This is a genomic window from Olegusella massiliensis, from assembly GCF_900078545.1.
Taxonomy (GTDB): Bacteria; Actinomycetota; Coriobacteriia; order Coriobacteriales; family Atopobiaceae; genus Olegusella; species Olegusella massiliensis.
In genome coordinates, this window is record NZ_FLLS01000002.1 from 115,343 (window position 1) to 173,013 (window position 57,671).

Below are 57,671 nucleotides of genomic sequence, written 5' to 3' on the forward strand. Positions count from 1 at the left end.
AGCTCCTCTTGGAGCTCGTCAAAAAACCCTAAAGAGATTGAATCTTCAATACCTACGGCGAAAACGCCCGACTCAATAATATGGCGGACCACCCACTCTGCAGGACTTATGACATCCTGATCAAGTTGCCAAGGGCCACCTGTGCCCAAACGATTCACAAAGGTACCAAAGTAACGCGAGTCTGTATGTAGCCATAATCCTTCAAGAGTAACAAAAGCTACATGGGCAATCTCGTCATCAAAAACACGTTCAGCACCCGTCAACCAACGCAGATCTGGATTATTGCGTAATACCAAGGCATCAAAACTTGATTCACGCATCCACTCCCGCAGGGCAGCAACCCTCTTGGCATACCTGTATTCCATCTTTACTCCTCAACCCTATGCACCGCACACCAGGCACTCACATGTTCTTTTAATAGATCCTCATCAACATTTGCGAGACGTACACGACCCAAAGAGCGTGGAAGGCCGAGCAGAAAACGCGAACTACGTTCAAATGAGATTGCCTTGAGCGCAGCAATCATCTGATCGGGGTCAACTGTCGCCTGCAACAGGGGAAGTTCAAGTTTTTCAAGCAGCTCATCAACGGCGAGCACATCATCAATAGCAAAGTCTGATTGCGCTGCAGCAAGACGTGAAGCAAAGCGCATGGATTCAGCCAGCAGCGTAGATTCAGGAACATTCGCAGGCAGCAAAGTTTTAAGGGCGCGAACAAAAATACTGCCATGATCTACGGACTGGCGTACTGCAGCCGAGGTAGCAGCCACTAGATTGCCACGCGACTTGAGCGTATCAACGATCTGCAACGAAAGTGTTGGCAAATCACCTGTAACGATATCGTCAGCTCGATCCCAGAGCGTCGAAAAACTTCGCTCGGAATCAGCAAGCGCTGACTGAACCATCAAGGCACGCATATGCATGGCAGACTCACAGCTCAGATCTGCAGTGAGAAAGTCAAAGTCAATAAAGGCATGTTTGGCCTTGCCAGCAAAGCGAATAAGCTCTTCTTTGCCAGCAACATCCAAACCAAGAGGTGTGATAAGGCCGCTTGTGGCGGCAAAAAGATTACAAGGTACACAGCACAGCTCAGTTGCGCCACACCAGTTTGTGCTCACATAGGCAGCAAGACTCATCAAGGTGGAACTGCCTACCGCACAGATCAAATCATCAGAAGTAATACAGGCCTGGGCAAGGGCTTCTACCAATAAATTTACTGATGCTATAGAACGCTTGGTATTGGTGGGCAAATCGTAGCGCGCAACAACAAAGCCAGCATCGGTCAGCTCACGACGCGTTTCCTCAACAAGTTCGGCAGGGCTCCCCTCTTCTACAAGCAAAAGGCTCCTACGCGTAGTGGTAACTGAACCACGCATAACATCACCCATCGAGACGATGGCAGCTGAGCCTACACGCACATCGCAGGAGCCTTTAATCAACGAAATCCATTGGCGAATAATCTCGGCTTGAGAAGAAAAAGATTCTTCTGAGGTAGAAGAGCCACCAGACTCAGATATCTCCTCAACCACACTATCCTGCTTGATTGCATCTTGGGTCTTGAGTTCAGAAGTTTCGTTGCTTATCTCACTCACAATAGCCCCTCTTCCCACAAAAGACTTGCCGCCTCACTCGCAACAGCATCAAAAGACTTGCCCCGAATATCCACTACATAATCGGCAATCGCTTCGTAGAGCGGTCGGCGTCGCCAATACAGAGTCTCTGCTTCTTGAGCTGTTCTAAAATCAGGCCGCCTCTCGGGATGCTGAATCTGGCGCAATGAATCATCAAAGTCGCCATCCAGAAAAACGATTGAACCCATTTCTTTCATCAACTGACAACAAACTGGTCTCTCGATAATGCCACCGCCACAACTCACTAACAGAGACTTTCTGTGCTTTAGATTTTTTAGCACAGCTTCCTCAGCACGGCGAAAACTTGCTTCACCATCTTGTTCAAAGATTTCGCAAACCGACTTGCAAAGTTTTCGCTCAATTAAACGGTCGGTATCAACATAGGGACGGTGAAACATTTGCCCGAGATTGCGCGCAATGGTTGACTTTCCCGCACCGAGAAAACCGATGAAAAAGATATGGTCGCAGCCCTCATGGACAATATAGCCTGCAGCTTGTGATGAGCAACTCACAGCTCCTCGGCCTCACCCTCGAATTCTTTACCATGCAAAATCAGCGCCTCGAAAAGACGAAAGATGTGAGTGTACCAAAGGTCAGTACGGCACTGAGGACGCACAAGAATAGTGCGCACACCAGCAAGATTACCTGCAATGACATCGGTCATAACTTGATCACCAATCATTACGGCTTGCTGCGCCTCTACACCTCCCCTACGAAGAGCTGCCTTAATGGAGCAGGGAAAAGGCTTCATAGCATGATGAATAACATCGCTTTTTAGTTTTGCCGCAGAAGCTTCAACAGCGGCGCTATGAATATTATTCGATACCATGCAGATATGCATACCAAGGCCACGTGCATGGTCAAACCACGCCATGATTTCGGGAGGTGCTACCTTGGAATCACGTGGAACCACGGTATTATCTCGATCAAACAGAATGCAGCGAATGCCTTGGCTATAGAGCTCATCAAGGTCAATGTAGTCTATGCGCGCGACATAACGATACGGATGAATGACTGCCATCTTGATTCCCGTCCTAGGAGCTCAGATGCTCGTTGTAAGTTTTGGTATGTTCAGCCTCTGTCTTGGAGAAGTGCTCAGCCTTTTGAGTAATCCAGAAGTACAGATAATCTGTTGACGCAGGTTCTAGTGCTGCTTGAATTGAAGCAAGTGAAGGCGAGCAGATAGGTGTCGCAATAGAAACCCCTTGGTGATCATAAGAGTTGTAGGGACTATCTTGGTGGTTTTCCTCGGGCTTCTTTATCTCGTGACCCAACGCATACGCCATCGTGGTATCGCTTTGCAGCGCCATGCCAGCCTTTAGGCGATTATAAAAAACCGAAGAAATATTGGCACGTTGGTCGTCCTTAATGGCTTCCTTCTCAATAATGGAAGCAAGTTTTAAAAGCTGATAATCAGATAATTCAACGTTGTAGTTACTCTTAAGTTTCTTTTTTGCAGCATCAAAGTCCTGCTTGGAAAGTTCAGATACATATTGGTCGAGCATAGTGCGGATAACGGCATCTGCAGATGTATCTTTGCCATCAAAATTATATGTTTTGGGATAGAGATATCCTTCAAGCGAGTCTTGCTCAGTTGCAGCAGCCTCCTTAAGGAAGGCATAATCACCTGCATATTTGGAAGCCTTTGCCTGAGACATAAAATCCTTGGCAGGAATCTTAAGCGTAGCTTCAACATAGGCGGCAGTTTGAGCCACAGTCGAGCCTTCTGGAATGGTTACGGTATTGGCAGAAGCATTAGGCCCAGCGATCAATAGATCAATGACATTTTGATCTTTACTGCCTGTAAAGAAGTTATAGGTACCAGGCTTAAGCTTGGAATCGGCACCCTGTTGTTTTAAGGCATTGGCAAAACTCGCCTGATCGCTGATAACACCGGCATCAAGGAGCTGCTGAATAATCGAAGCCGCACCAGAACCTTCGGGAATGGTAATGGTAACCTGTTTTCCCGTCTCAACCTGGGGAGTCTCGGGCTTAGTGAGGTCTTTTACCATGGGCAACACAAAGATATAAGCCGCACCAAGAATAAGCGCAACCAACAAAAGACTTATGAGTATGCGTGGCCAATGAGCTTTGTTTGGCTGCTGTCTGCCATGAGTACCATTGCCCAGGTGCGCCTGAGCAGCACGAGTGCGCATACCATGATGCCTACGCTTACTGCCTTTTGCAACATGACGTGTAGCTGCGACACTACGCGATGAAATGGTACCCGTACCCATTATCTTGGCATCAGAATCATCTAAGGTAGGCAGTTTTGACGACACTTTGGGGTTTTGCTTTGTTGCGAAATGAGAGCCCCTGCGCCGGGCCTCGGAGCTACGATCTGCCATCGACTCGCCCTTTCAGTCCTTCCTGGCATCCAGCCAGGTTTGGAGAAATACTGATGCGGCAACCATATCAACCATTCCCCGCATCTCTTTCTCACTTCTCCCCTCCTCACGGAGGATACGCCTTGCTTCCTTAGAGGAGAGTCTTTCATCAGCAAATTCCAAGGGAAGACCGCAGCTTTTGGCAATACATTCTGCTTGAGCAGTCAGACGAGCGGCTTGCATGCCATCCTCTCCTGCCAAGGTAAGAGGTCGGCCACAGACCAATACCTCGGGCTCATAATCTTCCAATACGCACCGAAATGTCTTTGCATGACCCAGCACTTCTTGTGTTGGCAGAACTTTGACAGGAAAGGCGAGAGTGCCGCTCGCATCGCTTGATGCAATACCTACACGCACCTCTCCAATATCCAGTGCCAAAGCTCTCATGTAAGCGACCTTTCAGACAAGTCCAACAGCACGATGCTGCGAGGCTTGTAAATACGTATATTTATGACCTAAGCAACTGCTGGGCTTTAGCAAGTGCTGCATCAATACCAGCAATATCTGCACCACCAGCTTGAGCCATGGCAGCCTTGCCACCACCACGACCACCGACCAGACCTGCAATCTCACGGATTAGCTTGCCAGAATCAAAACCAGCATTCACAGCAGAATCACTTGCTGCCGCAAGAAGCGCAACTTTGCCCTCGGGAGTAGCCGAGATAAGCACGCAGGCAATTTCAGGCTTGTGAGCGCCGTCACGAATGCTATCCCAAACGGATCTCAAATCACGACCACCCACACCATTAAGCTTGGCAAAAACGCAACTATAGCCCTCAAGTTCAACGGTTATCCGATCAGCATCAGACACCGTAGCCTTTGCCTCACGTGCCTTCTTACGAGCATCAGCCAACTCTGCGGTCAGCGCTGCAATTCGAGCAGGAACATCGCTTGCCTTGCACTTCAGCGCCGCAGCTGCTTCATCAAGTACTAACAAACGCTCGTCAACATAAGAAATTGCGCCCGCAGAGGTCACAGCTTCGATACGGCGGACATTCGCACCTGAAGAACTCTCAGAAATAATCTTGAAGAAGCCTAGATCGGCAGAATTATGAGCGTGAATACCACCGCAAAGTTCACGACTGAAGGGCTGATCTTCTTTACCAACAGATACCACACGAACAACATCACCATATTTTTCGCCAAACAAGGCAATAGCGCCTGCTGCCTTTGCCTCAGTGATGCTCATAAGCTGTGTCACAACAGGCTTTGCAGCAAAGATTTCGGCATTGATAATGCCTTCAACGCGACTAAGCTGATCTGCGGTCAAAGCTTCAAAGTGAGTAAAGTCAAAACGCAGTTTATCGGGAGCCACCAGCGAACCAGCTTGGCTCACGTGCTCGCCCAATACCTCACGCAAAGCAGAATCCAATAGGTGGGTTGCGGTATGGTTGCGGCGAATAAGCTCGCGACGGCCGTGATCGACCGTGGCCGTTACTGTAGAGCCTAAATCAAGCGTGCCTTCCTCAACCATGCAGGTATGAGCAACGATGCCACCTTCATGATGCTTGGTGTCATTAACACGCAAAACAGTGCCATCAGCGGTTTCGAGATAGCCAGTATCACCGACTTCGCCACCCATCTCGCCATAAAAAGGCGTAGAGTCGAGTACAACTTCAACCTCACTACCAGCAACAGCTTGCTCAATCTCTGTGCCCTCAGCAATCAAAGCAATCACCTTGGCACCCTCAAGGCACTCGTGGTCATACCCCACAAACTCGGTTTCGGGCAAACGGTCTGAGAGACTCACCCAGATGCTCGCAGCTGTAGACCAAGCATCGCGATTGGCTGCAGCACGCGCACGCTCACGCTGATTGGCCATGCACGCGTCAAAACCATCCATATCAATGCTTCGACCCTGAGACTCACAAATCTCACGCGTCAGATCAATGGGGAAACCGTACGTATCATGCAGACGGAAGGCTACAGAGCCAGGTAAAACCTCATCAGTAGCAAGCTTGTCAAGCTCAGCGACAAGAATTGCTTCACCAGCATCCAGCGTAGCCGAGAAATGCTCTTCTTCGGCACCAACAATGCCATCAATAAGTGCTTGCTGCTCAGTCAATGCGGTATACACATCACCCAAAAGACGAGCCACTTCGTGGGTATAGGAAGTCAAGAAAGAGCCATTGATACCCAACAGGCGACCATGGTAGACAGCACGACGAAGCAAGCGACGCAAGACATACCCACGGCCATCGTTACCTGGCAAGATGCCGTCACCAATCATAAAAGCTACCGCACGACTATGGTCAGCCACAATGCGCAGACTGCGATCAACCGCATCATCTTCGCCGTAACTCTTACCCGAAAGCTGCTCGCCTACGCCAATGAGCGTACGCAAAACATCGCCTTCATAGTTGGTGTGTTGATGCTGCATGATGGCAGCAATACGCTCGAGACCCATGCCTGTATCGATATTACGGTGAGGTAGGTCGGGCATCGAACCGTCTTCTTGACGGTCATATTGGGTAAACACAAGATTCCAAAACTCAAGGTAACGATCTCCGTCGTCCCCTGGCGTCTCACCATCAAACTCGGGACCTTGATCAAAATAAATCTCAGAACAAGGACCGCAGGGGCCCGTAGGACCAGCCGCCCAGAAATTATCTTCCTCGCCTAAGCGCGAGATATGATCGTATGCCACGCCCTGTTTGTGCCACAGTTCGATGGCCTCGTCATCGTTCTCAAAAACCGTCATATAGAGGCGATCGGCAGGAAGGCCCAGATGTTCAGGTGAGGTAATAAACTCCCAAGCCCAAGCAATAGCATCGGCTTTGGAATAGCCACCAAAAGAAAAATTGCCCAACATTTCAAAGAAGGACAGGTGGCGGGAATCGCCGATATTATCGATATCATTGGTACGTAGACACTTTTGGCAAGATGTCGCACCAATCTCATGCATAGTCTTTATGCCTTGGTAGTACTCCTTGAACTGATTCATGCCCGCATTAGCAAGAAGCAACGAGGGATCCTCAGGAACAAGGGAAGACGAGGGATAAAGTTTGCAGCCCTTGCCTTCAAAAAAACGTAGGAAGTCCTCGCGGATTTCTGCAGTGGTCATATACTTTCGGTCAGACGTGCTCATGGATTGTCTTCCATTCATCAATCGGATGCCTGTGCAACCCTCACAGTATATGCTGTATCAGCGCTTCTGCAAAGAAGAGTGCTAAACCTACAAGGGTCACAAAACCCACCATTTACTATTTTTTGGTCTTTTCTTCTGATGTACCTTTAGGTTTGGCTTCGATGCGCTCCTGCATTTTGCTCAAAGTGCGGCGAAGCAAACGTGAAACCTGTACCTGAGAGATGCCGAGCTTTTCGGCAATTTCTACTTGCGTGAGACCTTCAACAAAACGCATGCGCACAATATCGCGCTCGCGAGGCGAGAAGTCTGTCATCACTTGCTCAAGCAACATACGATCGTCGGAACCCTCAAGGTCTTGGTCAATCGTGACATAGCGATCGATAACAGCTGCCGACTCATCATCTTCATTCTTGCCTGACTCCAGCGGCACTGAGTTATAAGCGCTCGAAGACTCCATAGCTTCCAGTACTTCATCCACCGTAGCGCCCACATGCTCAGCAAGTTCTTCTACCGAAGGAGAATGCTGCAGTTCGCGAGTTAAGGTCTCGGTAGCTACAGAAACCTTTTGGGAAAGCTCTTGTAGACGGCGAGGCACCCTCACTGACCAGCCCTTATCGCGGAAGTGACGCTTAATCTCTCCCATGATGGTAGGTGTGGCATACGTCGTAAACTCAAGACCACGATCGGGCTCAAAACGGTCAATCGCCTTGATAAGACCAATGGTGCCCACCTGAATGAGGTCTTCCAATGGTTCTCCGCGGTTCTTAAATTTGGAAGCCAAAAAACGTACCAAGTTGAGATGATTGACGATAAGCTGCTGACGAGCGTCTTCATTGCCCGCACGATACTGAGCAAAGAGTGCTCTTGTGCGGTCGCGATCCCAAACGGGGCGTCCACTCACACGAGCACGCGCACGAGCACGACGACGAGCAGAGCGTGCCTCATCTGTCGAACTAAGCTCCGACAAGGGCACATGAGAGCTGTCAGGCTTGTCTGCGCCCGCGCCCAAAGCCAATTTTGACTCACTGTTCGCAGTAGAAAAAGTTTCGTTACTCGACATGTGCCGTCCTCTTCACGAGGTGTAGATATGAGCCTTCATCACTGTCTATCAGAGAAAACTCATCACACACCGCCTCAAGAAGAAGAGCTACCAAATAAAGGTCTCCTACAAGTTCAGCATCGCCCTCTTGGTCAAGAGGTGCTTCCTGAAGACCAAGGTCAAAGTCGATGGTGACCTCATTGGGTGCCAGCCCAAAATTGATGCCACAAGTCTTAGGCGCAGTTGAGCAAGCATACACAAAGCCTTCCTCGGCAGCCATGCGCACATCTTCGATATCATCTACCGACATACCACACGAAACTGCAAGAGTTGCTGCCAGCATGCGAACAGAACGCGCATAGTGGGGCTCTGCGGGGACATTCAAACGTACTAAATCCTGCATTATTCCTGCTCCTCACAAGTAGATTTAGCTGCTGTGTCATAGGTCACATACCCACTAGCTGCCTGTGTTGGCACAGACTCAGAAGCAGTCTCGTTTGAATTGGTAGCAGACGGTTCGGATTCAGTGGTATCAGTCAAGCGTGCGGGTTCGTGGGCAGCATGCAGAGCGTCTGGAGCAGTCTTGTTCTTTTTACCAGTAATTTTGTTGACTAATCCTGCAGCAGCAGAAGCAGCATGATCAACGACCTCACCAGCAGCAAGGGTTGCATTAGAAGCAGCGCCTGAGACATTGGACATATCACTCAAAATACCATCAAGCTCTGCCAAATTGGCATTCAGTAAATCCACTGATGTCGTGGCCTTGAGCAACATAGGATTGACATGCTTCATAGAAGGCTGTAAATCGTCAACCATACCATCAGCCTTAGCGATAATAGGCTGGACTTGCTCGATAGCCTCATGTGCAGAATGTGTAACTTCCTCAACAGCGCTGCGAGTTTTGCGCAGCGTAAGAGCAAGTTCAACAATGGCCCAGATGCCTGCGACAACCAAGACGATGAGGGCAATCTGTAGCGGTTCCATTTAAGCCTCCAAATACGGTGACTGCCATATTGAGCACATTCTACCCAACTTGGCCGTACTACTTGTCTGACTGTTCTATACGGTCACGTCCTGTTGCCTCTATACGCCATGCCTCCCAGCCACGTGTGCTTGGCGTATAAAAATCACCTTTTTTCAAACCGTCAGGCAGATATTGCTGTTTGACCCAGCCTGCAGGGTAGTCATGTGGATAGAGATAGCTGCCATATTCATCGGAGCCAGGACGATGACGGTCACGCAAATGACTGGGTACTTCGCGGCGGGGACCCTGCCGTACTTCGGCTAAGGCGGCATCAATACCTGCTTCAGCAGCATTAGATTTGGGAGCTAAGGCGTTATAGATGGCTGCCTGTGCAAGATTAATACGACATTCAGGATAGCCAATCACTTCTGCTGCCTTAAATGCAGCTTCTGCCACAAGCAAAGCTTGCGGATCAGCGTTGCCAATATCTTCAGATGCAGCAATCATAATGCGACGGGCAATAAATTTGGGATCTTCTCCCCCATCAATCATCCGAGCCAACCAGTAGAGTGCCGCATCAGGATCCGACCCACGCATAGACTTGATAAAAGCCGAAATAATGTCGTAGTGCATGTCGCCAGATTTGTCATAGGTCAAGCCTCGTCGAGGGTTGGCATCCCGTACATGCTCAAGGGTAATAGTAGAGGGCACTTCGTGAGTACCTGGATTGCTCATCTGACTTGCAAGCTCTAAGCTGGTCAGCGCAGCGCGGGCATCGCCACCCGCAAGTGTAACAATCTCTGTGAGCGCCTGAGGTGCCAAAACATACTTTCCCGCAAGGCCATTTTGACTCGTTAATGCGCGAGTTACGAGCTCACGAATATCTTCGTCACCCAAAGGATGTAGCTCGATAACTCTTGAGCGACTAATCAGGGCAGAATTCACTTCAAAAAAAGGATTTTCAGTAGTAGCACCGATAAGCACTACTGTCCTGTCTTCCACAGCGTGAAGCAGAGCATCTTGCTGTGAACGATTAAAGCGATGGATTTCATCAACAAACAAAATCGTGCGGCGTCCAGAACTTAACAGACGACTACTTGCAAGCTCAATCTCGCGACGCAAATCTTTGACCGTGCCCGTGATTGCTGAGACTTCAACAAATTCAGCATGAGTGGTATGAGCAATGATGTGTGCCAAAGTTGTTTTGCCCGTACCTGCAGGACCATAAAAAAGCACCGAAGAGAGGGCGTCGTGTTCAATGGCGCGGCGTAGCCAACTCCCCTCGCCTACCGCTTCTGTTTGTCCCACATACTCAGCAAGAGTTTGCGGACGCATACGAACAGCAAGCGGCGCATTGAGATTGCGCTTATAACGTTCTATGTCAGAAAAAAGAGTATCCATATCTTTAATAGTAACGCACTACGCGCTAGGGTAAGGCGTTCTCAAAATAAGTACGACGGGGAAAGATTTCGGCAGCCTCGGGAAAAAGTGCCTCACAGCTGGCCATAAAGTACTCATCTGTCATGGAAGAAATAAAATCCATCACCGTTAGATCGAGATCATCTTCCCAATGATATGCATTGCCATAAGGTGCCAGATGACGACATATAGGCTCGATATGCTGAACAAAAATGGCAGAACTGGTATCACCCGATTTGAGCGCCTCCAGCTCGTGCATATACAGATGCGAGAAAAAATCCTCAATTGGTCCTGCAAAATCGCCATTGACCTCACTGGAGGTATAAATCTTTGTCGCATTTTCACGCTTTGCCCGGCGCAGCTCCGCAAAGCCCTGCTCACTCATCTCAATTCGATCTTTGCCAAAACTATTCTCAACAACATCAGCAATAAAAGCAGAAAGTGCCCAAGAATTATAAGCACCACCTAAGCCATCATCAAAAGTTTCTTCACTTGCAAGACCTGCACGGATAGCGTCTTGGCGATCTTTACCTATATAGGCAATCATATCGGACACGCGCACAACGCAACCCTCAAGTGTCATCGGACGCATATGAGAGATAACTTCATCACCGCGCTCCCAACAAGAATCGACAACACGATCAAAGGTGTCAAAGCTCGTAAGACCACTCGTCTCAAAAACTTGCTGTTCAAACTCGCCATTGTGACAAATGACTCCATCGAGGGTTTGCAAGGTAAGATTGCGCCCACCCAGCACATCAAGTACCCGCACACTCTGAACATTATGGCGAAAATAGCGTCCCGTACGTTTATGGAAAATCGCATCAAGGTAGTGTTCTCCAACATGCCCAAAGGGGGTATGTCCAATATCGTGGCCCAATGCAATAGCCTCAATGAGGTCTTCGTTAAGGCCCAAACCACGGCCAATATCACGAGCAACACGACCTACTAATTGCACATGCAGACCGCGACGAGCCAAATCGTCATCTGCGCGAAAAGAAAAGACCTGCGTCTTACCTGCAAGGCGATTATACGCACCCATGTGCATGATTTTTTCGATATCACGTAAAAAAGCAGGACGAAGAGCCGTGTCACGATCACGATCAGAAAGGTCGCGACGGATTGCTGAACTATTTTTACAAGCAAAAGGCGACATCTGACCCGATGCGCGCAAATCGGCAACGCGAGCCATAGTTTCAGCAGAAATTTTAATGGGTAAATCGGGTGCAAGACGATTAATCCGAGTCTCTTTTTCTATATCCACAGGCCCTCCTCAGGCTCAATATTGTTTGTCTAAAAAAAGTATAGACGCTCACCAAGACAGCAGAATCAGTACGTCTGGAATATGGCTTCCAAACGGCGAGCAATGGACTTGTGAGCTGCATCCCCTGGCAAACCGCTGTTACCTCCAAGAGCACGCAGGCGACCTTCCATAAGCTCACACCCATCTACAAGACGCATCTGATCATGAGCTGCAACATTGGCTTCAAGCATAAAAGACAAGCTCCCAAAGCAGCTGCGAGGGTGAGTTGGCGAACTTTCCTCATCATGCCAAAACGGTGTCAATACCCAACAAGGAGTATGTGGCCACACGCGCGCAATTTCAGCGAGAAAAGCTCTGACATTGCGCGCAACTTCTCGCTCTTGACACGGCTCATGACGCAAACTCTCGCCAAATGACACCACAATGCCTGCAAGTGAAAGCTTTGCTTCACAAAGACTCGCGGCCATGCCAGGCTGAAATACCTGGCCCACGATACCTTGATTAAGCAAATCCCAAGCATTGGTACGCGCAAGTCGCGCGGCCCAGGTGCGTGCAGGATCTCCCGCTGCCAGTCCTTGAGTAGCTGCATCACCCATAACCAGCAAAACTGGACGCTTATCCACAGCTTTTAGATAGGTGCCATCACCAAAAAGTCGGCGAATTTCTACTGCGTAGAGGCAGGGTAGCCACAGACGTACATGATGTGTTTTTCCTAACCCAGGAAGCGCCCTTAAACCAGCTGCTGCAGCTGTCGCAGAATCACTGAGCACAAAACTCACTAGACGACAAGGATCAAGGCGGAGCTGTCTTTTTGTCGCTTTCTCGTCAGCGGAATCTTCTGAGGAGGATAATTCCTCAGCAGTTGGTATACGCGGCTTGCCCCATGAGGGCAAAAGCCATCTGCCGTCAACCTCACAAGAAACACCGTCATAGTTTTCATTGCCCATAGCAGCAGATGCGACCAGTGCCTTTATTCCACCCCAAAGTGGTTCAACGCGCAGCTCAAGAGCAACTTCATGAGAATCTGTCTCAAACTCAAGACAAATTCCTGCACTCGTACGCCCCATTTGACGATACAGCCCTGGATGCCATGCTTGACAACTACCGAGAGCACGCTGTTGTACGGGCAAAAAACGCACTGGCTGTTTCCAGCCAACATCTTCTTCATATAAATCGAGTGCGCCATGCAAAAAATCTGCTGCTGGCGCTTCAATGAGCAGTGAGCAATATTTTTCATTCTCAATCATCTGTATCAGACTCACTACAACTCACCCGCCTCATCAGCGGCAATGCGCACTGGCTCCCATGCCACAATTAAATCAGCAAGACGCATACGCGCATTAGCAGGACTTGTCGATGGCAACTGAACACAGGGTAGACCTAAGCTTGGTTCAATCAGCTTGCGGTAAAGACGTGTCGCTGTAGTTCCCGTGCAAAATACCTTTTGAATGGATGCACAATCACAAATGCGACGCAAATCATTAGGCACGGCATTTGTGATAGTTGAGTCTGCAGCACCCGAGATATGACAACTTGCTAGCACATCATCAATAGCAAGACGATGTCTGCGACAAAAATCGCGACGCTCAGCATCAGTGCTGGGTTTTTCTTCCTGCCAAAGAGCTGCGATGACCGGCCAAAAGCGATTGCGTGGATTAGCATAGTGAAACCCCAGCTCACGCGAGAGCGGACTGGGCATCGTACCAAGCAAGAGTACACGGCTTTGCTTATCAAAAATTGGTGGCAACGGATGGGTCACCAACTGGGAGACTTGCATTTATTCGTCCTTGCCCACAGGCTCGTAAAATTCCGACCCATCATCAAGACGTAAGAAAAGCAGCTTGCCAAAACCATAGCCACCCGCACAACCCGAATCGATATCCCAACGATCGGCAACATTGCCCGTCTCTGCACAGGCTCCCACACGCACCATGCGACCCAAACCATCCTTATCAGCGCCGCTGCGATCAGGGCGGTCAGCCATGCCATCTAAATAGGGAGTAGGCGTATGACCTGCAACAACAATGATACCTTTGCCTTCTTTATCCACAAGACCAGTAGGATGTCCCCAAAACTCCTGACGCACCCACATCAATGCTTCGGGGTTCTGCTTGTCTACAATGGCGTGAATGCGGTCTTCATCACGAGCATTCACATCAAGTGCCGTTGCAGGCACAGGAATGATTGGCTGAATACCCGCATGGGCAAAGAGATAGAGCTGCTCCGAAACACGGGTATAAGCAGAAAGTGGCAAGGCACGCACCCAATCAAGCAGGTCCAGAAGCTCTTCTTTGGGCAGAGTCTCGAGTTGCTCTTTGGTAGTACCGCCTCCATTTATTGCCCAATTAGCAAAATTGCTTAGCTCGCTAGGGTCGTCGTAATAGGCAAGCATTAAATCTTCGTGGTTGCCCATCAGCACGGTAGCTCCTCCATCGGCAAGCCCGCGACAAATGCGCAGGACAGCCAAGGGATCAGGTCCACGATCAATCATGTCACCCAACATAAAGATATGATCATCGGCAGCAGGCGAAATACGGTCGAGTAGGCGCTCAAGCGTCCTTGCATGACCATGAACGTCCGAAAAAACATAGGTCGCCATCGCTACCTCCCTACTCGCTTTGCATCTTCTCCAATTGAGAGACAATATCTGCAGCTACTGCTGCTGGCTCCAAATGATAACGCTGACGCATAACCGCCGCTGGCATACGATCAATGAACTCTTTGGTGCCGCCAAAGCAGATGGTTCGCACCTTAGTGTGACCAAGATATCGTGCCACCTTTTCGCCAAAACCACCAAAAAGAATGCCGTTTTCAAAGGTTGCAACTAAATCGTGATTGCGAGAAATATCATCGAGTAAACGCCAATCCAATGCTGAGTAGGCTGTGGCCGAAATAATCGTGGGATCTATATTGCTGGCAAACTGCAGTTCATGTGCCACTTCACCAAGCAAATCAACCGCAGGTCCAAGACCTAAAAGCGCCACTTTGCTACCGCGTTTGAGTACATCATAGCGAGCCACGTCAGCCGTGGTAAATGCCTTTGGGGTTTCAATGCCCATGTCGGCATCAGTAAGTACATGGTCGGGCACACGAATAACCACGGGTCGATCATTTTGATCAATTGCCCAGTCCAGCATTGCCACGTATTGCTCTCGACTTGCTGGAGACAAACAAGTCAATCCTGGAATATTGCCTGTAAAGCCAATATCAAAAACGCCAATATGGGTCGAGTCCAGCGATGAGAAGCCTCCTTCAAAAACGAGGATAACCACGGGCGCATCGTTAAGTGCGAGATCAGAAATCAGCTGGTCATAGGCCCTCTGCAAGAAGGTCGAATGTACAAAAAAGACTGGTTTTGCTCCGCCGCGAGCAATTCCCGCACAAAAACTCACCGCATGCTGCTCACAGATACCCACATCTACGTACTGCTTGCCTGCCGCCTCGCGAAACTCCACAGGCAAGCCACAGCCACCAGGTGCTGCCGCATTAACAATAACAACTGAAGGATCGCCTTTGAGCTTATGTGCCATAAACGAGCGGGTAATTGCACGGTAATCAAGTTCAGGAGGCAGAGGATGTGTGTCTGCTGCGAGTATCGAATGTGAAGCCTCGCGATGCTGCTCACCCCAAGCCCACCCTTTGGATTTAGTGGTATGGATGTGGATTACGATGGGATGATCGATATCTTTGACCTCATTAAAGACGCGCACAAGCTCAGCTACATCATTGCCCTGCTCGACATAACGATAGTCCAGCCCAAAATCACGGAAGATATTGCGGGTAGAGTTCCCATTGCTTGCGCGGAGCTCGGCAAGTCCCGCGTACATACCGCCCGTGTCTTCCTTGATAGACATCTCATTATCGTTAAAGACAATGATAAGACCGCTGTCCAGCTCCGCGGCATTATCCAAACCCTCAAAAGCCTCGCCGCCCGACAAGGCACCATCACCAATAAGGGCCACCACACGGTTGTGCCCACCCATAAGATCTCGAGCTTTTGCCAAACCACACGCAAGACTAATTGAAGTTGAAGTATGACCACAACGGAACAAATCATGTTCACTTTCAGCAGGATTGGTAAAGCCAGAGACCGAACCATAGCGTGCAGGATTGGTATAGGCATACGCACGACCCGTCAACATCTTGTGTGTATAGCTTTGATGAGACGTATCAAACACAATTTTGTCGCGTGGTGAATCAAACACATAGTGTAGGGCCACCGTTGCCTCGACAACAGCCAGATTCGAACCCATATGACCACCAGTCTCGGTTACGGCCGAGATAAGGGTCTCACGAATCTCTGTTGCCAGGCTCCGGAGTTCATCAACCGTAAAGGATTTAAAGTCCTCCGGCCCTTCGATCCCCTCGAGCAAGGATGGCATTCCTCAGCTCTCCCCTCCATCGTTAATAAGCGTTGCTGCAGTCTGAGCCTGCACGTACGTTTCAGGCAAATCATCTGCGACTACTTCACCGCTGAAATTAAGACCGCCCGTCAAGAGATTGGCCGCCCTCTCATCAAAATCAGTCGCAAAGAACGTCCGTATTGCACTCTGAACGCGCTCCTGCGCTGCTCGATACAAATCCCAAAAGCCCTCACAACGTAATTTACCCGTAAAAGGGTCGGTCCAAGTCGCACGCTCACGATTGTCAAAATCTGATGTAGCCTCAGCACGAAGACGATGCGCCATCGCACGATAAAGCGAGTAGCGCTGGTGCGAAAATTTTTGCTCAAGCTTGCCGAGCAACTCGCGCTTAGCGACATATGGTGCCCAAAAGAGATGCTGCACCAAACGGAAGGACTTTACCGCGTGCGTAAAGGTATTACGTGGCAAACTGCGCCCATACGTCCAACGAATAGCGTAGGAGTACATCTTGTCGATTGTGGCGAGTGTGGCGTCACTTGCACGCAGGCATTCCTTCCAAGGAATATGTTCCTTAACGGTGACGCCTTTGTGTGAGAAAAGCACTGCTTCATCGAGGTCGCGTTCAATCTCAGCATGGACACGACCACCATCGCTGCGGTCAAGTTCTGGAATACCTGCATCACAGATGCCGTACTGCTCGGCAAATACCAACGGATGAACTGTAGAATCCAGTAGGTAATGACACAAAAAGCCAGCTGCATAGGCCTCTGCAACATGACGCTCAGCAAAAGGCAAGGTAGCAAGCGAATCGTGCAATGCCAAAAGAAGCTGCGCTGGGCGTAAATGATGCATGAGTTCGCCAACATCATGCGTACGCGAGTCAATGAGCGGATCAGCAAGCAGATAAAACAAAGGATCGGGGCCTTGGTTTCCCAGCAAAAAAGCATCGTGCTCATCAAAGCTTTCAAAGCCAAGAACCGATGAAACTGCTCCGAGCGAATCTTGTCCAAAAAAATCATGCGTAAGAATAGCAGGCATGGATATTCTCCCTCCATCAGTGTGAGGTTAGCGCATGTTATACCAACCGCACAATCAAAAGGAAGCCAGACGGCCAATGCACACGGTAGGCGCACGCTTGGCCGATGTCTTAAGCTGGACTCTTGCACAAAAGTAGGACAAACGCCTAATCTCAATTCAGCGAACAACCATAAGAGGGGTAGCCTGTGAGCAACACTCAGTTTCAGCAATATCAACAGTCAGCTATCGAAGACGCTTCAGGTATCAACTTAGAAGAGCTGCGTAAGCTTTCGCCCATTGCCTGTGTTGATCAGTTAGAACGTGCGGCAGCAACAGGCGATGTTGCGCGCATTTCAAATCTATATAGCGCGTTAGGCACAATCACCGGTGATACACATCCTTTTATCTATGAGAGTTGGGCGCTTGTATTGGCGCTGCGCTATGCGCAAGTCGAGGCGGCGCGTGAGTTACTTACTCGTGAAGTAGACTTGCTTGCCTCTCCCCGCCACCCCCATTGGGCTGGGGTTTTGTTGCACTCCGATGAGGCACTTACCCGTTTTGCTCTCACGCGGCGTAGTGTAACTTTTTTGCTCAATCCTATGGACCCTACTGTTGCTACCGAAGTTTTTCGTCCCTCCCATGATCATGAGCAGCTATGCGGTGCACCATACGAAACAAATTTTGATATTGCGCGTTGCTGCGCAACTGTACTTACCCTTGCCCAAGAAGCGAGGTTTTCCGCAACGGTATTTTGCGATTTATTTCGTGCATCATTGGTCCGCGCCTGGCATGCTTTGCGCCATGACAAACAAGATCAAGAGATTGCGCGGGAGTGTTTAACGCTCTGTCATCACCTACTTGAATTGCATCGCTTACATCCTTATGACCCACATTTTGGTGATGAGCGTCTCCTTGAGCTGATGCGCAAGATGTTTGTCCCCCGAGGCAGCATACGTGTCATGAAATTTATCTGTATGGAGGAACCCTCTGCGTTTTTTGCGGCACTCGAGGAACTCAGCTGGCTACGTAAAGATTTTGAGCTGGTACAACAACTGGCCCAGGCAATTAATCTTTCTGCTGCAAAAGATGCTCGTGAAAAGCAAATCGCCTATTTGCTTGAAGTGCTCGCGTCAGCAGGCGATATGGATCAGGTCAAACGCTGGTCAAGTTTAGCTCAAGTCGGCATAAAGGAACTCCGTCGTGCACTCGATGCAGCCTCACGAGCGGGCAAAACAGAACTTGTTGCCTGGCTGCTGAGCGCCATTGCCACAACAGATACAGTAGCTACTCCCAATTCCTCATTAAACGACCTTCTCCTATAGTCGACCGAGGCGCGAAAGACTATTGATTCTGTTGCTTACTGTGAGACGATGGATACATAAAATATTCTAAGTACTTACAAGGAGGTGAGCGATGAGTGGCATCTTGATACCTCAAGGGATAGATGACAAACAAAATGCAGAGCATACGGCTCTCGCACACAAAGTACTAGAACTTACTCGCAGCCAAATCATCGCCACAGCACCTTTTTTGGCTTCAGCAACAGGGGTATTGCGACCACAAATACAGCAACTTCCCTGTGCGATGGCAACTGACGGTACAACGCTATGGGCAAACCCCGAAATTCTGTTGGGCAATTTTGCGCGGACGCGCAAATTGCCCACACACGAATATGCACACACTCTGCTGCATTGCATTTTGCTCCATCCTTTTGTGGGCGAGATTGAGCATGCGCTCTGGGATGTAGCGGCGGATATGGTCTGCTGGGCACTTTGTGAAGAGATTTTTAACAAGACGGGCATCATACCCAAAACAACCACTGAACTTCCCACCAGTTATAGTCAAGCTGAGCGCGATCCATCTGAGAGCGAGCGTCTTGAAATTCTCCGACTTGTAGCATCGGAACTTAACGGTCCACTCACAACAGAGCGGATTTATCATCTTTTTGCTCGTGGACAACACAAAGAAAAAATTGCGCACTGGTCTCGACTTTTTTTGGTAGATAGTCATCAAGCATGGCACTCGTCAGAGCAAAGCTCTTCGCAATCTCCAAATAACAAGCAATCCAACAGCAAGCCCACAGAAGATGAGGGTACATCGTCTGAGATTGCCCAACAGAGCGAGCAAAGTTCGAGTGTCGCCGATAGCAGCTCCCATGACTCCAGCGATGAGCATATCTCAGGCCAGCTCCAATCAAGCGAGATGCTCAACGAACTTTCCTCTGAAGCTGAAAAAACATGGGAGCACATCGCCCAGCAAATGCGGGTTGATCTCGAAACACTTTCCCGCAATCAAGGTACTTCTTTGCAAACTCTTATGGGATCTCTTGAAGTTTCTCACCACAAACAGCGCGACTACCGTGAATTTCTCCGTCAATTTGCCGTTGAAAGTGAAGACTTACGTCTCTCTGAAGATGAGTTTGATTACGTTTTTTATACTTATGGACTTGAGCTCTACAACGACATGCCTCTGATAGAACCTCTGGAATATCGCCAAGAACATCGTGTTCGTGACTTTGCAATTGTTATTGACACGTCTAGTTCAGTTACCAAAAAAGTTGTGCAAGATTTCATCGATGCCACATACGATGTACTCACTACCGAAGGCGGCTTTTTTGAGCGGGCCTGTATCCATATTATTCAGGCAGACACCCGCGTTCAATCTGACGTTCGTATCAACAATGCAGCTGACCTTGCACGTTGGCGCAATCATATAGAGCTGCGCGGACTAGGCGGTACCGACTTTCGTCCCGCCGTTCGCTATGTGCAACAACTTTGGCAGGAAGGTGAATTTACCAACCTGCGAGGCTTAGTTTATTTCACCGATGGCTGGGGTATTTATCCCCGTCAAGCACCGCCATTCAAATGTGCATTTGTCTTTTACGATGAAGACCATCGACCAGAAATTGTCCCTGCCTGGGCAGAGCAACTAGTACTTCATCCAGGCGAATTCGAATCTTTATCTGTCTATGGCAAACGCAAAAACAGGCAAGTCACACACACCGCTCAAGGAGGAACGCGATGAATATACTCGAAGCAAGCAAACAAATCGAAGGGGCAGTACGGGCCTATCTAAGCCAAGACGAACATGGCATGTGGCGCATTCCACCTCAGATGCAGCGCCCTATCATCCTGATGGGTCCTCCAGGCATCGGCAAAACCGCCATCGTCGCGCAAATTGCAGATCGTCTAGATATCAACTTTGTAAGCTATTCCATTACCCACCACACGCGCCAGAGTGCACTTGGCCTTCCTTATATCGCAAGCTCCAACTTTGGAGGCAAAGAGTTCCGTGTTTCTCGCTACACGATGAGCGAGATTATTGCAGCAGTTTTCGACGCAATTGAGGACACAGGTGAGTCCCAAGGCATTCTCTTCCTTGATGAGATTAACTGTGCAAGCGAAACCTTAGCCCCTGCTATGCTGCAGTTTTTGCAGTACAAAACCTTTGGACAGCATCGCTTGCCCGATGGTTGGGCCATTGTATGCGCAGGCAACCCACCCGAATACAATCGCGCTGCTCGCCCCTTTGATCCTGCAATGATGGACCGTCTCAAAAAAATTGATGTAGAACCCGACCTTGATATATGGCTGGATTATGCCCGCATCCACGGTATTCACCCAGCTATTACCAGCTACCTTGAGGGCAAGCCAACAAACTTCTACCGCGTCCGCCCCTCGGGCACCGATGCCCGCATCGTAACGGCACGCGGCTGGGAAGATCTCTCACGTATGATGCAAGCTTATTCCCACGAGGATCTGCAAGTTGACAGCGAGCTCATTTCGCAGTACTTGCAGGATCGCGAGGTTGCAGAAGACTTCAACCTCTATTTTGAGCTCTTTGCCAAATACGAGGATGACTATAAAGTTGCTGATATTTTGTCAGGCAAGCTTGATGAAAAAATCTACACTCGAGCGCGAGATGCAGCCTTTGACGAACGTGTTGCGGTGGTCAATCTACTGCTGGCAGCTATCACCGCAGAGCTCCACGAGACAGACGCCACCGAACTTGCGCTCCATGCTCTACGTGAGGACGTTATAAGCTGGCAGAGCAGCTGCACCGAGTCAACCGAAGCTCAGCCACTTGCACTGCTTGACGAAATTCTCAATAAGCTTCGTCACCGCTACGAAGATGGACGCTCTCGGGGTAGTCATGGCCAACGCCAACTTGTCTTTCTACATCATCTTGAGTTGCTCGAACAGCTACGTGAGCAAGTTGCTCGTAGGGTGATGGCAGGCGCTGACAAGCAAATCTGTCTTGATAGCGCAAAATCTTGCTTTAACGAAGCAGTACATACAACTGCAGCTATGTGCAACGAAACCGCGCTTCGTTTGGATCGTGCCCTCGCTTTTCTTGAGAGAGCTTTTGGTGACGGTCAGGAAATGATTGTTTTTTGCTCCCACCTTGCGTGCGATACCACCGCAATGCACTTTGTGTCGGCACATGGACCTGTAAGTTTTGCCACACATGCAAAGTCACTCATGCTAGAAGAGCGAGGATTAGAGCTTCTAGGTGAGGTGGATGCAGCACTAAAAACAACAAGCCCTAGCGAGCAATAGCAGGAAGCTGACCCCCACTAGCAGCAATCTCTTCCATAATCTGAGCCGGAGCGTCATCAGATGCATCTCCGATGATCCAGCGTCCCAACTTGCGTGCAGCGTCCGAGCAGTTTGACACCACAAAAGTTTGCGTGAGACGCTCAAGCATCGTGACGTCATTATCTGCATCACCAAAAAAGACAACTTCATCAAGGCTTAGCCCTAGATAGTCAATCAACGCCACCGCTCCATCAGCCTTGGAAAGCCCTCGAGGCAGCACATCAAAAACATGGGGGGACGGACAAACGAAATCAAACTCAGGAACAATATCTCGCATTTTTTGCGCTGCTTGCTCAACGCTACCTAAGGAGTCCCCAAAAAGAATGCTCATCGTATAAATAGGCTGGTCAGGAAGCTCATCAATAATTGCAATATCGGGAGACACCAACGTGTCATCTACCATGCTCAAAATTTTTGCACGAGTAGTCTCGACCGCAGAAAACGTACTATTTCCCCTCTCATCGGGAGTACAGATAAAGCCAAAGCAATCATCCACATCTCGCAGAGCTTCGACCAAACGATTCATCAGCTTGGGATCCATTGGCTGAGAATAGATTGTCTCACCCTGATAACGCACCATCTTGCCATTGGCAAAAACGCCCGTCTGATAACAATCGGCATCATTGCGAAAATACGAGGCAAGATCAAAAGACAAGCGCCCCGTCGCAGGTCCAAAGGCAATTCCTGCATCAAGCAGCTTGTGAGCTGCAGCAATCGTGCGATCAGAAACGCTCATCTTACCAAAAGGCACAACGGTGCCATCCATATCGGTCAATACGAGCTTAATCATGCTATCCCCCTGCAAAATGAGTACGCTACGGCATGTACTAATGCGTTCTTAGTCCACACTTTTGAGACTTTCAACCATATCCACACGATCCAGCTTGCGGCGCATCATCATAAGAACCGCAGCTGCAAAGAGCAGCGTCAGACCAAATGCAAAGCCGTAACTGGCCGGATGTATGAGGCGGCCAAACATCACATAGTCAACCTCGGCCGCAGTTACTACAAATCGCTCGAGGAAGGTGCCCAATATGAGGCCTACAATATCGCCAATAATCACAAGCATACCAATCTCGCGGAAGATATAGGCATCAACCTCGCGACGAGTAAAACCTAAAACCTTGAGTGAAGCAATCTCACGTTTACGCTCCTCAATATTAATGTTGGTCAGGTTGTAAAGCACAATAAATGCCAGCGCTGCTGCCGAAACAATCAGCACGACAACAACCTTATCAACAACCGAGAGCATCGAGCGATAGGTGTTAATAGTCTCATCCACATATTCAACGGTCGCGACACCAGTCAAATCATGCAGACCGGCAGAAAGTTTTCCTTTGTTAGTATCAGCAGCACGAGAAAAGAATATCGTAGAAAAGACTGGATTGGCAGCATCCTTGCCATCTGTCAGCGCGCCGCCAATTTTTGACCAGCTCGCACGACCCACGTATACCAGATTGCCTACGTAGTTTTCCGCAATACCCGTAACACGCAGACGCTGAGGTTCTCCTACCGCACTACCGATAGCGTCCTGCTTGTATAACTCAATCTCATCTCCCACTGAAACGCCTAATAAATTTGCGGCTTTTTCAGTAACAAAAACTGAATCATCGCTGAAGTCTAAGTTATGTCCTGACAAGCGATCCTGGAAGCTAATTGCCTTGTCAAACTCCTTGGCATCCTGCGGAATTATGACTTGCGTGCGCAGATGTTTGTTCCCATAAAAAGCAGAGCTCGCCTGTAGGTTTTCTTGGCGAGCACGTACCAGATGGCTCGCATCCGTTGAGTTTAAAAGATAGCTTGCTACTGCATCTACGTTGGCCGTCGTCGAACTGTCATTAAGACCGACTGTCGTGTCATAGTGCACCACAGGCCCAAATTGTCGATCGATAATATCCCAGATTGAATCATGAAGGCCAAAGCCCACCAGCAGCAAAGCCGTACAACCTGCAATGCCAATCGTTGTCATCAAGAAACGACGCTTATAACGAAAGAGATTGCGAAAAGTAACCTTCCATGAGAAGGACAAGTGGCGCCAAATGGGACTTATGCGCTCTAAAAGAATGCGCTTTCCCGCCTTGGGCGCACGTGGCAACATCAGCTCTGCAGGCGTAGAGCGCAAGCTGGAGACCACAGCACCCCAAGTTGCAAGCAGGGTCACACCAACACCCAGCCCTCCTGAAAAAAGCGCAATTACAGGGTCGATAGGCAGGGGAACTTTAAGTTCAGGTACAGCATAAATAATCGAATAAGAGCCCGTGATAACCGAAGGCAAAATTTGAGTCAAAACCAAGGTCCCGATTATCGCGCCTGTAATGCTTGCTGCAGCTGCATAGACTAAATACTTACTCGCGATCGTTGCGGTACTAAAGCCCAGCGCCTTATAGGTGCCAATCTGTATACGATCGTCCTCAACCATGCGTGTCATCGTAGTGAGCGATACAAGAGCAGCTACGAGAAAAAACATGAGAGGAAATACGCGCGCGATATGATCCATACGTTGCGCATCTGCATGATAGGTTGCCGCACCCTCACTCTTTGTACGATTAAGCACATAAAGATCAGGTAGCTCTATCTCATCGATTTTGCGCTGAGCTTCAGCAAAATCATTTTCGGCATCAGCAAACTTTTTGTCAGCATCAGCACGATTTTGCTCGTATTTTGCTTTACCGTCATAATACTTTGTCCAAGCATCGTCTAACTTTGTACGAGAGTTACTTAACTGCGTACTTGCGTCATCAATCTTTGCCTGTGCCGCATCAAGTTTTTTATTAGCTTCATCCTTCTGTGTCGCAAGTTCATCACAACCAGACTGAAGTTTTGATTTGGCGGTCTGTAGCTGATCGATGCCCTCACTAGCAAAAGTCAGCTGACTGCGGGAAGCATCCAACTGCTGGCGCTGAGTCTCAAGCTGGGAAAGCTTTGCTTCAGGATTATCTCCCAGTTGAGTTGTGAGCGCGTCAAGCTGCGTTTGTAAGCTCTCAAGCTGAGCTTTTGCGGCGAGGAGCTGTTGTTCCTGCTCGTCTGTCCAAGCCAGACCAAGTTGTAGTTTGGCCTGCTCTAGCTGAGAGACAACAGCTTGTGCCTGGACAAGAGCGTCTTTTAGTTGAGCAAGACCATCAATGCCTTGCTTCAACTGATCAATTCCTTGATCGAGCTGCCGTATACCAGCATTGAGCTGCTCTAGATTGTTTGCAACTATCTCTTTTGCAGAAGACAAATCTTTTGGGGCAGGATCTAGTTTAGAGAGACTCGCTAACAACTCTGTTTCTTTTTTATCGAGCTGCTTTTTACCCTCATTTAGTTTCTTTTCTGCTTCAGCAAACTGCTTGCGAGCATCGTTGCGTTTACGGCTGAGTTCTGCCGCGCCATCATCACGCTTTTTCTTGCCCGAGGCATATTCTGTCTCGCCGTCCTCAAGCTTGCTGCGAGAATCAACAAGTTGTTGCCGTGCATCATCGAGCTTTGCTTCCGCATCTGAGCGCTGAGCATCAAAATCTGCGCGTTTATCATCAAGTTTGGTCTGTGCCTCAAGTATAAGATCCTTCTGGCGAAAACGAGCAAGCTCGCCTTCACGATCCTCCAGGCGCCCGGCGACCTTAGCAACCACCTTTTCATAGGCAGAAGACTCACTCAGCTGCGCTTCAGCACCTCGCACCCGCACATAGACCTGCGTATAAGGCAAGTCCTGGGTAAAAGCAACTTCACGGACGTATAGATACTCGTCAAGTTGTCCTGTGCCCAACGTCGTTGAGCCAAAGTTTTTCGTATATGGATAGTCAGAGGCACTTACCGTGCCCACTACCTTGAAGCGCTGCACTGCAAGCATGTCATTCAAATTATCAGTACCGTAGAGCACTTCAACGGTATCTCCCAGCTTGAAATGTCCTACTGCATCTGCAGAAATCACGCATTCATCCGCGGTTTTGGGCCACCTGCCCTCGCGAAGCATTGGACGATTAAGATAGCGCGCATCCTTGGAAGCTACGGTATAACGGCCTGTAAGTTCTGATGCAAGCGCTGCATTCACATCAATTGAGGTAATACGTGCTGCAATTTGTGCATTTCCGATGCTCATCATGACATCGCAAGACTTGGCAGGCATCGAGACTTCAACGCCTGGGGTCGCATCAATGCGAGCAACATCATCACTTGAAAAGCCCAACGTAGAAACAATACGCAAATCCCAAAGGCGCGTTCCGTCATACCAACGGTCAGCTGCATCGCGCATGTCGGGACCAGCCATCTGCAAGCCCGCAAAAAAGCCACAGCCCAACGCAACGATACCCATAATCGCCAAAAAACGTCCCAATGATCCGCGAATTGAGCGAATCACTTCTCGCCTAAAGCTGTGGCTGTTGTGAGGACGTATTGTCATAATTGCTGCCCCCACACTTACCATTCAAGCGACATTGCGTCGACAGGCGCGGCATTGAGCTCAACGCTTTTTGCACGACCCTCACGAACACTGATAACGCGATCAGCAATCTGTGTAAAGGCAGAGTTGTGCGTCACGATGGCAACGGTACGTCCACTCTTGCGGCAACTATCCTGCAAAAGCTTAAGTACTTGGTGACCTGTTTGATAATCCAAGGCACCCGTCGGTTCATCACAAAGCAACAGCTTGGGATTTTTGGCCAAAGCGCGCGCAATTGCCACACGTTGCTGCTCTCCACCCGATAGTTGGGCTGGGAAGTTATCTTGGCGATCTGCGAGTCCCACTTCAGCAAGCACCTGCTCTGCTGGCAAGGGATTACGGCAAATCTGACTTGCAAGCTCAACATTTTCAAGCGCCGTCAAATTTTGCACGAGATTATAAAACTGGAAAACAAAACCAATATCATGACGACGATACTGAGTGAGCTGACGCTCGTTCATAGCCGAAACTTCGCTACCATCAAGCAAAATTGTGCCTGATGTGCAAGAATCCATGCCGCCGAGCATATTAAGCACAGTTGTCTTGCCCGCACCCGATGGGCCTACGATAACGCAGAGTTCACCTTCTTCAATTTCAAAATTCATGCCATCGACGGCACGAACTTCGACCGAACCCATCTGATATATTTTGCGCACGTCACAAAATTTGACGAAAGCCATCGTTGTCAATCCTTTAAGTCTAATGGCGCTGTTCTCTTTCGTTATCGCCAGCCAAATGCTTTGCATCACGCTGACGCTCCACGCCCAAATAAGTCAAAGCAACACCTACCAAAAGCAATGCAACGTAGCATACCGTTGCAATAAATCCCGGTGCAAGCGACTGGTCAGCACCAAGCCTCCAAGCCGCCAAACAAATCAACACGATGCCAAGCAGAGCTTCGAGAATCGCAGGTACACTCGCTCCGCGTGTGGTCCGTATAGGTGAGTAGTTCTTTTTAGCCAAAATGTCCTGCTTCCTATAAAAACGAGCTATCTACCACACAGCTGACAGGCTCGAATCAATCCGTCTCTATGATATACGTTTGCGCTGCTTGGCGCGGGAGTTGGCCTTGCGAAGATCGACGGTAACATCCTCTTGGCGACTGAAACTTTTTCCTGCTCTAAGCTGCGAATAGTCGTGTGCGAGACGATAACGCAGACGATTCAAGCGCACGGCAAGGCTTTCAGTATGACTGGACTGCAATCCAAGGAGAGGGGCTGCCGCCAAGATGGGCAAAAGGTATTCCACCATACGCCAAACGACAAAAGCCGCAGCCACCTGTGTACCAAAAATAGGTGAAAAGAGCACGGTAAAACCACCTTCAGCTCCACCAACGCCACCTGGCAACGGTACAGCTGACGTCAAAAGCTCAAGCATCGAGCCACAAGCCATGCAGGTAATGAGATCTGCTTGGTGACCAAAGGCGCGGGCGACAAACCACGGTAAGGAATACAGACAAGCAAGCTGCAACATCGTAACGACTAGGGTCATCAACATATTGCGCACATTGCCTGCCGCCTGGCGAAAGCCCGAGGAAAACTCCCCCACCTGTACCGTCACCACATCAGTCCAATGATCGGTTCGTTTCATCCAACCACGACGCGAAGTAAAGCGAATAATCCAGCTACCTGCACGACGCACAAAACCAGGGCGGAGACATACCAGCAAAAGGCCACCGACCTCAACGACCTTAAATCCAAAAAGAATGATGCCGATAAACGTGACATTGCCATAGGTGGTTGTCAGCCATTCCCAACGAAAAAGCAGCATCAATGCGGCAAAAATGCCTTCTCCCGCTTCATACATGATGAAGCGGGTATACTGCACTGCGCCCGCTCCACCCGCAGAAAGTCCTGCACGAGTGAGGCGATAAATCTGTGCTGGCGCGCCACCAGCACCGTTTGGCGTAAGGTTGGAAAAAAAGATACCCGAGGCTTCAACACTCATCAGGTCACGGATACCAATTCTGCTTTTACGGTCACTGATAACCGCAAGCAAATATGCCAGTACACCCCAGAAGAAATACACGACATATGCAAGCATAGCTGCAACGACCCAGCGACGACGCACTCCTGCCATCGCCGTCAAAAATTCGTCCATCTGTCCAGAAAACACGAGATAAAGAGCGTAGACAATCGTAGCGATACCGATAAAGATAAGACCTTTACGCGCTTGACCCATGCTCTGATCGCGAGTTTCGCGCTGAGCCTTGCTCGTGGCGGTGGCGCCAGACACCTTGAGACGAAGCTTTTTGCTCCGCTTTGTAAAACTAGATTGTGGAGTGGTAGCTTGCTTGGTAACAGGGATCTGCGGCTTTGTATTGTTTTGCTTGTTAGGGGCCGTTTGTAAGGTAACGTTTCCCTGCTTAGCCGCTGACTGGGGCATAGGTACAAAGTTCGACGAAGGCTTCTTTTTGAAACGAATCTCCATGTACCCTCCCCTCTCAGCTACTTTTTTATTGCATCTAAAGAATTACTGTACCCGAGATGCCGAAAAAAACACGCCGTTCAACTGCTCCTTCACAAGAGAGGCCTGCGCAGTCGAAAAAAATCCACAACCAATCAAAATTTAGACTTGCCAAATACTGTGAGCGTGATACTATATTCCTCGCTTGAAACCACGTCGGAGTGGCGGAATTGGCAGACGCGCTAGCTTGAGGTGCTAGTGACTGACTAAAAGGTCGTGCGGGTTCAAGTCCCGCCTCCGACACCAGAAATTCCAGGCCCCTTTGGGGGCCTTTTTCTTTCTAAACTCCTTTTATGTGAATCAGCCACCGCGTTTCATCTCATGCCACTTCAAGGCAGGTGTCAAAAGCCACGTTCTACTTCACTTTTTTAGCCAAAAGCCACGTTTCATTTCACGCGAGAAAAATCTACCTGGGCAAACGTCAGGCCCTTTGAAACAGAATGTGGCTTTTGACATTTTTTCTGAAATAGAACGTGGCGTTTGACAAGTAGGACTGGTCTGCTTGAAATGATCCGTGGCGTTTGGCAAGTAGGACCGGGCTGCTTGAAACAGTTCGTGGCTTTTGGCAGGCTGTGCAAGCAGGCAGAGCTACGTATCCCCACATAAAAAAAGCATGCCGTGGGCAATGATTCGCCCACAGCATGCCCCTATGCAATGCTTAGCCAAGTGAAGACTGATAAATTTCAACAATATCCTGCACGGACAGAGGAACAAATGAACCGCGGCTACCTTTAGCAGCTTTTTCTGCCATCTCAGCAAAGTGGATATCATCCTCGATACCTACCGCCTTCAGTGTGGCAGGCATGCCCATCGTCTCAAAGAAGAATTCACGTGTTAGCTTAATTGCCTCGCGTGCCGCTTCCTTGTCGTTTGTAGTCTTTACGCCCCACACATTACGCGCATAACGTGCAAAGACGGGTGCGGTTTTGTCATCAAGGATGTATTCCATCCAAGCTGGTGTCAAAATCGCTAAACCCTCGCCATGCGTAATGTCATAAAAAGCAGAGAGCTCATGCTCAATGGGATGAATGCACCACGTAGGCGAGCAGCCCTCAGAAATCAGACCATTAATCGCATGGCTGGATGCCCACATCAGATTGGCGCGTGCTTCGTAATTGTCGGGCTGCTCAAGCGCAATAGGACCATATTTAATGCAAATTTTAAGAATGCTCTCAGCAAAGGAATCCTGCAACTCACAGCCCTGCTCAAAGTGAAAATAATTCTCAAAGGTATGACTCATCATATCTGCAGTACCCGCTGCCGTCTGATGCTTTGGCACCGAGAACGTATAAGTCGGATCTAACACAGCCATCTTGGGGATAAAAAGAGGTGAACCGGCGTCCCACTTCTCGTTTTTGCTGAGATCTGTGATAACTGCAAACGCATCCATTTCAGAACCTGTAGCAGCAATAGTAAGCACAGCATATACAGGCAGCGCTGCCTTGATAAGCTCACAGTGCAATACCAAATCCCAAGCGTCTCCATCATAGCAAGCGCCTGCAGCCACTACTTTTGCACAATCAATCGAGCTGCCGCCGCCAATAGCAAGTACCATGTCAATGTGTTCGTCATGGCATAGCTGAACGCCTTTACGCACTGTCTCAATACGAGGATTGGGCTCGATGTCAGGCAACTCAAAGACCGTCAGTCCCGCTTCGCCCATAACGCGTAGAGCCTCAGCATAAATTCCATTCCGTTTGATAGAACCGCCACCATAGCACAGCAGTACACGCGACCCACTCTCAGTCAACTCTGCCAGATGAGAAATCTGACCTTTGCCAAAGTGAATCTTCGTTGGTGCATAGTAAGTAAAATTGAACACGCTGCCCCCTTTTGTTGTTTGTTGCTCATCGTTTCCACTATACATCTGCAAAAACACATCATATCCGAGAACGAATAAGGGTCCAGTGGACCTATCAATATCTATCAATATATGACCATTCCCACTCATGCCACATATCGCCGGCATCAATAATGTGTAACAGTGAGCCGTTCTGTAGCACAAGCACAACAAGATCAAGGCACAGCCAAAGTTTTTCATTTGAAAAATTCTTCTTGCATACAGAGACACATTCGCGTAAGATACTCTCTGCTGCATGTGAGCACCCCCGCTTATAACTTTGCAGTTACCTATTCGGGCGTTTAGCTCAGGGGGAGAGCGCTTCCCTGACACGGAAGAGGTCACAAGTTCAAATCTTGTAACGCCCACCATAAACGCAGGTAGAGACCTCAATTTGAGGTCTCTACTTTTCGTTTAAAACAGCAAGGTAAGCTCAAAAGTAAGATAAAACTGAAAAGGCGAACTCATCCCGGAGGCTCCCAAACTCGCGACCCGTATGCACGAGAACGGATGCCTCGGCGGGCTAGCGCCCGCCGAGAGTAGAACACGAAAAAACGTGAACCACGTACCGATAGCGGTACTCGAACGGTACGCGGGCAAACACGATGATGCGATAAAGTCCCTCCGACGTGCTACGGACGGCACGCCGTGGGGACTTTCAACGTCCACCGAGAATTAGCTCACAGCTAAGGAAACATGACGGTGCGAGCGAATAGAATGAAAGCCATAGGTATTGCGCCGAGGCAAAAGGAGAGCAGACATGTCGGTTATTTATCAAACGAATGAGTGGAAGGGCTACGGTAAGCAGAACTACTACTACAACGAGTATCGTCTTGAAGGCGATACCATTAAGAAGTACAAGTGCCACCGCTATAAGTTCTTCGACGGAGACGAAAGCAACTGGGGGTATGATGAGAAGCTCGTAGACTCTTGGTCACGCGATGACCCCAACATGCCAGATTGGCTCAAATCGTATCTGTAAACTCACTCGCCGGGATAACCGAGACCTCCCCGAGGCGTGCCATGGATACGCTCAGCGTTCTCAGACGCCCGCGATACCGTTGCTTGGACAATTGACACGGGTCTGAGCATTGCATGCCCTCTGTGCGTCTCTGACGCGGCCACCGAGCGCCATCCACGCGCGACCGATGCCCGACACGATGCCCGCGAACTTATTGTTGCGTGAGAGGTCGCGGAGAGCCTTTGCGCCGGACGGCCATACCTCGGCCATACCTCGGCCACGACGCCGACGATTGCTATACTGACGGCACGCGGGACGGCCTTCGTGTCCGCGTTCACGCCGTTGAAGCCTATGGCGTCAGCGTACTCCTTGGCGGCACGTGTCATTTCGGACGCCTCGACGGCGGCAGTGTCCGCGTCGGCTTCGCACTGCGCTTTGACGAGCATCGCGGCACGTGAGGCCTCGGCTTCACGCGTCACGTCGGCGGCGGTCTGGCGTGCAGTTGCCGTCACCGTCGCGGCCTCTGTCTGCGCGTCGCTCACGATCGTTTCGGCGTGTGTCTTCGCGGCGGTCTTGGTCTTCATCGCGTACTCGTCGGCGTCTGTCTTCACGGCTTCGACTTCGGTATTCTTGGCCTCGACTTCTTGCGCCTTCGCGGTCAGCCTTTGCTCTTCAGCGCGTGCTTCCCGCTTCGCGCGTTCCGTGCGCGCGTACTCGTTCGCGGAGCGCCCGGACTGCTTCTTCTCGTACGTCCCGTCGTTGACCTTTTCTTGACGCGTCTTGTGCGGTTCCATGTCCCAACCACGCGCGCGCATCTCGCGCACGAACACCTTGTGTAACGCGGACTTTCGCGACGCCTTGTTGTATGTCTCACCGACCGCGAGACGGCCATCTTTCGTGAGGCGCTGAGAGAACAAATGCAAGTGAAAATTGGCGTCGGTCGACCGGTCGGCATCCGGAAACGCCCTTACCGAGGCTGAGTACCGTAAGTGCGTCGAATGGCTGCTCGCGTGCGCCCCCTCCGACGGATGGCCGTCGAAGAAGCGCGCGTACAGGCCACGACCGGACACAATCTTGAAACGCGCGGTCGCGCTCGACCTAGCCGCGACGCAGGCCACAACCGGACTGCGCATCGCGGAGGGCTTGGCGCTGGAGAAACGCGACGTGGGGGAGGACGCCGACGGGCGCGTGCTAATCACCGTCCGACCTGAAGTCTCGAAGACCCACAAGGGGCGTACCATCTACGGCCTCGACCCGAGAGCAGCGGAACGCGTGAAAGACCGCTCAGCGGTGCTCAGCGCCCCCACAGACCGGGTTTTCAACTCACCCGGCGGCGTCATGGAGCGAGGCGCAGACAGCAAAAAGCGCCGCGTGGCCGTAGTAGGTCGCGAATGGAACCGCGAGAATGCACAAGCTGCGATGCGCAAGCTCTACGACGAGATGGCGGACGCCTGCGACGTGCCGCTGCTCCATGACGTGAGCACCCACGTATGGCGTGCCACGCTCAACGTCATGTGGATGGAAGCCAAGGTGCCCGCCGAGATTCGTGCCGCATGGTTTGGCCACACGGAGGCCATCAACGTGAAGGCATACATGGACGTCTCGGACATTGCGAGCATGGCAAACGTCATCGAAAAAAGTAAGGTCTAAAACAGGTTCACGTAGGTACAACGAAGGTACACAGAAGTACACCAAAACGATAAAACAGCGAGGTACCCATATGTACGCATAGGGTATACGCAGGGTTAACAGAATCATCGTAAAACACGGAAGAGGTCACAAGTTCAAATCTTCTAACGCCCACCACAAAAGACGCAGGTAGATGGGATAGACCATCTACCTGTTTTTCTTTTGGATAGCACCTCCTACTGATGGATGGCGAACATTTTTTGCGTATATAACTTCATGCTCAATGAGGCGCCTCGCTCTGAACTTGCTTCGTGACCATGTCAAATCCTGCGATTTGGTAGGTACTATGCAGAGTTTCTTATTTCTCCCTTTACATACTCTTAAATGACTGAATTTATATAGCAGAATAAGTTAGGCAAGGCTATCCTTATGCGGATTTCTTTGAACGCAGGCTAACGCCGTTGGAGGATGAAAAGTATGTTCTTGATATTTTTCTCTGGCTTATTGGTTGTAGGGCTGGTAATAGCTCTTGCTCAGTTTGTCCCACAAAAGCTCTTTCACTTTTTACCCCAACTGAATCGAATTTCGTGGATATGGACGGGTATTTTTCTTGCATTACTTCTTTTTTTGAGCGTATATGCAGGTTTTGGACTCATTCAAACCCACTGGTTGCCAGCCATCTTATGCACGAGTGTGCTTGCAATAGCTGCCATCGTTTCGCTTTATAACAAGCAAATCCGCGCAGCATTCAACACTCTTTTTGCTTACCAGCGTTTGCTGTTAGAAATTGGACTGCTGCTTATTGGAACTTTTTTGACTTTCATAGCTATTGAATTGCCTTCTAATCCAGCTATCGCCGGATTTTGGATAGAGGGTCTTATTCTCGAAAATGTCATTATTCTCGTTATATTTCTGATATTTCATCTCCTCTTTCAACGCAGTGGTGCAGGAGCTGTCATTGCAGCTTTTCTTTTTGAATGTGCCGGCCTTGCAGAATATTTTGTAGTGTCGTTTAAAGGTGTGCCCATCATTGCGAGCGACATACTTGCACTCGGCACGGCAGCTACGGTAAGTGGCAGCTATAGCTATGTTCTCAATGAGAGAGTACTCATTTCATTTGCCGTATTCGCGCTAGCTCTAGTTGTACTTTCTCTAACACCAAAGCCACAACATGCAAAAAGGCCTGCCATTGCGTTTGTAGCCAACACTTTTGGCGGACTCATCATGGCTGGTATAGCCGTCTTTATTGCAACAACAGTAAGTTTTTCAGAATTTCCTGGTATCAAATACAACGCTTGGATTCCGCTCGACAGCTACCATCGTGAAGGCTTTATTTCATCGTTTGTCACGCAAATTCAGTCTTTCCGTCCCGTTCAGCCCAAAGGTTATTCCAAAGAAGAAGCCGAAAAACTTCTTTCAGGCTACGCTAACAAATACGAAGAAAATCTCGCTCATGCAGACTCTTCATCCTCAAGCAACACCAACTCCTAACTCTTTGCTCGAGGCTGAATAACCCGCTATATGGCTCAGGGTTCTGTGTTTTCGCACTTCTGTAATTGTTCGCATGTTTTCGATTGCCAGCTACATCTCAAGGGGCATTTTCATGAAAGAATTTATCCACACCAATATTTCTCGTCGTACTTTTATTTCAGCAGTCGGAACTGCTGGTATGTTAGCTACCCTCAACGCATGTGGCGCAGGTGGAATCAAAAAAACTGCCGCCGCCATCACAGCCGAGCAGAAAAGCTCGAGCAAAAACGCCACAATTTCACCCGATTCCTCAGCTTCGTATGCCGAGCAGTACGCCCATATTTTTGGCAACACGCAGGCAAGAAAAGCCGCAGAAAAGCAATTTGACGAACTCAAACCCAGCGTGGTCGTCGTTATGAATGAGTCCTTCTCCGATCTGTCATTGTTCAATGAGTTGGATGGGAGCTATAAAGGCCCCGAGTGGTTTAATTCATTCGAAGGTGGTCTTGCAAAAGGAAAGCTCTACGTCTCCCCTTATGGTGGCGGCACTTGCAACAGTGAGTGGGAAATGCTCACGGGCTGCTCGATGGCATTTATGGGATCGGGCGTCTATCCCTATATGGTCTATGACATGTCTCGCGTCGACAATCTTGCCCGCCAACTCAAATCCATTGGATATAAAGCAAATGCCATGCATCCCAATCTAGCGACCAATTGGAATCGTCATATTGTCTATCCTGCCTTTGGTTATGATCAATTCCTTTCTGAACCTGATTTTGGTGCCGCGCAACGCTATCGCAATCTCATCAGCGACGCCGCTACCTATGACAAAATTCTTGAGCTACTCGACGCCGATGAGGCACCACAGACGATTTTAGATATCACCATGCAAAATCATGGCGGATACAAAACCAACGCGCTGCCAGCAAATCTCGTTAAGCACCACACAATTAAAGGCGTTGATCATCCAGATCTCGATGAGTATTTATCACTGATGGATATCTCTGACAAAGCTTTGCAAGAGTTCATAGATAAGCTTTCTAAACTCAAGCGCCCTGTGGTATTGCTGCTTTTTGGAGACCATCAGCCAGCTCTTGCAGCGCCTTACAATGATGCGCTTGTGACCAACGATTCCAGTGAGCTTGTCCACCAACAGCGTGCTCATACCACCAGCTATCTGATGTATGCTAACTACGACGTTGCGGGCGCCAAGACAGGAACAATACTCGATACCAGCACAAACTTCCTCATTGCTAATCTTGCACAACTCATTGGAATGCCCTTGAGTGATTTTCAAAAAGCCCAATTAGTCATGCAGCATCAAGGTATGTATGCAATAAATATGCTGGGCTTCCAAGATAGCACGGGCAGTTGGCACGATATCAAAGACAATAAGGAAGGCGATACTGCTCAGCTATGCCAAGACTTGCAAACCTTACAATACCTGGAGCTCTTTGGTGATGGCGTACATTATCAAGTAGGCAGCGGAAAGACAGGGACAATTACAGGCCGCCTGCAATAGTCTGCTTGAGAAGACAGCTTTTAAACACCGCGAGATGAACAAAGCAATATGGCATGAGAAACGTATTACAATCAATCAGGGTATGGCCGACAGTGATGTTGACAAGTTTGAACGCTGAGGACGTCCAGGCCGTGCAGCAGCTGACCTGCAGGAAGTAAATCTCGATACCGCTGATGACAGCTACGAGTCTCTTGCGGAATGGCGTGCGAAGAAGTATGACCAACTTATGACCGCTGAGAAGTAAGCTTTTTGCTTGTCGCCTTGCTTTACAAGGCTTCTTAGCGTGGAAAGGATTTTATATGTCCCGCTCGAGCTATCTGTTCACATCTGAATCTGTCACCGAAGGACATCCTGACAAAATAGCAGATCAAATTTCTGATGCTGTCCTTGATGCACTCATCACCAAGGAGTCCAAACTTGAGTCCCAAGGCTACATTTCCCCTACCGGTGTCCCAGCTCGTGTTGCCAACATTCGTTGTGCCGTCGAAACACTTCTCACGACGGGCACAGTGATTATCGCTGGTGAAGTTCGCACGGCTTCGTATGTAGATGTACAACAGATAGCTCGCGAGACAATTCGTCGCATAGGATACGACCATGCGGAGTATGGCTTTGATTGTGATACCTGTGGTGTCATGAACCTTATTCATGGGCAAAGCTCCGATATCGCACAAGGAGTAGACGGTAGTTTTGCTCGTTTGGAAGAAGACGAAATTTCCCGCATTGGTGCCGGAGATCAGGGCATGATGTTTGGCTATGCCACCGATGAGACGGACGTTCTCATGCCTATGCCTGCTCATCTGGCAAATCGTATGGCAGAGCAATTAGCCCGTGTGCGCAAAGATGGAATTCTTCCCTATCTAAGGCCCGATGGAAAAACGCAGGTCACTATACGCTATGAGGACGGTATCCCCAAAGAGGTAACGACGGTGGTGGTATCAGCCCAACACGCAGAGAATGTATCGCTCGAGCAGATTCGTAAAGATATTTATGATTACGTTATTGTGCCTGTATTAGAAAGCTCTGGTCTTAGCTGGGATAATCTCAAAACTTATATCAACCCAACGGGTCGTTTTGTTATAGGTGGCCCCACAGGCGACACAGGCCTCACAGGTCGCAAGGTTATTGTTGATAGCTATGGAGGCATGGGGCGGCATGGCGGCGGCGCGTTTTCTGGCAAAGATTGCACAAAAGTAGACCGTTCAGCAGCGTATGCAGCACGCTGGGTAGCAAAAAATGTTGTTGCAGCGCATCTAGCACATAGGTGCGAAGTCGAACTCGCTTATGCCATTGGCATACCCAAACCTGTCTCGATTACGGTAAATACTTTTGGTACAGGAGCTGTGTCTGACCAGCAAATTGTTGCTGCAATCAAGACGGTATTTGACTTGCGGCCCGGAGCCATCATTCGAGATCTCAAGCTGCATCGCCCCATTTATGAGAAGACCGCCGCCTATGGACATTTTGGACGAGAAGATCCCGACTTTACTTGGGAGCAAACAGATCGTGTTGACGCTCTACGCGATGCGCTACATACGACCAGCGCCTAGCTATGCAACGTAGCACCACGTATATATACAGATATATTTCCCCTCTGTACCCAAATGCATAATTTATTCCTCAATACGCAATTGATTCCTCATAAATACAGACGAGGCTATTTTCGCAATCATTATGTGCAGAAGTCACTCAAAAAAGAAACGTTGTTATATATCGAACGCGTATGCTTGTATTCAAATGTTTTCATCAAGAAAACAATAGAGGTTCCAGGCTGCACATATCCGCCTATCATAGGTAAAGTCTCACCGAACACGTAAGCATCCGTGCATAAGCTTGATTGACAATTTATATGTCTTTTAAGCTCTGCACTGCCGCACCATCGATTGGGGGCATCCTTTATGGCCTTGTACCTGCCTGAACATTACGACCCACATATGAGCGTTCGCGAAACCGAAGACGCAATCAAATATATTCGCGATACCTTTCAACGCGAGATGGACCGTGAAATGCATCTTTCACGTATCTCAGCACCGCTTTTTGTTGAGCAAAGCTCAGGCCTCAATGACAACCTTAATGGCACTGAGCGACCTGTTTCCTTTGATCTGCCATGGAAAGCAGGTGAAACCATCGAAGTTGTGCACTCACTTGCAAAATGGAAGCGCATAGCGCTGGGCAAATATGGTTATCAGCCTCACGAAGGTATCTATACCAATATGAACGCTATTCGCCGCGACGAAGAGCTAGATAATCTCCATTCCTGCTATGTTGACCAGTGGGATTGGGAGCGTGTCATCACGCATGAAGAGCGCACCGCAGAGACCCTGCGTGCAACAGCATCTGAGGTGTTCCACATTATCAAACACATGCAACATGAGGTGTGGTACAAGTACCCCGAAGCGTTTTATCACTTGCCCAGCGAGATGCACTTTGTCGACAGCGAAGAGCTACTACAGCGCTACCCCGACCTCTCTCCTCGTGAGCGCGAGGATATTATCTGCCGTCAGTATGGCTGCGTGTTTTTGATGCGTATCGGCGAGAAGCTCTCCTCAGGCAAACCCCATGATGGACGCGCGCCCGACTATGATGATTGGCAGCTCAATGGCGACATTCTCTTTTGGTATGAGCCTTTAAAGCGTGCGCTCGAGATTTCGAGCATGGGCATCCGTGTTGATGCGGCATCTCTACGCTCCCAATTGGAAAAAGCAGGCTGTCCTGAGAGAGCAGAACTCCCCTATCATCGTATGGTGCTTAAAAATGAACTGCCCTACACCATCGGTGGCGGCATAGGACAGTCACGTTTGTGCATGTTGTTGCTGGGTCGTGTGCATATAGGCGAAGTACAGGCGAGCATTTGGCCTGACGATATGGTTGCCGCCTGCGAAGCCCACAACGTACATTTATTGTAAGCGTGCACGACTTGTTGTAAAAATGCACGGCTGCAGACCGTAAGCAAAACACTTTGCTTGTCTTGGCTTGGCTTTGCTTTGGTCTACAGCCGTGTTAACTCACCCATAAAAGATTTACAGATTCCAAATATCTTCTTGGTATTGCGCAATGGTACGGTCTGAGGAAAAATAACCTGCTTTACCAATATTTACCAGGGCTTTTTGTGCCCACGCACGTTGATTTTGCGCATCTTTCAGTGCGCAATCTTTAACCTGGCAATAGCTCTCAAAGTCAGGGAAGGTCATAAACCAGTCCTTACCAATGAGCTCGTTGCGCAGACGTTGCAGATTGTTCTCATCACCCTTCTCAAGCATCTCTGGACCCACAAGGAAGTCAACCGCAGCCGCAATATCCTCACTACTTTCGTAATAAACCTGAGGGTTATAGTCACCCCGAGCATAGCGAGCAATAACCTTATCTGAGCTCTCACCAAACCAATAAATATTCTTCGTGCCTACGAGCTCAGCAATCTCAACATTAGCGCCATCCATGGTGCCCAAAGTAAGTGCGCCATTAAGCATAAACTTCATATTGCCCGTGCCTGAGGCCTCCTTTGAGGCAAGGCTTATCTGCTCGGAAATATCGGCTGCAGGAATGAGTTTTTCGGCAGCGGTAACGTTGTAGTTTTCAATCATCACTACTTGTAGATACTTGCTAGCAACAGGGTCGCTTGCAACCACCTCACCAAAACTCAAAATGGCATGAATAATGTCTTTAGCGATCACATAGGCAGGTGCCGCTTTAGCACCAAAAATCATTGTCACTTTGCGGTCAGGCAACTTGCCCGCACAAATGCGCTGATACTGCCTAATACCCCACAACAAATTGAGCTGCTGGCGTTTGTACTCATGCAAACGTTTAGACTGCACATCAAAAATCGAGTCAGGATCAATTTCGGTGCCTTGGTGCGTGCGCACCCAGGTAGCAAATCGCTGCTTATTTTCTTTTTTGATAGCAATGAGCTGTTCAAGGAATGCTTCATCTTGTGCATAGGCAAGCAGACCCTCCAGCTGCACCGCATCCTTCTTCCATCCCTCTCCTAGCTTTGAAGACACTAATGCGGCAAGACTGGGATTGCATGAAACCATCCAACGACGGAAAGTAATACCATTTGTTTTGTTGTTGAATTTCTCGGGATACAGCTTATGGAAGGGCGCGAGTTCAGACTCTTTGAGAATCTTGGTATGAAGTGCAGCAACACCATTAACCGAGTGTGAGAAATGAATATCGAGGTTTGCCATATGCACGTTATGCCACTCATCGATGATCCGAACAAAGGGGTCATCAGAGCGTTTGGCAGCCTTAGCATCAAGCTCTTTGATAATGGGTACCAGCTGGGGCACAACTTCCTCTAGGTAGTGCAGAGGCCACGTCTCCAATGCTTCGGCAAGGATGGTGTGGTTGGTATACGCACATACATCTTGCACGATACTAATGGCTTCATCCATAGCGATACCGCGCTCTTGCAGCAAACGAATAAGCTCAGGTATCACCAGGGTGGGATGCGTGTCGTTAATCTGAATCGCGGCGTAATCTGCAAGGTCATGCAGGTTGCTACCACGCTCAATACATTCATCAAGCATGAGCTGCGCCGCGTTGCTTACCATAAAATACTCTTGGTATACCCTTAAGATACGTCCTGCTTCGTCAGAATCATCAGGATAGAGGAACAGCGTAAGGTTTTTCTCCACCTGCCTTTTATCAAAGACAATCCGATTTTTTATCTGACGCTCATCGACGCTATCGATATCAAAAAGACGCAGGCGTCCACACTTGGAATCATAGCCAGTCACGTCCATATCGTAGAGCGTAGAGGTCACAGAAAAGCTACCAAACCGCACCGTATAGTGACGCGCAGACCGACTCATCCAGCTCTCTTGGCCCCAAGTAAGCCAGGTATCAGGAGTTTCGTATTGCTTGTTTGCTGAGAAGCTCTGCTTGAAAAGACCGCAATGATACGCAAGGCCCACACCATCCGCAGGAAGACCCAGAGTTGCGCAAGAATCCATAAAGCAAGCAGCAAGTCGGCCGAGACCTCCATTGCCTAGTGATGGTTCGTGCTCAAACTCTTCCAATTCAGCAATGCACTTTCCTGCAGCGGCAAGCTCGTCTTTAATATCCTCATATAAGCCAAGATTGATGAGATTATTGCTGAGAAGCTTTCCAATAAGAAATTCTGCCGAGATATAGTAGAGCTTCTTTTTTCCCTCGTTGTAGCCTCTCTCGGCGCAGGCATCCTTTGTAAGCCTAAGCACTGCATTAAATAGCTCGAGATTTGTGCAAACGTTAAGAGGCTTATCCAGATAAGCTGCAAGTGAATGCGTTGACACAAGGGATCCTTTCTCACGAGGCTCAAAGTTCTTGAGACAAAAAACGCCATTACTGTCAAATGCCAAACCTGCTTTGTTACCTGAACTATATGAGTATTGATATGCTTTGTTCTTGCACCAATACAGCAAATACTTGTACGATACGAGCATATCCTGCATTTTGTGAAAAGATGGAGCTGGCATGAAGTTTGATGAATATGCGCAGTATCGAGAAACTCAAGTACACGAACAGCCGGGATTTCCTTACAACACCTATCTCTGCACAATTCCCCTAGATTTTGATAGCGTGGCGCCACATTGGCATGACCAAATGGAAATTATTTATGTCAAAAAAGGACAGGGTTTTGTTTCGCTTGGCTTTGAGCGACATCCTGTATGCGCTGGCTCTATTGTGGTAGTGCCACCAGGCGAGATTCACGCCATAGAAGGCGATGGACGCACGCGAATGGAGTACGAAAATATAATTTTTTCTCTTTCTATCTTGGGCGGCAGCAGCGAAGATGTCTGGTTTAGACACAATATCCTAGAGCCCCTCCAAACTAATTCCATCAGTTTGCCCTATCCCCTGCCTACGGAAGGAAAAATGTACGCCGAGGTCAAAGCTGCTCTTGATGCATCTGACCGAGCCTGCGAAAAACGTCTGCCAGGGTATTCTCTGATTGTGAGAAGCAATCTTATCTTGCTGCTTCATGCGCTTTTTATCCATGGAGATATCCGGCGCCCCACAAATAAAAAGGCAGCATCCGCGCATATCAAAAACGTGCTCATCTATTTGAGGGAACATTACAACGAACCGCTTAGCATTAAAGATGTTGCCAACATAGCCGGCTACAGCAAAGCGCATCTCATGCGCAGTTTCAAACAGGAAACGGGGCAAAGTTTTGTGTCGTATCTCACTGACTACCGACTAACAGCCGCTAGTCACCTTCTGCGACGTACCCAAGAGCCCGTCACTGCCATTGCAGCCAGCTGCGGTTTTGAGAGCCTTTCTTACTTTATACGTAAATTCAAGACACGGTATGGCATCTCTCCTGGCACTTATCGCAAACAACGAACTGGTACGGAGAAAGTAACAAACAAGCTGCTATCTCAACTTGCCCCCGACTCACAAGCGTGATACCGTGAGCGTATAGAAAACTGCAGTCGGAAGACTGCGACCTGCGAGGAGGCGAACCATGGAAAATGTCCCGTTATGCGAGGACCACAATGCCGCGTTACCACCGCTGTGCACATGGCAAAGTCCTCGCGCTGAGCTTGCGTAAAACATCAAATATGTCCTGACTGGACGCTTTGATGAGACTTTCCTGTGTACAAGACAGTATGTGACGTGATTCTTTGGGATCTCGCCGCGCGGCTAGCTGGCCTTCCTACGTCGGAGGTGCAGAGATTTTTGCACCACTTTTTCTCGACACGCAAAGGAGGCAGTTATGTCTACTATCACTACCAAGAATAATTCTCGTTCTGAACTAGGCCGCGAGCTTGCTTTTGCTGCACGCCACGATGTGGCGCGCACGCTTACACGACTAATGTCTACACACAACGGACTCGCAGCAGATATTGCCCAAGCAAAACTCGATCTACTGGGTACCAATGAACTCTCGCCTACACAAGTAGCATCACCTGCAAGAAGGCTCTTTGATGCCTTTGTGAGTCCATTTACGTTGATTTTACTGGCATTGGCTGCGATTTCTCTCTACACCGAGGTTATTGCTGTGGCACCCGAATCACGCGACCCTTCCACGGCAATCATCATAGGCTTGATGGTGGTGATTTCAGGTGTTTTGGGCTATGTCCAAGAAGCAAAGAGTGACCGTGCAGCAGCAGGTCTACGCACAATGGTCACTTCAACATGCTCAGTCACACGCCGGGATCCTGAGACAGATGAGCCGCAAACGAGCGAAATCCCTATTGCACAGGTTGCCGTAGGCGATGTAGTAAATCTTGCAGCAGGCGATATCATCCCAGGTGACGCACGGGTTGTGAGCGCCAAGGATCTTTTTGTGGCGCAGGCTGCACTCACTGGCGAGTCCGAGCCTGTGGAAAAAACACCTGATACAGTCCACACACCACGCATGCGCTCAGGTCGCCGCCGCCCGCTAACCATTGCTGATTGCAGCAACATTTTATTTGCTGGTACCACAGTGCAAAGTGGCAGCGCTACGGCAGTAGTTGTTGCAACAGGCGACAACACCTACCTTGGTCACATGGCCGAAACTCTCGCTGAAACTCCTGCAAAAACAGCCTTTGACCAAGGTATTGAGGATGTCTCACGTGTACTCGTCAGATTTATGGCAGTTATGTGCCCCTTTGTTTTACTTGTCAACGGACTAACCAAGGGTGATTGGCCAGCTTCCCTGTTATTTGCACTGTCAATTGCAGTAGGTATTACACCGCAGATGTTGCCCGTCATTGTTACCACCTGTCTAGCGCGTGGCGCCACCGAAATGAGTCGTCATGATGTCATCGTCAAAGGCTTAGGTTCTATCCAAAATCTCGGCGCAACAGATGTACTGTGCTGCGATAAAACAGGAACGCTCACCGAAAACCGTGTCATACTTGAGCGCCACTTAGATGTAACTGGACGTGATGACAACGACGTCCTGCGCTTTGCCTATCTCAATAGTTCACTACAGACAGGGCTAGTTAACCTCATCGATCAGGCAGTAATTGACGCGACACGCGAGCTTGAAGCAGCCGATCCTCGCCTGTCAGTATTGGATAGCCGCTACGAAAAAATTGATGAGATTCCTTTTGATTTTGAGCGCCGTCGCATGAGCGTGGTGGTACGCGAAAAGGCAACGGGGCTAACCGATATTGTGACCAAAGGCGCTGTTGAAGAGGTGCTGTCTACCTGCAGTTCTGTGCGTTATCACGGCAAGGAGCTGCCACTTCGCGGAGATCTCGTACGCAAGGTAGAAGCCGAGGCAACACGTCTGGGCGATGAGGGGTTGCGCGTGATTGCTGTGGCACGACGCTCTCATCAATTGCCCGTGGGAGCATTTTCGGTGGCAGATGAAAGCAATATGACCCTCGTAGGTTACCTAGCTTTTTTGGATCCGCCCAAAGCTGGAGCTGCCGAAGCAATCGCACGTCTAGAGGCTAGTGGCGTAGCTGTCAAAGTACTTACCGGTGACGCTGAGCGTGTGGCTGCTGCCGTATGCAAAAAAGTCGGCATTGATGTACAAGACATACTAACGGGCGCTGATGTTGATGAACTAAACGATGAAAAGCTCGCTGCACGCGCCGAAAGCTGCAGACTCTTTGCCAAACTCTCTCCCCTACAGAAAGCTCGTGTAGTACGCGTATTGCGCGAACACGGTCACACCGTCGGCTTTTTGGGTGACGGTATCAATGACGCGGCGGCAATGCGTGCAAGCGACGTAGGTATTTCTGTTGATACTGCTGTGGATGTGGCAAAAGAGACGGCAAATATTATTTTGCTCAAAAAAGATCTCATGGTGCTCGACCATGGAATTGAGGAGGGACGCCGCACCTATGTCAATACCATCAAATACATAAAGATGACTGCCGCATCGAACTTTGGAAACGTGCTATCTGTCATGGTGGCAAGCATAGCTTTACCTTTTCTGCCAATGACATCACTTCAGTTGTTGCTACTGGGTTTGACTTACACGCTCGCTGCAGCAGCGCTGCCGTGGGATCGTGTAGACGAAGAGCTGCTGCAAGCTCCACAGCGTTGGGATGCAGGGTCAATTACCAAATTTATGGTGTGGATTGGACCTACAAGCTCGGTGTTTGATCTGCTGACTTACGCAGTGCTGTTCTGGGTGGTATGCCCCGCTCTTGCAGGTGGCACTTGGCATATGGCGCCTACAGGAATGTTTGTTGCAGCATTTCAGACTGGCTGGTTTGTCGAGTCGATGTGGAGTCAGACGCTGGTCATGCATGCCCTCCGCACTGAAAAACTCCCCTTCATAGAGAGTCGTGCTTCTTGGTCTCTCTCACTGCTCACAGCCTTGGGTGTATTGCTTGTAACAGCCATGCCCTACATGCCGACTGTCGCCAACGCCTTGGGTTTAATACCACTTCCTGCAAGCACGCTACCGATACTTTTAGGTGTCATTATTGGTTATCTCGTACTCGTTGCTTTAGCAAAAAAACTGTATATCCGCAGGTTTGGCCGCCTGTTATAGTGGCAGATTGAGCTGTCTTAAGCACCGACACTACAACAGAGAACTAAAGGGGGCTTGAGGAATGGGTCCTGCAACAATACCGCCACCAAGACAGCGCTCACCCGCATAAATTACTGCACTCTGACCAGGTGCAACACGTTTTTGAGCATCGCTGTAGTGTGCACAGAGCGCCCCATCACTGATGTCTATCTGCACGGCTGTCAAAGTGCCCGTATGACGCGTGCGCAGTAAATACCGGCCTGCCGCTGGTGCCTCTCCGCTAATCCAACAGACATCATGAAGCTCAATTTCGCGAGTCCAAAGCCCCGGACACATACGGTCAGCTGTTACATAGACAAGATTTTTTTGCACATCCGTTGACACGACATAGCGAGCAGGTCCTCCACCAAGGTCAAGACCCCGTCTCTGCCCCACCGTATACAAAAACGCCCCGTCATGATGCCCAAGTACGCGACCCGTCTCCCACTCGACAATATCTCCCGCGCGTCGATCGAGCTCATCCAACAAAAATGTGCGAATTCCCACTGGCCCCACAAAACAAATCCCATCGGAATCTGGCTTGTTTTCAATGCCGAGACCACGTTCGGCGCAGGCAGAGCGCACTTCAGCTTTACTAGCAAAACCACCTATAGGAAACAAGCTTCGCGCCAACACCTCTTCGCCAACACGCCAAAGAAAATAGGTTTGATCTTTGTGCTCATCACGGGCACGGAACAGTTGAGTATGACTCTCCTCTTTGTATACACGCGCATAATGGCCTGTAGCAACAAAGTCAGCGCCTTCAGCAAAGGCGCGTTCGGCAAAGCTACCAAATTTGACTGTCTGATTGCACATCACATCAGGATTAGGCGTAAGACCCTGACGGTAACTCTCCACCAAATAATCGACAACTGTACGCTTGTACTCAGCCTCAAAGTCCCAGACTTCAAGGTCAACACCAAGTGTGACCGCAATACGCTCAGCATCTGCTAGCTCGTCTGCCCACGGACAATGAAAACCTGGCAAATCGCGCGACCAATTACGCATGTAGATGGCCTTTACATCGTAATTTTGCTCGACAAGCAGAGCTGTCGCCAACGCAGAATCAACTCCACCAGAAAGACCAACATAGACCTTTCCCTTGCTCACCGGGTACCTCCCATCGAGACAGAAGCAGAATCCCTCGCCGCTGCAAGCTCTGCCTCAGTAAGACCAAGCCGAGTGAGCTCGGAATGCACAACCTCAATAATTTGCTCAGCCGCATACTCAATATCTGCCTCGCAACTGCTGCGACCCAATGTGAGGCGCAAACTACCCTGCGCTACAGCCGCTGGTACGCCAATTGCTTGTAACACATGCGACTGACGCATCTTGCTTGCAGCGCAGGCACTCCCTGTACCAACATAAACGCCGCGACGCTCAAGTGCTATCACCAGACGTCGTGCATCCAACAGGGGGAAGGATATATGTAACAAGCTGGGCAAACGCTTCTTAGCATTGCGAGGACCCGATACCAAAGCCCAAGGAAATTCACTCACCAGTCTACGCTGCAGGCGGTCCCGCAACTGCTGCAAGCGCAGCGCCTCCTCAGCTCGACCAGCAATGGCAAGTTCTAATGCCGCAGCAAAGCCTACCGCCCCAGCAACATTTTCAGTACCAGAACGCACGCCTGATTCTTGGCCACCACCTAAAACCAAAGGTCGCAAAGGCACGCCTTCTGCCGCCCAGAGGAGTCCGACTTGCTTGGGACCATAGACTTTAGCTGCTGACATCGTCATCAGATCACAGCCCAAGGAGGATACATTTGTAGAAAGATAACCTGCAGCCTGAGAAGCATCTGTATGCAACCAGAGCGGACGTAGCTCACCTGCAGCAAGACGTCGTATACGCTCGGTAACAATCACACGTGCTATCTCACGAATTGGCTGGATACTGCCAATTTCACCATTTGCTAGCTCAATTGAGATAAGTTCAGTCTCCGGGCAAATAGCTGCGGACAGAGCAGCTATATCAACGCGGCCATCATTGCATACACCAACCACATCACAAGGATGAGTAGCAGCACAATTCAGCACGCTCTCATGCTCAATTGCATCTACGATAACGCGAGCTTTGTGATCTGCGACCACAGCAAAAGCAAGGTTATTGGCCTCGGTAGCTCCTGCTGTCACCGTTACACAGCCAGGACGTGCCCCAATAAGGTGCGCGATACGCGTACGTGCATCCTCATAAGCTGCGCGAGCGCTACGCGCTGGCGCATAAGGGGCTGAAGGATTGTAAAAGCATTCTGAAAAATAGGGAAGCATAGCGCGAGTGACTTTATCCGCCATGGGAGTTGCCGCAGCAAAATCTAAATAGACTTCGCGAGCTGCCACATGTATCTTACCCAAAACCACTCCCCACCGCGCGTTTGTCTCCTCAAGGCGATTTTCCGCCAAAAGACCTATGTACGCAAAGCATACAAAAAAGGACACCCGCTTGCACGAATGCCCTTTACAATTCTGGAGGCGAAGCCCGGATTCGAACCGGGGATCAGGGCTTTGCAGGCCCGTGCCTTACCACTTGGCTACTTCGCCGTACGCTGACGCATGAGCGTCAGATAAAGAAAAGGCCGAACGAATCGGCCCGGGTAAACCATGGAGCGGGCTACGGGGGTCGAACCCGCGACCTCCACCTTGGCAAGGTGGCGCGCTACCAACTGCGCTAAGCCCGCGACGCAAGAAAGTACTATACGGGAGTCAGCTCATGGATGCAAGTACAAATTTGGAAAAATGTACCATTTGAGGAAAATTTTTCTTAAATCAAGTAAAACAGCAGCTTAGACACCCCGTGCAAGCTTCACAATTCTTACTACCGTGCCTGAACCGACGGTTTTGGGAACAATAGTAACCGAATCAGCAAGCAGTCGCATAAGTTTAAGACCACGACCACGAGCTTGCCAGCAGTCCTCTTCTGCTGCATCATCAGCAATATGCGAAATTCCCAAGCTACCATCAGCCAGCGCCGCGCTCCAACTATCAGCACAGCCACAACCGCAGTCACTTACTTCTACCACAACGCGATCGCGATAGCCCACAATCTCTACAAGCGCACCCTGGCCATCTGTGTGGTCAACTGCATTACCAACGGCCTCTCCTACCGCTAAGTTGGCATCAAAGCGCTCATCACTACTCAAGGGAAGCAGCTCGAGCAACTCACTGACCTTAGAACGTGTCGCTGCAGGGTCTAGCGGATTAATACGCAGGACACGCCTCCAAAGCGGCAGCGTGCCAGGCTCAAGCTCGGGCACCTCATCTTGTTCTACCACTGTTGAAACGGGAATAAAGTCCACCACACGTCTCAAGGCGAGTGCCCTCAGTACCACAGGCGAAACGTTAATAAGAGACATGAGACCACCAGCTGCTCGCATACGCGCAATCTCACGGATGATAAGTCCCATCCCCGCCGAATCAATAAAACTCACATCGGCCATATTCAAAATTACGCGCCGACAACCCGAGCTAATAAGGCTGTCGATGCTACGCCGCACGGCAGGTACGGTCATAACATCAAGATCAGCCTTGAGGGGTACTACGGCTATGTTGATATCAGGTCTCATACGGGAAGTCTTCCCCGCAATAACGTACCTTAATCTGATGTTGTGCATCCAAATTTGTCAAAGCGCAAAGAAACAAGGGCAACGTCATCTTCTAGGTGACAATCAGTGAACTCATCGAGTCGTGTCAACAGGCGATCAAGCAGACCCTCAAAGCCTACTGGAAGCTCCGCCATCACCGCCTCACATAGTCCTGTTTCGCCAAAAAACGCCCCATCTGGCGCACGAGCCTCAGTGGTACCATCCGTATAAAGCAGCAAAACATCACCGGGAAAGAGCTTGACGCGGCCATTGCGATACTCCATCTCGCGGAAGGCTCCCACCACGCCTGACTGCACATCCAACGTGCTCAGATCACCCGTCTGAGCACGAGCAAGTATCGCTGGTGGATGACCAGCAGAACAATAACTCAAATCTGCTCGATTAAGGTCAATGATGCCCACAAACAGCGTTGCAAAAGTTTCTAGGCGAGTAAAGCCAAGCAAAAAATCGTTGAGTAAACGCACCATGCGAGCAGGACTTAGTCCTTCCCAGGAGTAAGCAGCAAGTGCTGTTTTGACAGCAGCTGATACTGAGGCTGCTTCAACACCTTTGCCCGAGACATCACCCATAATGACACAGGCGCGATCCTTAGGTAGACGAATGAGATCATAAAAATCGCCGCCAACAAAAGCGGACTGCGTTGCCGATGTATAAAAACCTGCAGCAGTCACACCAGGAACTTTTTGTAACTCATTACGCATGCCAGTTTGCAAGGCCTGAGAAATATGTCGATCACGTTCGTAAGCCTCTTCAACCTGAGCAGCATCGTGGATATCCTCAGCGAGCCTACGAAGAAAGCTCATTTCAAGTTCATCGAAAGGTTCAAATTCCTCATCACGCAGCAGAAGCATTGCGCGACGGACACCCCCAACAATGCCCAGATCAAAAAACGCACCCTGACAAGGCTCCCCCGCCTTAACAAGCCAAGCACCCAGATCATCTGTAGGACCAATGGCAACTACACTCGTCTCACCCTTATCTTCATGATGGCAAAGCATCTCTGACGGGAGCACGCAACGACCATGCATCGGCAAATCAACAAGGTAGTCACCATGTTCAGAAAGCGGATGCGGACGCAGGAAAACCACCGAACACAACAAAGCCTCGCTCAATAAAGTGCGAACCTTGTCATTCATCTCTTGCCGTTTTTCAGCAGAAGCATCCATACTCTCGGACAACTCAGCTTCTGCCAGTGCATTCCCTGCATCCAAGATGAGTCCACAAAGCTGGTTACCTAGCTCTGCTAATTCGCGTTCGCGCTGCTGCCGTAGAGTTGCAACGGCACCTGCTAACTGCACAGATAGATAACTTGCCACCGCATCAAGAAGTTGTGCATCATCACGACGGATTTGCTTGGCAAATTCCCATCCCACAATAATTGCCGCAATAATATGATTCCCAAACCATACAGGCGCCAACAAAAAGCTTTTGTAAGGCGGCACTATCGACTTGTGTACACGAAAGGTTTGGCGTGTTTCTTCGTCAATCAATTCACGAACTTTTAGCTCGCCTTGACGCAGATCTTCTCGGCAAGGGTCAAGCACGCGTAAGCGCAAGCCACTGCCCACCTCGCGCAGTCTATGTTCAAAAGCTTTGCCAGGCACAAAGAAGTGCTTGACCTGAGAGGTGTTGCTGCCTTCGCTTGCGCCATACAAGCGAAAACCCTCACTTTCTGCAAGATAAAGCAACGCTCCTGTTGCTTCAAGCGTAGAAGAAATTTCTCGTAGTACATCAGTAAAAAGAGCTGCCATATCGGTTGCATCAATCGTACCAAGCACAATTTTGAGCGTACCCGATAGTCGTCTATTAGCACGTGAAAGCTCCTCAAGCAAGCGCTCGCGTTCACGACTTGCAGCTTCCTCATCATGAACAATTGAAGCCACTAATAAATATATATCTTTGGGAGCCTGTACACGATCAGCACGCACATTCAGCTCGCGAGCGCGGCCATCTGCACTTGTACAGAGCAGACGCCGTGTACTCCCATCCACAGAAAAAGGCAGATCAGAAAGCTGAAAATCCGTCTTGGGAGCATGTCCTAGCGCAGGTGGAAAAAGCATACGGACATCAAGATCTTGAATACTTGATACCGAAATACGATTTTTTACCGCCTGTCCCAGCAACTCCTCGGCTTCCTCGTTGGCAAGCAGAATGTGTCCTGCTCCATCAAAAGCCAAAGCGGCATCACTGATCATAGCCAGCAGGCGCGCAAGCAAGCCTGATGTCGCACGATCTACCTCTGTCGAAGCTTGCAGTATCATATGCTCCTTGCGTTCTATGCTCGCCTTGGGCATCTCTTCTGCCACTACGTTCCCTTTCCATGCTTTTTCTTGAGAATAGTCGTCGGGCAAAACCTTACTTTGCATCGGCCCAGGTCGTACCGTAGCTTACATCAGCTACCAGCGGCACCTTGAGCGTAACAATACCTTCCATGGTTTGCTTGACGAGTACCGAGAGAACTTCAAGTTCGTCTTTGGGCACCTCGAAATCTAATTCGTCGTGAATCTGCAGGACAAGCTTGGATTTAAGCCCTTCTTTATCAAGACGATTCTGCACACGAATCATCGCCAATTTGATGATATCGGCAGCAGTACCCTGCATCGGATGATTCATCGCTGTGCGCTCTCCAAAGGCAACAAGCTGGCGGTTGTGCGCAGAAATCTCTGCAATATGACGTTTGCGACCATACATCGTCGCAACCCAACCCTGCTTGTGTGCAAGCGCAACTTGCGCATCAAGGAAAGTACGAACACCAGGATAGGCTGCGTAGTAGCGGTCAATCATCTCTTGTGCCTCAGCGCGCGGAATCTTGAGCGAAGTGGACAAACCGTACGCTTGTTGACCATAGACAATGCCAAAGTTTACCGCCTTGGCACGACTGCGCAGTGCCGGTGTTACTTCAGATACAGGCACGCCAAAGACGCGTGCAGCCGTTTCAGCATGAAAGTCCTCACCCTCGCAAAAGGCACGGATGAGATGCTCATCGCCTGATAGATGTGCAAGTAAGCGAAGCTCAATTTGGCTGTAGTCGCAGGCCAAGAAGACCGCATCCTCAGGTACCGTAAAAGCACGACGTACGCGATGACCCAACTCAGAGCGCGTAGGAATATTTTGCAAATTAGGCTCGGAACTCGATAAGCGCCCTGTTGCGGTTACTGTCTGATTGAGTGTGGTATGAATACGTCCATCACTTAAAATAAGTGCAGGTAAAGCATCTAAGTAGGTAGACTTTATCTTTGCACGCTCACGGTAATCAAGCACTTCGGCAACAATTGGTTCTTCTTGAGCAAGGTCCTCAAGCACTTTGGCATTAGTGGAATAGTAGCCGCGCTTAGTCTTTTTGAGACCATAGCTTGGCAAGCCCAATACCTCAAAAAGCACATGAGAGAGTTGCATAGGACTATCGACATTAAACTCTTCACCTGCAGCTTCGTGAATATCTGCAACCATCTGACTGACTTCACGAGCAAGTTCGGCAGATTGAGCAGCAAAAATCTCTGAATCAGCTTTAAGACCCGTACGCTCCATCTGCAAAAGCACAGGCAGCAACGGCATCTCAATAGTGTTAAAAATCTCCTCAGAGCCATCTTCAGCAAGCAGAGCGGCAAGCTTGGGCTGCAACAAACACGCACCCAAAGCATCAAGTGCCGCTTGTGGGAGTTTGTCACTCGGCTCAGGCAAAACAACATCAGGAAGAAAAGCTCCCATCAGTGAGCTAATATCCAAACCGCTGCGTGCAGAATCGAGCAGATATGCAGCGATGCCACAGTCAAAAAGACGAGCAGAACGTAGTTCATGAGGCTCTACACGTGCAGGTAACGCAGAGTCATACGGACAAATCGCGTGTATCAATGTCTTGATATCAGCTGCAACAAGCTTGCCCTTGCGAGCTAGTTGCTCAAGCGTAGCGAAAGCTATTTCACCCTCAAAACTCAGTATATTTGCGCGTGTCGCGAGCCAAAGTGTCTGTTGTGGCTGGCTATCTTCTCCCAAATCCAAGGTCATCTGCCCAGCTTTACCCTCAGCAAGCCCCAGAGCAACGCCTATCCACTCTCCTTCTTCAAGGGCGCTATCGAGAGCAGCCTGAGCTTCTTTTCCGCTAAGCGGGCTATGAATTTCAAAGGAAGGCTTAGACGCAACGCTTTGCTTGTCACCCTCAGTAGCTGCCGTGGCCGGGGCAAAGGCAAGCATGCGCTTGGTCAGGCTGGTAAAGCCCAATGCAGTAAAAGCAGTACGCAGAGTTACGGGGTCAAAAGTTGGCCATTTAGCATCAGCAAAATCCATATCAAGTGGTGCGTCTGTACGAATCCGCGCTACCTCACGCGAAAGCAACGCATCCTGAATATGCTCACGCAGGCTTTCGCCCACCTTACCTTTGACCTCATCAGCATGAGCAACGACCGCATCAAGATTGCCATACTGTACGATAAGTGCGCTGGCTTTTTTGGGACCAATACCTGGAACGCCAGGAATATTGTCTGAACTATCGCCTTTAAGACCGTAGAAGTCGGGAACCAGTTCAGGCGTAATCCCGTGATAGAGGTTCTCAACTGACTCGGGCGTCATAATTGCAACGTCAGACATACCTTTGCGCGTTGAGACAATATGCACATGATCTGTCGAAAGTTGATACATATCACGGTCACCTGTGATGAGATACATGTTGTAACCAGCTTCTTCACCACGGCGGGCAAGAGTGCCGAGAATATCGTCACCCTCCCATCCATTGAGCTCACACACGGGCACATCCATCGCATGAAGCAGCTCTTTTACTTTGGGAAACTGCTGATGTAATGATGGATCCATCGAAGGACGCTGAGCCTTATACTCAGGCAACATTTCCATGCGCACAGCAGGCTTGCCCTTATCAAAGGCACAAATTATGCCGTCTGGACGGAAGATCTCGACCATCTTGATAAACATGCTCATAAAACCAAATATCGCATTGGTTGCGCTACCATCAGGCGCAGTCATGGTAGGCGGAATCGCATGAAAGGCACGGTGCATAAGCGAATTGCCATCAATAACGGCAATGGTACGATGGTCACTAAACGTATTCTCAGGCATAAAAGCTCCTCTGAAGCTCTTTTTTGATAGCTGTTCTCTCTATTCTACCCGCCCCTTATGACAGCAAACGTCGACACCACGCGCCAGCGCACACGTAACATTTGTGCGTATAGGCCAATGACAGCAAAAATGCAGCATTTCGGCGTAAACTTGTGCCGCATGACCGCACATGAGTCCCGAGAGGATTTGATATGGGCAAAGACAAGGTCTCGCAAGAGTACGGCAGTCTGTTATTTACCGATACTGACATGCAGGAACGCCTGCCAAAGCCAACATACAAAAAGCTCCTGCAGGTCACTCAAGATGGTGAGCCTCTTGATCTTGATATTGCAAATGAGGTTGCCCACGCAATGAAGAGCTGGGCACTTGAGCATGGCGCCACCCACTTCACTCACTGGTTCCAGCCGCTCACAGGCATCACTTCCGAAAAGCACGACAGCTTCATCACACCTCGCGATGACGGCACCGTGTTAATGGCGTTTTCGGGTAAAGAGCTTATCCAAGGTGAGCCCGATGCATCATCTTTTCCTTCAGGTGGTTTGCGTGCAACTTTTGAGGCGCGCGGTTATACCGTCTGGGATCCAATGAGCCCCGTCTTTATCAAAGATGAAGTGCTTTGCATCCCAACCGCCTTTATTAGCTACACCGGAGAAGCTCTGGACAAAAAAACCCCGCTTTTGCGCTCACAGGTTGCTATCGAACGGCAAGCAAAGCGTGTACTTGCTCTTTTTGGTCACAAACCTCGCCGCGTGGTCACCACCTGCGGTCCCGAGCAGGAGTATTTTCTTATTCGTGAGCAGGACTTTGCTGCTCGCCCTGATCTGGTGCTAACTGGCCGCACACTTTTTGGTTGCCCACCCGCCAAGGGGCAAGAACTCGAAGAACATTACTTCGGCGCTATTCGCCCTACCGTCAACGCCTTTATGAAGGAGGTTGACGATGAACTCTGGAAGCTCGGCGTGCCCGTTCGTACCAAGCATAATGAGGTTGCACCCTCACAGCACGAACTTGCTCCCATTTTTGAGCAGGGTTCAGTTGCTATTGATGACAACCTCCTTACCATGGAAAAACTTAAACTGCTGGCAACCCGCCACGGACTTGCGTGCCTACAACACGAGCGACCTTTTGAGTATGTCAATGGCTCGGGTAAGCATGACAACTGGTCGCTTTCTGCCGATGGACAAAACCTACTGGAGCCTGGGGATGAGCCTGAGGAAAATTTGCAATTCTTGGTATTTTTGTCCTTCTTGGTTGCGGCGGTCGATGAACATGCAGACTTATTACGTGCAAGCATTGCATCGGCCGGCAATGACCATCGCCTAGGCGCCAATGAGGCACCTCCTGCTATCGTATCCGTCTTTCTTGGAGACGAGCTTGCGCCTGTTGTAGATGCACTGATCAACGACCGTTCCGTGCATTCTCATAGTCGCACCGAGGTTGACTTGGGAGTCCCTCAATTACCGAACTTCTTCCGCGATAATACCGATCGCAATCGCACTTCTCCTTTTGCCTTTACGGGCAACAAGTTTGAGTTCCGTATGTGTGGTAGCCAGCAAAATCTTTCTGGTCCCAACGTCGTACTTAATACCGCAGTAGCCGAGCAATGCGATCGCTTTGCCAACGATCTTGAACGCGTTCCCGCTGACAAATTCGTCGAACATGCTCTGGCATGGGTCAAACGCACCTTCCGCGAGCATCGCCGGATTATTTTTGAGGGCAATGGCTACTCTGAGGACTGGGAGCTCGAGGCTACAAGTCGCGGCCTACACAATCTCAAGACGACTCCTGATGCTCTGCCCGCACTGATTGCTCCACAAGCCATCGCTCTTTTTGGTCGCTATGGTGTACTCAGCGAGTCTGAGCTCCGTGCTCGTTACATTTCAGCAGCCGAACAGTATGCGAAGCTCCTCAATATCGAAGCTAATACCATGGTAATGATGGCACGCAAGCTCTACTTGCCAGCGCTAACTAGCTTCTCTTCCGAAATTGCTACTGCAGTAGCGGCCAAAGAGGCCATCGGCATCGATAGCCCCACCGAAAAAGAAACGGTCCGCATAGTCACCGAGGGTATCTCCGCAATCGCTGCTGCTGCCCATACCTTAGAAGAGCGCAATACCGCTATCCAAGCACTCGCAGATCCTGCTAAGCAGGACAATGCCTATCGCGACGATGTTTTGCCCGCAATGGCAGACCTACGTCAACAGGTCGATGCTATGGAAGAAATTTGTGGTGAGGATTGGTGGCCTGTACCTAGCTACAACTCGCTGCTTTTCTGGGTCTAATCCAAGAGCAGGTGGATTGTATTTCGCAGTCTACCTGCTCTTTTCTATTTTTTTCATTAATTTTCAACTGTCTTAAGTTTATATCCATGTACACCGTGGGAAACTTATACCTATTGGAGTCAACTCGTAAAGCCCGTCGAAAGTGTTGTCATGTTTGCTATTGAGTTTGTTTTTCTCTGTCTTGTGATAGCAGCTTATGTACTTGTGCCGCGCAAATTCAAGAAAGACGATATGAGACCTGCTGATTGGGGTTGGAGCATTGTCTTTACTCTTCTTCTTATAGGTATTGGCATCTACGATATAGCAGGGCTTGTGAACGCAGGTTTGCTGGAGCGCGTTGCTCTTAGCGCTGCATTAACAACTGGCTCGATTGTGTCGCTTTGGCACAACAACATCCGCAATAAACTTTCTGAGCTTCACAAACCTGCACCTCAAATTCTTGAGGCACTCATGTTGCTGTTAGGCGCTTATCTCACATTTGTGTGCATTGAGCTGCCTTCAAACCCACGTATTGACAGTTTCTGGATTGAAGGCATGATTCTTGAGATTGCTATCATTTTGCTTGTGATGGTAGCGCTCCATTTTTTGACTCAGCGTTCTGGTGTTGGTGCCACAATCGCCGCTCTTATTTTTGAGCTCGCTGGTATTGCCGAATTCTTTGTGGTTACCTTCAAAAACACCCCTATCATGGCAGGCGATATCTTGGCATTGGGTACTGCTGCAGCTGTCGGTGGTGGCTATACCTACGCTATCAATGGCAAGGTTTTGCTCTCTGTGGCTTTGCTTGCTTTGGTAATCTTGATGCTGTCACTCACTCCCAAACCCAAGCACACAAAAAAGCTTGCAGCCGTCGGTGCAAACTTATTGGTTAGCGCTGCCACTTGCCTCGTACTTGGTCTGGGTTGCACGCAAATTAGCTTTGGAAATACTTTTAATATTGTCTATAACGCTTGGATTCCTCTAGAAAGCTACTGGCGGGAGGGCTTTATAAGCTCCTTTTTAACCCAGCTTCAATCTTTCAATCCCGAAAAGCCCAAAGGCTACTCCAACGAATCTGCCGAAAAGCTCTTTGCTAACTATGTTGCCCAGTATGACGCTACTCTGGGCGCTACCGCCGAGCACAAAGCCGCGGTCAAGCAGTTCAATGAGGAGAAGCCCTCTGTTATCTGTATCATGAATGAGTCTTATTCTGATTTATCCC

Annotated in this window: 43 protein-coding genes and 4 tRNA genes (2 of these 47 running past the window's edge); 15 read left to right on the forward strand and 32 right to left on the reverse strand. The window is 49.5% G+C overall.

Going from position 1 to position 57,671, the window contains the following annotated elements:
* The 17 genes from BN4314_RS00770 to BN4314_RS00850 all read right to left on the reverse strand — a co-directional run.
* On the reverse strand, nt 1-365 hold the beginning of the coding sequence (locus BN4314_RS00770) for a M24 family metallopeptidase (protein WP_021734842.1). 754 nt of this gene lie to the left of the window's left edge; the window shows 365 of its 1,119 coding nt (coding positions 1-365); the start codon lies at nt 363-365; its stop codon lies beyond the left edge, outside the window.
* A gap of 2 nt (nt 366-367) precedes the next feature.
* A complete protein-coding gene (locus BN4314_RS00775) occupies nt 368-1,591 on the reverse strand; it encodes a hypothetical protein (protein ID WP_082911107.1) in 1,224 nt (407 codons plus the stop codon).
* Nucleotides 1,588-2,142, reverse strand: a complete 555-nt coding sequence (locus tag BN4314_RS00780) for a shikimate kinase (protein WP_082911108.1) — start codon at nt 2,140-2,142, stop codon at nt 1,588-1,590. The genes BN4314_RS00775 and BN4314_RS00780 overlap by 4 nt, the downstream gene beginning before the upstream one ends.
* Nucleotides 2,139-2,651, reverse strand: coding sequence for a YqeG family HAD IIIA-type phosphatase (locus tag BN4314_RS00785; protein ID WP_068539255.1), 513 nt, complete (start codon nt 2,649-2,651; stop codon nt 2,139-2,141). Before BN4314_RS00785 ends, BN4314_RS00780 begins: the two co-directional genes overlap by 4 nt.
* A gap of 13 nt (nt 2,652-2,664) precedes the next feature.
* Nucleotides 2,665-3,978 (reverse strand): endolytic transglycosylase MltG, encoded by a 1,314-nt coding sequence (gene mltG, locus BN4314_RS00790; RefSeq protein ID WP_068539257.1) that lies wholly within the window; start codon nt 3,976-3,978, stop codon nt 2,665-2,667.
* Nucleotides 3,979-3,990: 12 nt separating this feature from the next.
* The gene (ruvX, locus tag BN4314_RS00795; RefSeq protein WP_068539259.1) at nt 3,991-4,404 is read right to left on the reverse strand and encodes a Holliday junction resolvase RuvX; all 414 of its coding nucleotides are present in this window, start codon (nt 4,402-4,404) and stop codon (nt 3,991-3,993) included.
* A gap of 61 nt (nt 4,405-4,465) precedes the next feature.
* Nucleotides 4,466-7,105, reverse strand: a complete 2,640-nt coding sequence (gene alaS, locus BN4314_RS00800) for an alanine--tRNA ligase (protein WP_068539261.1) — start codon at nt 7,103-7,105, stop codon at nt 4,466-4,468.
* Between the two features lie 115 nt (nt 7,106-7,220).
* Complete coding sequence (locus BN4314_RS00805; protein ID WP_082911109.1) at nt 7,221-8,165, reverse strand: SigB/SigF/SigG family RNA polymerase sigma factor; 945 nt, start codon at nt 8,163-8,165, stop codon at nt 7,221-7,223.
* Nucleotides 8,155-8,547 carry an ATP-binding protein gene (locus BN4314_RS00810; protein ID WP_021734865.1) on the reverse strand — a complete coding sequence of 131 codons (393 nt, stop codon included), beginning with the start codon at nt 8,545-8,547 and terminating at the stop codon, nt 8,155-8,157. The genes BN4314_RS00805 and BN4314_RS00810 overlap by 11 nt, the downstream gene beginning before the upstream one ends.
* Nucleotides 8,547-9,128 (reverse strand): DUF948 domain-containing protein, encoded by a 582-nt coding sequence (locus BN4314_RS00815; RefSeq protein ID WP_021734911.1) that lies wholly within the window; start codon nt 9,126-9,128, stop codon nt 8,547-8,549. Before BN4314_RS00815 ends, BN4314_RS00810 begins: the two co-directional genes overlap by 1 nt.
* A gap of 58 nt (nt 9,129-9,186) precedes the next feature.
* Nucleotides 9,187-10,509 carry a replication-associated recombination protein A gene (locus tag BN4314_RS00820; RefSeq protein WP_068539263.1) on the reverse strand — a complete coding sequence of 441 codons (1,323 nt, stop codon included), beginning with the start codon at nt 10,507-10,509 and terminating at the stop codon, nt 9,187-9,189.
* A gap of 25 nt (nt 10,510-10,534) precedes the next feature.
* Nucleotides 10,535-11,719, reverse strand: a complete 1,185-nt coding sequence (locus BN4314_RS00825) for a deoxyguanosinetriphosphate triphosphohydrolase family protein (RefSeq protein ID WP_082911234.1) — start codon at nt 11,717-11,719, stop codon at nt 10,535-10,537.
* A 137-nt stretch (nt 11,720-11,856) separates the two neighbouring features.
* Complete coding sequence (locus BN4314_RS00830) at nt 11,857-13,038, reverse strand: SGNH/GDSL hydrolase family protein (RefSeq protein ID WP_068539268.1); 1,182 nt, start codon at nt 13,036-13,038, stop codon at nt 11,857-11,859.
* Nucleotides 13,039-13,052: 14 nt separating this feature from the next.
* Complete coding sequence (locus tag BN4314_RS00835; protein WP_068539270.1) at nt 13,053-13,568, reverse strand: DNA-deoxyinosine glycosylase; 516 nt, start codon at nt 13,566-13,568, stop codon at nt 13,053-13,055.
* Nucleotides 13,569-14,390: a metallophosphoesterase gene (locus BN4314_RS00840; protein WP_068539272.1), complete on the reverse strand. Its 822-nt coding sequence runs from the start codon at nt 14,388-14,390 to the stop codon at nt 13,569-13,571. It abuts the gene before it with no gap.
* Nucleotides 14,391-14,400: 10 nt separating this feature from the next.
* Entirely contained in the window at nt 14,401-16,173 is a 1,773-nt protein-coding gene (locus BN4314_RS00845) for a 1-deoxy-D-xylulose-5-phosphate synthase (RefSeq protein WP_068539274.1), read from the reverse strand.
* Between the two features lie 3 nt (nt 16,174-16,176).
* Nucleotides 16,177-17,193: a zinc dependent phospholipase C family protein gene (locus BN4314_RS00850; RefSeq protein WP_068539275.1), complete on the reverse strand. Its 1,017-nt coding sequence runs from the start codon at nt 17,191-17,193 to the stop codon at nt 16,177-16,179.
* Nucleotides 17,194-17,378: 185 nt separating this feature from the next.
* Here BN4314_RS00850 and BN4314_RS00855 point away from each other — a divergent pair, with 185 nt between their 5' ends.
* The 3 genes from BN4314_RS00855 to BN4314_RS00865 all read left to right on the forward strand — a co-directional run bounded on the left by BN4314_RS00855 (nt 17,379) and on the right by BN4314_RS00865 (nt 21,731).
* Nucleotides 17,379-18,494 (forward strand): hypothetical protein, encoded by a 1,116-nt coding sequence (locus tag BN4314_RS00855; protein WP_068539277.1) that lies wholly within the window; start codon nt 17,379-17,381, stop codon nt 18,492-18,494.
* Nucleotides 18,495-18,585: 91 nt separating this feature from the next.
* Nucleotides 18,586-20,196 carry a vWA domain-containing protein gene (locus BN4314_RS00860; protein WP_068539279.1) on the forward strand — a complete coding sequence of 537 codons (1,611 nt, stop codon included), beginning with the start codon at nt 18,586-18,588 and terminating at the stop codon, nt 20,194-20,196.
* On the forward strand, nt 20,193-21,731 hold the full coding sequence (locus tag BN4314_RS00865; protein ID WP_068539281.1) for an ATP-binding protein: 1,539 nt from the start codon (nt 20,193-20,195) through the stop codon (nt 21,729-21,731). The genes BN4314_RS00860 and BN4314_RS00865 overlap by 4 nt, the downstream gene beginning before the upstream one ends.
* Here BN4314_RS00865 and BN4314_RS00870 read toward each other — a convergent pair.
* From BN4314_RS00870 to BN4314_RS00890, 5 genes are all read right to left on the reverse strand, one after another.
* Nucleotides 21,718-22,560 carry an HAD hydrolase family protein gene (locus tag BN4314_RS00870; protein WP_068539283.1) on the reverse strand — a complete coding sequence of 281 codons (843 nt, stop codon included), beginning with the start codon at nt 22,558-22,560 and terminating at the stop codon, nt 21,718-21,720. The two genes, BN4314_RS00865 and BN4314_RS00870, sit on opposite strands and share 14 nt — an antisense overlap.
* 48 nt (nt 22,561-22,608) lie before the next feature.
* A complete protein-coding gene (locus tag BN4314_RS00875) occupies nt 22,609-26,148 on the reverse strand; it encodes an ABC transporter permease (RefSeq protein WP_068539286.1) in 3,540 nt (1,179 codons plus the stop codon).
* 17 nt (nt 26,149-26,165) lie between these two features.
* The gene (locus tag BN4314_RS00880; RefSeq protein ID WP_068539288.1) at nt 26,166-26,867 is read right to left on the reverse strand and encodes an ABC transporter ATP-binding protein; all 702 of its coding nucleotides are present in this window, start codon (nt 26,865-26,867) and stop codon (nt 26,166-26,168) included.
* 19 nt (nt 26,868-26,886) lie between these two features.
* The gene (locus BN4314_RS00885; RefSeq protein ID WP_021734861.1) at nt 26,887-27,150 is read right to left on the reverse strand and encodes a hypothetical protein; all 264 of its coding nucleotides are present in this window, start codon (nt 27,148-27,150) and stop codon (nt 26,887-26,889) included.
* A gap of 66 nt (nt 27,151-27,216) precedes the next feature.
* A complete protein-coding gene (locus tag BN4314_RS00890; RefSeq protein ID WP_068539290.1) occupies nt 27,217-28,617 on the reverse strand; it encodes a lysylphosphatidylglycerol synthase transmembrane domain-containing protein in 1,401 nt (466 codons plus the stop codon).
* A gap of 191 nt (nt 28,618-28,808) precedes the next feature.
* On the opposite strand from BN4314_RS00890, the gene BN4314_RS00895 reads away from it, so the two are divergent.
* A tRNA-Leu gene (locus tag BN4314_RS00895) sits at nt 28,809-28,899 on the forward strand.
* Between the two features lie 412 nt (nt 28,900-29,311).
* On the opposite strand, the gene BN4314_RS00900 is transcribed toward BN4314_RS00895, so the two are convergent.
* A complete protein-coding gene (locus BN4314_RS00900; protein ID WP_068539292.1) occupies nt 29,312-30,475 on the reverse strand; it encodes an iron-containing alcohol dehydrogenase in 1,164 nt (387 codons plus the stop codon).
* Between the two features lie 314 nt (nt 30,476-30,789).
* Here BN4314_RS00900 and BN4314_RS00905 point away from each other — a divergent pair.
* Together BN4314_RS00905 and BN4314_RS00910 are read left to right on the forward strand one after the other, a co-directional pair.
* A tRNA-Val gene (locus tag BN4314_RS00905) sits at nt 30,790-30,864 on the forward strand.
* A 389-nt stretch (nt 30,865-31,253) separates the two neighbouring features.
* Nucleotides 31,254-31,475, forward strand: coding sequence for a hypothetical protein (locus BN4314_RS00910; RefSeq protein WP_068539294.1), 222 nt, complete (start codon nt 31,254-31,256; stop codon nt 31,473-31,475).
* Between the two features lie 2 nt (nt 31,476-31,477).
* On the opposite strand, the gene BN4314_RS00915 is transcribed toward BN4314_RS00910, so the two are convergent.
* Nucleotides 31,478-32,524 carry a hypothetical protein gene (locus tag BN4314_RS00915; RefSeq protein WP_187369519.1) on the reverse strand — a complete coding sequence of 349 codons (1,047 nt, stop codon included), beginning with the start codon at nt 32,522-32,524 and terminating at the stop codon, nt 31,478-31,480.
* 4 nt (nt 32,525-32,528) lie between these two features.
* Here BN4314_RS00915 and BN4314_RS00920 point away from each other — a divergent pair, with 4 nt between their 5' ends.
* The 5 genes from BN4314_RS00920 to asnA all read left to right on the forward strand — a co-directional run bounded on the left by BN4314_RS00920 (nt 32,529) and on the right by asnA (nt 38,981).
* A complete protein-coding gene (locus BN4314_RS00920; RefSeq protein WP_187369520.1) occupies nt 32,529-33,104 on the forward strand; it encodes a site-specific integrase in 576 nt (191 codons plus the stop codon).
* Nucleotides 33,105-33,560: 456 nt separating this feature from the next.
* Nucleotides 33,561-34,574 (forward strand): hypothetical protein, encoded by a 1,014-nt coding sequence (locus BN4314_RS00925; RefSeq protein ID WP_068539299.1) that lies wholly within the window; start codon nt 33,561-33,563, stop codon nt 34,572-34,574.
* 112 nt (nt 34,575-34,686) lie between these two features.
* On the forward strand, nt 34,687-36,075 hold the full coding sequence (locus BN4314_RS00930) for an LTA synthase family protein (RefSeq protein WP_068539301.1): 1,389 nt from the start codon (nt 34,687-34,689) through the stop codon (nt 36,073-36,075).
* A gap of 299 nt (nt 36,076-36,374) precedes the next feature.
* Nucleotides 36,375-37,625 (forward strand): methionine adenosyltransferase, encoded by a 1,251-nt coding sequence (gene metK, locus BN4314_RS00935; protein WP_068539304.1) that lies wholly within the window; start codon nt 36,375-36,377, stop codon nt 37,623-37,625.
* Between the two features lie 384 nt (nt 37,626-38,009).
* The gene (gene asnA / locus BN4314_RS00940) at nt 38,010-38,981 is read left to right on the forward strand and encodes an aspartate--ammonia ligase (RefSeq protein WP_232309694.1); all 972 of its coding nucleotides are present in this window, start codon (nt 38,010-38,012) and stop codon (nt 38,979-38,981) included.
* A 114-nt stretch (nt 38,982-39,095) separates the two neighbouring features.
* Here asnA and BN4314_RS00945 read toward each other — a convergent pair whose 3' ends face one another.
* A complete protein-coding gene (locus BN4314_RS00945) occupies nt 39,096-41,351 on the reverse strand; it encodes a glycogen/starch/alpha-glucan phosphorylase (RefSeq protein ID WP_021735016.1) in 2,256 nt (751 codons plus the stop codon).
* Nucleotides 41,352-41,532: 181 nt separating this feature from the next.
* On the opposite strand from BN4314_RS00945, the gene BN4314_RS00950 reads away from it, so the two are divergent.
* On the forward strand, nt 41,533-42,468 hold the full coding sequence (locus tag BN4314_RS00950) for a helix-turn-helix transcriptional regulator (RefSeq protein ID WP_021735104.1): 936 nt from the start codon (nt 41,533-41,535) through the stop codon (nt 42,466-42,468).
* A gap of 310 nt (nt 42,469-42,778) precedes the next feature.
* Nucleotides 42,779-45,505: a magnesium-translocating P-type ATPase gene (gene mgtA, locus BN4314_RS00955; protein WP_021734893.1), complete on the forward strand. Its 2,727-nt coding sequence runs from the start codon at nt 42,779-42,781 to the stop codon at nt 45,503-45,505.
* Between the two features lie 30 nt (nt 45,506-45,535).
* Here mgtA and mnmA read toward each other — a convergent pair whose 3' ends face one another.
* The 7 genes from mnmA to polA form a co-directional block, all read right to left on the reverse strand.
* Nucleotides 45,536-46,633 carry a tRNA 2-thiouridine(34) synthase MnmA gene (mnmA, locus tag BN4314_RS00960; protein ID WP_021734797.1) on the reverse strand — a complete coding sequence of 366 codons (1,098 nt, stop codon included), beginning with the start codon at nt 46,631-46,633 and terminating at the stop codon, nt 45,536-45,538.
* Nucleotides 46,630-47,874, reverse strand: a complete 1,245-nt coding sequence (locus tag BN4314_RS00965) for a cysteine desulfurase family protein (protein WP_232309695.1) — start codon at nt 47,872-47,874, stop codon at nt 46,630-46,632. Before BN4314_RS00965 ends, mnmA begins: the two co-directional genes overlap by 4 nt.
* Nucleotides 47,875-47,986: 112 nt before the next feature.
* Nucleotides 47,987-48,060, reverse strand: a tRNA-Cys gene (locus BN4314_RS00970).
* Between the two features lie 61 nt (nt 48,061-48,121).
* Nucleotides 48,122-48,197 (reverse strand) — tRNA-Gly (locus BN4314_RS00975).
* A 105-nt stretch (nt 48,198-48,302) separates the two neighbouring features.
* Nucleotides 48,303-49,082 (reverse strand): anti-sigma factor antagonist, encoded by a 780-nt coding sequence (locus BN4314_RS00980; RefSeq protein ID WP_021734872.1) that lies wholly within the window; start codon nt 49,080-49,082, stop codon nt 48,303-48,305.
* Between the two features lie 29 nt (nt 49,083-49,111).
* Nucleotides 49,112-51,427 carry a GAF domain-containing SpoIIE family protein phosphatase gene (locus BN4314_RS00985; RefSeq protein ID WP_021735067.1) on the reverse strand — a complete coding sequence of 772 codons (2,316 nt, stop codon included), beginning with the start codon at nt 51,425-51,427 and terminating at the stop codon, nt 49,112-49,114.
* Between the two features lie 49 nt (nt 51,428-51,476).
* Nucleotides 51,477-54,188, reverse strand: a complete 2,712-nt coding sequence (polA, locus tag BN4314_RS00990) for a DNA polymerase I (protein WP_021734931.1) — start codon at nt 54,186-54,188, stop codon at nt 51,477-51,479.
* A gap of 191 nt (nt 54,189-54,379) precedes the next feature.
* Between polA and BN4314_RS00995 the strand changes: the two genes are divergently transcribed.
* Both BN4314_RS00995 and BN4314_RS01000 read left to right on the forward strand, forming a co-directional pair.
* Nucleotides 54,380-56,470, forward strand: coding sequence for a glutamine synthetase III family protein (locus BN4314_RS00995; RefSeq protein ID WP_021734845.1), 2,091 nt, complete (start codon nt 54,380-54,382; stop codon nt 56,468-56,470).
* Between the two features lie 150 nt (nt 56,471-56,620).
* Nucleotides 56,621-57,671 carry the 5' portion of an LTA synthase family protein gene (locus tag BN4314_RS01000; protein WP_021735118.1) on the forward strand. 1,091 nt of this gene lie beyond the right edge of the window, so the window shows 1,051 of its 2,142 coding nt (coding positions 1-1,051); it begins with the start codon at nt 56,621-56,623; its stop codon lies beyond the right edge, outside the window.

What these genes read in the sequence shown, in the direction of transcription:
- BN4314_RS00820 (WP_068539263.1), bottom strand. Translation starts at nt 10,509, where the DNA reads ATGGATACTCTTTTTTCTGACATAGAACGTTATAAGCGCAATCTCAAT.
- BN4314_RS00870 (WP_068539283.1), bottom strand. Translation starts at nt 22,560, where the DNA reads ATGATTAAGCTCGTATTGACCGATATGGATGGCACCGTTGTGCCTTTT.
- asnA (WP_232309694.1), top strand. Translation starts at nt 38,010, where the DNA reads ATGAGCGTTCGCGAAACCGAAGACGCAATCAAATATATTCGCGATACC.
- BN4314_RS00865 (WP_068539281.1), top strand. Translation starts at nt 20,193, where the DNA reads ATGAATATACTCGAAGCAAGCAAACAAATCGAAGGGGCAGTACGGGCC.
- BN4314_RS00880 (WP_068539288.1), bottom strand. Translation starts at nt 26,867, where the DNA reads ATGGCTTTCGTCAAATTTTGTGACGTGCGCAAAATATATCAGATGGGT.
- BN4314_RS00980 (WP_021734872.1), bottom strand. Translation starts at nt 49,082, where the DNA reads ATGAGACCTGATATCAACATAGCCGTAGTACCCCTCAAGGCTGATCTT.
- BN4314_RS00875 (WP_068539286.1), bottom strand. Translation starts at nt 26,148, where the DNA reads ATGACAATACGTCCTCACAACAGCCACAGCTTTAGGCGAGAAGTGATT.
- mltG (WP_068539257.1), bottom strand. Translation starts at nt 3,978, where the DNA reads ATGGCAGATCGTAGCTCCGAGGCCCGGCGCAGGGGCTCTCATTTCGCA.
- BN4314_RS00830 (WP_068539268.1), bottom strand. Translation starts at nt 13,038, where the DNA reads ATGATTGAGAATGAAAAATATTGCTCACTGCTCATTGAAGCGCCAGCA.
- BN4314_RS00810 (WP_021734865.1), bottom strand. Translation starts at nt 8,547, where the DNA reads ATGCAGGATTTAGTACGTTTGAATGTCCCCGCAGAGCCCCACTATGCG.
- BN4314_RS00925 (WP_068539299.1), top strand. Translation starts at nt 33,561, where the DNA reads ATGTTCTTGATATTTTTCTCTGGCTTATTGGTTGTAGGGCTGGTAATA.
- BN4314_RS00785 (WP_068539255.1), bottom strand. Translation starts at nt 2,651, where the DNA reads ATGGCAGTCATTCATCCGTATCGTTATGTCGCGCGCATAGACTACATT.
- BN4314_RS00930 (WP_068539301.1), top strand. Translation starts at nt 34,687, where the DNA reads ATGAAAGAATTTATCCACACCAATATTTCTCGTCGTACTTTTATTTCA.
- BN4314_RS00850 (WP_068539275.1), bottom strand. Translation starts at nt 17,193, where the DNA reads ATGCCTGCTATTCTTACGCATGATTTTTTTGGACAAGATTCGCTCGGA.
- BN4314_RS00805 (WP_082911109.1), bottom strand. Translation starts at nt 8,165, where the DNA reads ATGTCGAGTAACGAAACTTTTTCTACTGCGAACAGTGAGTCAAAATTG.
- mgtA (WP_021734893.1), top strand. Translation starts at nt 42,779, where the DNA reads ATGTCTACTATCACTACCAAGAATAATTCTCGTTCTGAACTAGGCCGC.
- alaS (WP_068539261.1), bottom strand. Translation starts at nt 7,105, where the DNA reads ATGAGCACGTCTGACCGAAAGTATATGACCACTGCAGAAATCCGCGAG.
- metK (WP_068539304.1), top strand. Translation starts at nt 36,375, where the DNA reads ATGTCCCGCTCGAGCTATCTGTTCACATCTGAATCTGTCACCGAAGGA.
- BN4314_RS00835 (WP_068539270.1), bottom strand. Translation starts at nt 13,568, where the DNA reads ATGCAAGTCTCCCAGTTGGTGACCCATCCGTTGCCACCAATTTTTGAT.
- BN4314_RS00910 (WP_068539294.1), top strand. Translation starts at nt 31,254, where the DNA reads ATGTCGGTTATTTATCAAACGAATGAGTGGAAGGGCTACGGTAAGCAG.
- BN4314_RS00815 (WP_021734911.1), bottom strand. Translation starts at nt 9,128, where the DNA reads ATGGAACCGCTACAGATTGCCCTCATCGTCTTGGTTGTCGCAGGCATC.
- BN4314_RS00845 (WP_068539274.1), bottom strand. Translation starts at nt 16,173, where the DNA reads ATGCCATCCTTGCTCGAGGGGATCGAAGGGCCGGAGGACTTTAAATCC.
- polA (WP_021734931.1), bottom strand. Translation starts at nt 54,188, where the DNA reads ATGCCTGAGAATACGTTTAGTGACCATCGTACCATTGCCGTTATTGAT.
- BN4314_RS00950 (WP_021735104.1), top strand. Translation starts at nt 41,533, where the DNA reads ATGAAGTTTGATGAATATGCGCAGTATCGAGAAACTCAAGTACACGAA.
- BN4314_RS00840 (WP_068539272.1), bottom strand. Translation starts at nt 14,390, where the DNA reads ATGGCGACCTATGTTTTTTCGGACGTTCATGGTCATGCAAGGACGCTT.
- BN4314_RS00825 (WP_082911234.1), bottom strand. Translation starts at nt 11,719, where the DNA reads ATGGCTCGCGTTGCCGATTTGCGCGCATCGGGTCAGATGTCGCCTTTT.
- BN4314_RS00860 (WP_068539279.1), top strand. Translation starts at nt 18,586, where the DNA reads ATGAGTGGCATCTTGATACCTCAAGGGATAGATGACAAACAAAATGCA.
- BN4314_RS00995 (WP_021734845.1), top strand. Translation starts at nt 54,380, where the DNA reads ATGGGCAAAGACAAGGTCTCGCAAGAGTACGGCAGTCTGTTATTTACC.
- BN4314_RS00890 (WP_068539290.1), bottom strand. Translation starts at nt 28,617, where the DNA reads ATGGAGATTCGTTTCAAAAAGAAGCCTTCGTCGAACTTTGTACCTATG.
- ruvX (WP_068539259.1), bottom strand. Translation starts at nt 4,404, where the DNA reads ATGAGAGCTTTGGCACTGGATATTGGAGAGGTGCGTGTAGGTATTGCA.